The following is a 57,671-nucleotide window of genomic DNA, read 5'->3' as shown; positions in this document are numbered from 1 at the left end:
ATGTAACAGCTGTTAAAGAAGTAAGCTTTGAAGTGAATGAAGGAGAAATCGTTATTTTTTTAGGTCCATCTGGCTGTGGAAAAACAACACTGCTTCGAATGGTGAATCGATTAGAAACAATGACTGCTGGAGATATACAAATTAATGGTAAAAGTATAAGTGACCTAAACGAAATCGAACTGCGGAGACAGATTGGCTATGTCATCCAAAGTAATGGGCTATTTCCAAATATGACGATAGAAGAGAATGTAGTCATTGTGCCTGATCTACTTGGATGGAAGCCAAAAAAGAAGCGGGAACGATTTGATGAACTTATGAAACTGATTGGTCTAGATCCAAACGAATTTAGGAAACGGTACCCAAATGAGTTATCTGGTGGTCAGCAACAGCGTGTTGGTGTAGCGAGAGCGTTAGCCGCGGATCCACCGGTAATGTTAATGGATGAACCGTTTGGTGCGCTAGATCCATTAATTCGCGAACGGATTCAAGATGAATTTCTTCAGATTCAGCGCGAAGTCAAAAAGACGATCTTGTTTGTTAGTCATGACATAGATGAAGCGATCAAGATGGCTGATAAGATTGTTTTAATGAGAGATGGAGAAATTATGCAGTTTGGAACGCCTTCTGACATTCTAATTAATCCGGCTAATGACTATGTTTCCTCATTTATTGGAAAAGATCGTGCGATTAAGCATTTAAGTCTTCATACTATTGCAGAGCTAGAAGCAGAGATTGGTCTTGTAGGGCTTGATCAGTCGGTAGAAGATTCTAAAACAGTCCATGTTGATGCAGATCTGCGTAATACATTGGCAATGCTTTTGAATCAAGAGGCGGATCAAGTGGTTGTGCTTGATGATAACGATCAAGAAAAAGGAGCTATTACGATTGATCTTGTTCAGAAATACCTGCATCTAGAGATGAAAGTTCGTCCGAAGACGAAAAAACAATCGGAGCAGGTGATCCAGTGAATAAGAATCAATTAATCAATCGGATTGTAAAGATTGTTTTGTATGCTTTAGTTTTACTATTTTTTGTTTGGACAGCCGCAAATGGTTATTATAACAAGATCTTTACAGACTCTGAAACCTTTTTCGTGTTATTCGGAGAACATTTATTACTTGTAGCCGTTTCATCAATACTAGCTGTAATAGTGGCACTTCCACTAGCTGTGTTTGTGACAAGGCCAAAATACCGCAAGTTTGAATGGATTACTTCTAATATTGCTAACCTTGCGCAAACCGTTCCAAGCTTAGCTGTTCTTGCACTTATGATTGGTATATTAGGCATTGGCTTTACTCCTGCCGTATTTGCCTTATTTATCTATTCGGTTTTGCCTATTTTTCGTAATGCTGTAGCTGGTTTTAATTCAATAGATACAGATATGAAGGATGCAGGTAAAGGGATGGGCATGACCTCTTCGCAGATTTTTTGGAGAATTGAAGTGCCAAATTCCAGTTATGCCATTATTGCTGGTTTACGTACGGCCATCGTATTAAACGTAGGAACCGCTGCATTAGCCTACTATATAGGTGGTGGAGGCTTAGGTGTATGGATTTTTACGGGGATAAATTTATTTGATAATAGCTTTTTACTTTCAGGTGCTGTGCCTGTTACGTTAATGGCCATTGGCATCGATTCCTTACTTGCCTGGTTAGGGAGAGCAGTCACTCCAAAAGGTTCAAAACCACCTGCTATGCAGGCTGTAGATTAAGGAAGAAGGGAGGATATTTGATGAAACGAATCGTTGGCATGATACATATCATTATGGTTTTGGCTTTGCTTGGTGGGTGTAGTGTATTTGGCGCAGGTGGGAAGCAATTAACCCTTGGAGCCAAGACATTCACAGAGCAACAGCTTTTATCTGAGATGACCTTTCATTTACTTGAAAACGAAGGGTATAACGTAAGGCAGATGTCAAACCTAGGTAGTAATGTAGTGAGGACGGCCCTTGAAAACGGACAGGTTGATTTGTATTGGGAGTATACAGGGACTGCATTGGTAAGCTATATGAATGAAGAGCCAATCGCAGATCCAGCAGAAGCCTATGCTGAAGTTCAACGTATTGATAAAGAGAACGGAATTGATTGGATCAATCTGTCTGAAGTAAATAATACGTATACGCTAATGATGCGAGAAGAGGAAGCCAATGAACTTGGCATCGAAACATTGAGTGACTTAGCTGAATATATTAATGACAATCCAAACACACTCTCATTTGGAACAGATGGTGAATTTGCGAACCGGCCTGATGGTCTGCCAAGTGTAGAAGAGACCTACAATTTTGAGTTTGGTGCGGCTCAGCTTAAACAGATGGATGCTGGCTTAATCTATGAAGCATTATACAATGAAGCGCTACACGTTGGTTTAGGATATGAAACAGATCCTAGAATTGATCAATATGATCTAATCCCTTTAGAAGATGATCAATCGGTCTTTCCACCATATAATGTAGCTGTAACAATCAATGAAGAGATCTTATCCGAATATCCTGATATTGAAGAAATTACGAAAGACTTAGCTGATCGATTAGATATCGAAATCATGCGCCAGCTAAATTATGAAGTTGATATAGAAGGTCAGAGTGTTTCGATCGTTGCGTATAATTGGTTAGTTGAGAATGGATTATTAGAAGAATAAATAAGAGTGAGGAGAGCAGAGTGATTTGCTTTTCTCTTTTTTTTGATAAAAATGTTTTGAAAAAATGTGTAAGGGTATATAAAATCATGATAATAAATTTGGAGGAACCGCGATGAATAAACTTCATGTTTGGATTCCGCTATTCTGTATGGTTTGTTTAATTGGATCGATTAATAGTGAGCCTTTATATAGCTCATATAGCTCGTCACCAAATCAAACGAACACTGCTCAATTAGATGAATTACAACATTCCTATACCTATGCTGATGAATTTGAACAAGGAATTGAATCTTATACCCTTTCAGAAGGCGATAGCTATAAAAATGAAAGGAAACTTCGTGTTTACCGTGTCTCTGTAACACTAAGTGAATTTGCTGTTAGGAAAAAGCCTACTCATGCACCAGAAGATCTATAATAAAAAAAGCCCATCCACAAGGAATAGGGCTTTTAAGTATGTTCACATTCATTGTTTTAGTCTTTATCCTGCATGTTCTTAATGGCCTTGCGCAGAACAAGAAATCGAATGCCTACAAAGAAATCAAACGCAGCAAAAGCGATGATAAAGAAACTGAAGAAGTTCCAACCTCGCTCACCCACTTGTTCTTGTGCAAGGTAAACTAAAATTGCACCAAGAATTAGATAAAACATGGACATTGCAACTGGAGAAGCCGTTCTCATGTTAGCCTCCTATTAATCGCAAAATCAGTGATTGCTGCATGCTTAACTGTTCCATTTGCTCCACCAGCCTTTCAATGTCATCAATAAATACGACTTGAACAAGAACAACAAACGAGTTAAGGGCAACATGTGCAATAATTGGAACGATAATTCGTTTGCTAATGACATATAGAAATGCAAAGGCATAACCCATTGCTAGATAGATGAGCAAGTGCTCAAAATCCCAATGTGCTGCAGCGAAGATTAAAGAACTAAGCGTACTTGCAAAGAAAAAATTCAATTTCTTATGAAGAGAACCGAACAAGACTTTACGGAATACAATCTCTTCAATAATAGGTCCAAGAATGGCAATGATCACAATCATAAAAGGGAAGGCCCTGCTCAATTGCACTAGACTCTCTGTATTATCAGATCCTGGCTCTATGCCAAAGAGAGAGGTCTCAATTAAAGCTGCTGCAAACTGTGCAACAAAGACTAGAAAAACCCCAGCTATAGACCATATGATGGTCATACCAATTGTTGATCGTTTAGGATCTAGACTTCCCGCACGCATATCAGGTAGTAGAAGTAGAAAAATGATAAGCGTACCAAGGATGTAACTTGTAACTAGTGCATACCCAACTGAGTTCAATTCTGAAAACCCTAGGCCAAAAAATAAAAACTGGAGGGGAACAGCTCCAAAAAGCATCGCTACAAAGGTTACGAGGATAAACCAATACCGTATGTTCAAAACAATTGCTCCTTTTTTCTATGTCTAATCATTTGTTCATTTTATCATAGTCTGTGCAGAAAATCAGAAGGGATGCTTGCTAGCTATGACGAATAGTAAATGAAGGGTGGCAGAAGGCATCTTACGCAAAGTTAGAAGTGTTTCGACAAAAAAAATCAATCAAATCACTTGCAAAAGAATGCTGTAATGATTATGATAAGAATTGTGTTAGCACTCATAGTGAACGAGTGCTAATAAGACTACTACATAGTTCTTAAAGGGAGGGTGTTTTCCTTGTTAAAACCATTAGGTGATCGTATTGTTTTAGAGCAAATCGAATCAGAGGAAACAACAGCAAGTGGAATCGTATTACCGGATTCTGCAAAAGAAAAACCACAAGAAGGTAAAATCGTTGCTGTAGGATCAGGTCGTGTAACTGAGAACGGCGAGCGTGTTGCGCTTGAGCTTAAAGAAGGCGATTCTGTTATCTTCTCAAAATATGCAGGTACTGAAGTGAAATATGAAGGAAAAGAATATTTAATTTTACGCGAGAGCGATATTCTTGCTGTAATTGGCTAAATAAAGAGCTCAGACTCAAGATTTTAATAGGAGGCATACAACAATGGCTAAAGATATTAAGTTCAGTGAAGACGCACGTCGTTCGATGCTACGTGGAGTAGACGCACTTGCAAACGCTGTTAAAGTAACGCTTGGACCAAAAGGACGTAACGTTGTTCTTGAGAAAAAATTTGGTTCGCCACTTATTACTAATGATGGTGTAACCATCGCTAAAGAAATTGAACTAGAAGACGCATTTGAAAATATGGGTGCTAAGCTAGTTGCAGAAGTAGCAAGCAAAACCAACGATATCGCTGGTGATGGTACAACGACAGCTACTGTACTTGCTCAAGCAATGATTCGCGAAGGTCTTAAAAACGTAACATCTGGTGCTAACCCAATGGTTATCCGTAAAGGGATTGAAAAAGCAACAGCTGCTGCTGTACAAGAGCTTCAAAAAATCGCAAAACCAATTGAAGGAAAAGAGTCAATCGCACAGGTTGCTGCTATTTCTTCAGGTGATGATGAAGTCGGCCAAATCATTGCAGAAGCAATGGAGCGTGTTGGAAACGACGGCGTTATTACAATCGAAGAATCAAAAGGTTTCTCTACAGAGCTTGAAGTTGTAGAAGGTATGCAATTTGACCGTGGATATTCTTCTCCATACATGGTTACAGACTCTGACAAAATGGAAGCTGTACTTGAGAATCCGTATATCCTTATCACTGATAAGAAAATCGGAAACATCCAAGAAGTACTTCCAGTTCTTGAGCAGGTTGTTCAGCAAAGCCGTCCAATCCTAATCATTGCTGAGGATGTTGAAGGCGAAGCTCTAGCAACTCTTGTTGTGAACAAACTTCGTGGAACATTTAATGCAGTAGCTGTTAAGGCTCCTGGATTTGGAGATCGTCGTAAAGCAATGCTTGAAGATATCTCTGTTCTAACTGGTGGAGAAGTGATCACAGAAGATCTAGGACTTGATCTTAAATCTGCGAACATCGCTCAACTTGGTCGCGCAAGCAAAGTTGTTGTAACAAAAGAAAACACAACAATCGTTGAAGGTGCTGGTCAAGCAGATCAAATCGCTGGTCGCGTAAACCAAATCAAAGCTCAGCTAGAAGAAACAACTTCTGAGTTTGATAAAGAAAAACTTCAAGAGCGTCTTGCTAAGCTTGCAGGTGGAGTAGCTGTTCTTAAAGTTGGAGCTGCAACGGAAACTGAAATGAAAGAACGTAAGCTTCGCATCGAGGATGCCCTGAACTCTACGCGCGCAGCAGTAGAAGAAGGAATCGTAGCTGGTGGTGGTACTGCACTTGTTAACGTACTTAAAGCTGTTCAAGCTGTAGATGCTACTGGAGACGAAGCAACGGGTGTAAACATTGTGATCCGTGCGCTTGAAGAACCAGTTCGTCAAATCGCTTACAACGCAGGCCTTGAAGGATCTGTCATCGTAGAACGTCTTAAAGGTGAAGCAGTTGGAATTGGTTTCAACGCTGCAACTGGCGAGTACGTAAACATGGTTGACGCTGGTATCGTTGACCCTGCTAAAGTAACACGCTCTGCTCTTCAAAACGCAGCAAGCGTATCTGCAATGCTTCTTACAACCGAAGCCGTAATCGCTGATAAGCCAGAAGAAAACGCTGGCGGAGGCGGTATGCCTGATATGGGCGGCATGGGTGGAATGGGCGGCATGGGCGGAATGATGTAATCATTCGCTCGTGAGCCTGATAAGAGAAAGCCTCAGTAAAGATTTATACTCTTTACTGGGGCTTCTTTTTTTATGAGTTTTTATAGCGTGTAAACTTTGGTGCTATACGAAATTCGCCTATAATGCTCAAAAACAGAACGGAATTGCTCAGAAAAAACGTTAGATGCTCAAAAAAGTGTTAAATGCTCAAAAATGTAAGCTTGCTGCTCAAAAAAAGCTTATGGATGCGCAAAAAAGTCAAAAATGCTCATTTTTATTGAATTTGTGCGCGAAAAGCTAGTCCACAAAGAATAAGGTAGTATAAATGGAATATTAATTGACAATTACACCAGTTAAAACTACAATGTAAGCGCATTCAATAATTCACAAATTCAAAGCAGAAAGGACATGATGTATGAGGATTATTCGTTATAAAACAGTCAGCGGAAAACAATTGGCAGCAGTGACGGAAGATAATCTGGTGTTTGATCTACCCTTTTCTGATTTTGTATCAATGGTCACAGAAGCGCAGAGTCAGAATGAAACACCGCTAAATTTGGTTCAGCAATTCTCAAAAAATCAATCCCACCTAGCTTTGGCTGAGCTTGAACTTACCACTCCACTAGACGCTCCAGAAGTATGGGCAGCCGGCGTCACCTACAAAAAAAGTAAAGAAGCGCGTAACTATGAAGCTACTCAAGGAAAGCTAAATGCGGAAACTTTTTATGATAAAGTCTATGATGCTACACGTCCTGAGATTTTCTTTAAGTCCACAGCAGCCAGAACGGTAGGTCCAAATGATCCTGTATACTTACGTTCGGATTCAAATTGGCAGATTCCAGAGCCAGAGTTAGGATTGGTCCTAGATAAGAGTGGTAACATCCTAGGCTATACTGCAGGAAATGATATGAGCTGTCGAGACATCGAAGGAGAGAATCCATTATATCTTCCTCAAGCAAAGGTTTGGAAGCATTCATGCTCCATTGGTCCATCGATTATATTAAAAGAAGCGGTGGTTGATCCATATGAGTTTGAAATTATTTGCCGGATTTTCAGAAATGAAGAATTGGCATTTGAGGGAAGGGCGCAAGTAAATCAGTTGAAGCGTAAATTAGAAGAGCTAGTTCATTATTTAACACTGGATAATGAAATCTTTGATGGAACCATTCTATTAACTGGAACGTGTGTTGTTCCTCCAAACGAATTTACATTACGTGAGCATGATCGAATTGAAATTGAGATTCCAGGCATTGGTATTCTAAATAATCCTGTTCTGCAAAGTGATCATTCAACGAAAACACATTCACTTTGAGTGACTGATTATTGCAGCAAGAGGAACTGCAAACTGTTTAGCAAGAGCGATGTTTTTCTTGAAAAGAGATTAATCTGATGTAGCAAGAATCTGACTAAACAAAAATAGTAGAGATAGACCATTAATGTGAGGTCCATCTCTACTATTTTTAATTATGTTGTTTAGCCAGTGCTTCTTCTCCGGCTTTTAATACTTCGATGATACGATCGACGTCATAGACGCTACCTTTCCACGTTCCTCCACTTACATGTTGCAAAGCGGCCCAAAGGCGTGTGTCATCAGGTAAGTTTGGTGCTGGCCTAATATCACCGTTTTTTGTTCGCTGTTCAAGAACGATTGCCCCATTGGTAGGTGTCAGCTCCGATTCGATAGACCCTAGAAAGTGAAGATGACCTTCTAGATTGACCGTGTCAATTTGGATTTCGATTAAATCGCCATCTCTTAGCTTTCCAATCGGACCTCCAGCTAGGGCTTCGGGCCCTACATGACCGATACATGCACCTGTTGAAACACCAGAAAATCTGGCATCAGTAATCAATGTGACATATTTTCCATAAGATAAATGCTTCAGGGCAGAGGTTAGCTGATAGGTTTCTTCCATACCGGTTCCTAATGGGCCGCAACCAGAGACAACCATGATATCGCCCTTCTGAATCATGTTATTTTTAATGGCTGCAATGGCTGCTCGTTCACTTGAAAATACTTTTGCGGTATTTTTATGATAATAGATCCCTTTCTCATCAATCACGTCAGGATCTATAGACGTTGATTTGATAATGGCCCCCTCTGGAGCTATGTTTCCAATTGGAAAGGTAATGGTCGAACTCATACCACGTGCTTTAGCTTGAGATGGGTTCATAATCACTTCTTCCGGATTTATTCCGTCCGCTTCAATTAAACGCTGTTTCATTTTTTCTCTACGTTCGGATTTCTCCCACCAATCAAGGTTCTCACCCAGTGATTTGCCGGTAACCGTTAGAACATTTAAATCAAGTAAATCTAAATCTCTAAGATGGAGCATCACCTCTGGAACTCCTCCTGCAAGATATGCCCGGATAGTCGGGTGATAATCGGGTCCATTCGGAAGAACGCTGACAAGTCGAGGCGTTTCCCGGTTTACTTGAATCCAATCTTCAACGGTTGGAACCTTACATTTGGCTGCATGTGCGATAGCCGGAATATGCAGAAGGAGGTTTGTTGATCCGCCAAAAGCTGCATGAACAACCATGGCATTACGAATGGATGCATCAGTAACAATATGTTTTGTTTTGATTCCTGTGTTTTCCATATGAATGATTGCTCTAGCTGATTGTCTAGCCATCTCCTTCCAAATTTCCTGGCCAGAGGGTGCTAAGGCGGCGTGGGGAACGGATAGTCCTAATGCTTCGCTTACGACTTGTGCGGTTGCGGCAGTACCAAGAAACTGACAGCCACCTCCAGATGTAGCGCAAGCTCTGCATCCAAGCTCAGAAGCTTCTTTAAGAGAGAGCTCATTATTGGAATATCTGGCACCGATGGTTTGGATCTTGCCAGCATCTTCACCAAAAAGAGGAGGCAGTGTGACCCCGCCTGGTACAAGAATCGTTGGAAGTTCATGCATTGAGCATAAGGCAAGCAGCATGGCTGGCAGACCTTTATCACAGGTAGCAATACCAATGACAGCTTTCCTAGTTGGCAACGAACGGATGAGTCGGCGGTACACAATGGCTGCATCATTGCGGTAGGGAAAAGAATCAAACATTCCATCGGTACCCTGAGTCCGACCATCACAAGGGTCACTAACGTATGCTGCAAAAGGCATACCTTTTGCTTTTGTTACTTCCATTGCGGCTTCTCTCATTAATAGATCTACTTCCCAATGTCCAGTATGGTAACCAAGTGCAACGGGTTGACCAGTGTGATCTTTCATTCCACCTTGTGTACTGAGTAATAACACTTCCTTACCAAGCAGCTGATCTGGCTTCCAGCCCATACCTACGTTCTGAGATAAGCCAAACAGATCACCACTAGGGGATGAGCGAAGCATTTGATCTGTCAAAGGAAGACTTCCTTCTGCGCCAGGAGCAGCGGTTTTAATTTTGTACATCTCATCAGTCGGTGTCTGTAATAAATCATCAATCGAATAATTCATGACAACCTCCTTATTTAAAGCGCTTACATTATTATATAAGGAGTTTGGGCTGATCACAATATAAAGGGAACATGATTGTATGAAGCAAATGCTCAAAAAAACCGAAGTGATGCTCAAAAATGTCCATATTCGCTCAAAAAAGTGTTAAATGCTCAAAAACGAAGATCATGTGCTCAGAAAAATAGGCTGAGCGCTCAAAAATGATTAGAATGCGCGAATTTTTGTTGTATGTGCGCAAAAAAGAACCTGCACGCACATCTTCACGCGCGAACAGGTTCTTCTTCAATAGTTAATTAATCATCTTTCTTCAGTAAATCAAGAATTTCATTTTTATATAAATCTGATTTTCCGCCAAATACGGCTTGAATGTTTTTGTTGTACTTCATAACCCCGGCAGCACCAAGTGCTTTGAGTTGAGGTTCATTTATGGCTTCTGCATCTTTTACGGTAACACGAAGACGAGTAAAGCATGCATCGACTTCTTCAAGATTGGACTCTCCGCCAAGTGCTTCTAGAATATCTTTAGCTTTAAGTTGATAGTCTTTTTTATCTGTTTGTACGTCCGTTGCTTCTTCAGAATTTTTATCATTAAAATCTTTTCTAGTATATAACTTTGTTTCTTGTCCACCTCGACCTGGTGTGGCTAAATCCCACTTGTTAATCACAAAGGAGAAGAGGAAGTAATAGATAACAAAGAAAATGGCACCGAGTACAATGTTCATCCACCAGTTGTTTGTTCCTGGTATGACATTAACAAGTACATAATCAATGAGTCCTGATCCACCTGCCCATCCTAAGTTGACATTTAACATGTAGGCAACAGCAAAACTAAAACCTGTTAATAAAGCATGGATACCAAATAGGATTGGAGCGACAAACAAGAAAGTAAATTCAAGTGGTTCAGTAATACCCGTTAGAAATGCTGTACCAGCAGCCGCGATTAATAGTCCTTTTACGATTGGACGATTGTTTTTATCAGCTGATTTGTACATAGCTAAGGCAGCCCCAAGCAAACCAAACATAATAATAGGGAATTTACCTGCCATGAATCGGCCTGCTGTTACGTCTACACCAGCAGCAATTTGGGCAAGGAAGATATATTGATCTCCTGAAACCATTTGCCCTGCAACTTCCATTGTTCCACCTAGACCTGTCCATAAGAAAGGAGCATACCAGATGTGATGAAGTCCTGTAGGGATAAGGATTCTTTCCAGAAATCCATAAATACCAATATAGATTGGATTTGTTGAGTCACCAGCAATGACATTCGCTACAGCATCAATTCCTGTTTGGATGGGTGGCCAAATGAGTATAACCAAAAATGCTAGAATAATAGAAAGAAAAACCATGACAATCCCCACCGAGCGGTCACCCGCGAAGAAACCAAGCACCTCTGGAGGTTGAAAACGTTTGAATTTTGAATGAACCCAAACAGCTAGCAGACCCACAACTATTCCACCGAGCACGCCCGTTTCAAGTGTTGGAATTCCAAGTGCAAGGACGTATTCACCTTCAGATGCGGCCATTTCCGGGGTGATTCCAAGTACAATCGAAATGGTTGTATTCATCATGATGTAACCAAGTAAAGCAGCCAAACCAGCAATTCCTGAACCGCCAGACAAACCAATGGCTACACCTATAGCAAAGATGATAGGCAAATTCTCAAAGATGGTTAAACCTAAGCGAGACATTCCTTCGCTTATGGCTACAACAGTATCATTTTGTAAAAAGGTAAAGACATCAGTTAGTGGTCCGGTTAAAGCCGCACCTAATCCTAGTAAAATCCCTGCTGCGGGTAAGAGTGCAACGGGAACCATTAAGGCTTTCCCGAATTTTTGTAGTGAAGCAAAGTTCATCGTCTTTCCTCCTAAATTGTTCAGCTTAGAATATGGTAACGCTATCATGCGGTGTTAGAAATAGGTGGCGGTAATACATACCGCCATGTTCTATTAAGGTGTATATGCCTTTTTTTTTGTTAAAGTTGGCCAATAATCCTTGTTAGCCTCGATAAGGTCATCCAAAATGGCACGTGCTTTTGGAGCATCAATCACTGTTCTGTTTAACGTTAAAGCTTGCATCAGTTTGTTATAGCTTTTCTCAAACCAAGCATCCACAACTAACTTTTCAAAAGCAAGCTGTCCTTCAATCATTCCTTTATAGAAAGTAGGGATCTCCCCAACCGCATATGGTTTTGGACCTTGTGCAGTTAGTGCAGCTGGAACTTCAACCATCGCATCATCTTGGATATTAGAAATAATGCCATTGTTCTTTACGATCACGATGTACGTTTCTCCTTGATTATAAGCAAGAGATGCTGCGACACGGATCATGTAACGACCATGGATATCCACTTCAAGCTCTACATTTTTTGTTGATCCATCCTCAATGATTTGCTCACTTAACGTATGAACTCGTTTTTCTCTACCATTAATTACTTGGCGAGCTCGTGTATTCTCGACATCATCTTTATCAACCATATCAGATGGATACAAGTAATACTGTAGATAGGTATTAGGCAGGTACTCTGGGTAATCGTTTAGCATAACTTCTACTTGTTTAAACGTTTTAATCCATGAAGGATCATTAACAATTTCAGAGTCTTCAGGGATAAATCCATCTTCAGTGATAGCTCTCTTAATATCATCCGTTAATCTATTTCCTTGTTTGTCATAGATATCTGTAAACCAGCCATAGTGATTTAAGCCAAAATATTCAGGGACAAGATCCCATATTTCTTTTCCGAGTATTTTAGCGTAGCTAACCATAATCGCAGCAGGCATATCACATATATTTAAGATTTTTTTATCATGCGGGAACTGTCTTTGAAGCGCTTCTGCTACGATTGCTGCTGGATTTGTATAGTTCAAAATCCACGCATCAGGTGCATATGTGCGAATATCCTCGACAACCTTAATCATGTCACCAATGGAGCGAAAGCCATAAGCCATACCACCAGGCCCACATGTTTCTTGACCAACTACACCATGTTTTAGTGGAATCTGTTCATCTTTTTCTCTCATGGCGAGTCCACCGGTACGGATTTGAACAAAAACAAAATCAGCGTCTCTATAAGCTGTCTCTTTATCGGTTGTCCATGAGAATGACTCTAGCTCAGGATATTTTTCGTGAAGAATAATATCAACGGCTTTAGCGATTTTCTCTTGTCTTTGTTGATTTGTATCATAAAACGTGATGGTTCTTAATGGAAACTGTTTTTTTTCTTCTATTAAACTCATAATCATTCCGATTGTATATGTGCTACCGCCACCTACAATGACTAGGTTTTGTTTCTTCATAAATAGCCTCCTGAATATTTGTATTATATTTATATTGGTTTTTATGTATACGAATATAATACAAAAAGATGAAACCGTCAACAATTAGTGGTGTAGATGGCTTGAAAAATTATATGATATAGTATGAATACAATTGATCGTGAAAAGGAGCCTTGTATGAGCAAACATTCACCGCTTTATCGAAAAATAGCTCAACAAATGAAAGAAGAAATATCAAAAGGAGAGTGGAAGGAAGGGAACGCCATTCCAACTGAATTGATGCTTTCTGAAACGTACCAAGCAAGTCGTGTAACTGTTAGACAGGCGATTAAAGTTCTTGTCCAACAAGGACTTCTCTATAAAATTCAAGGTAGTGGCACGTATGTGAGTGAGCATAAATATGAGCATAATATCTATGAATTGACTGGATTTACTGAGGAGATGCGTGCGCTAAATAAAAACATCATTAATAAAGTTCTTACCTTTTCTGTCATTGAGCCAGAGGAAAGGATTGTTCAAGCGTTAGGTTTGGAGGAAGCAGAGAAGGTTTACTATATCCGAAGGCAACGCTGGGCTGATGACATCCCACTTATTGTGGAGGATACATATTTGCCTTTAGCATTGTTTCCTGATTTGACATATCAAATTATGGAAGGCTCCAAATATGATTTTATTGAATCAGTGAAAAAGTTAAAGATAAAAGACAGCTATCAAGAAGTCATTCCAATCCTTCCAACAGAAGAAATTCAAGAATTACTCCAGCTTAAAGAACAGATACCGATTATAAAAGTACAGTTATTATCTACACTCAAAGACGACAGAGTTTTTGAATACACGGATTTGTTTTTTAAGAGTGATGAATACAAATTTACCATTACTGCGAATCGATCGTAAGTTGAGGCGAAGATAACTCATATAAAAGGAGGGACCGTATGGATCTACGCTACCCAATCGGGCAATTTGATCAACAAACAATCATCAATCGTGACCAAATTGAACAATGGATCAAAGATATTGAGCAAGCTCCCATTCAGCTAAGAGAAGCTGTGCAAGGCTTAACAGATTCCCAGCTTGATGAGTCATATCGACCAGGAGGCTGGACTATACGTCAGGTTGTTCATCATGTACCCGATAGCCATATGAATGCGTATATCCGTTTTAAATTAGCTCTAACAGAAGATCATCCGACGATTCGCCCATATTACGAAGATCGGTGGGCCGACCTTCCTGACTCAAAGCATCCAATTGAAGCTTCACTACAAATGCTTGAAGCTCTTCACAATAGGTGGACAAAGCTTTTACATGCTCTTAATGATTCCGATTTAGAACGAGTCTTCCTGCATCCAGAGAGTGGAGAAGTTAAACTTGCAACAAATATTGGTATCTATGCATGGCATGGGAAACATCATATCGCTCATGTGACCTCTTTGCGAGAGCGGATGGCCTGGTAATAGAATAAAGCAGCCATAGGACCTCCAGTCCAATGGCTGCTTTTATCTTTTATATTTTGATACGAACGTTTTTCGTTAATGAACGAACGGCTATCATTGTTCCAATAATTAAAAGAATAATCAATGGAATTCCTAAAAGGTCTGGCAGATTCACTACAGGTAGGAAGTCAAACATTTGCGCATTCTCTTCTCCAACCAGAAAATCAAAGATGGAGACAATCAGAATACCTCCTCCAATAAAGAGCATACCTATTAACCAGTGAAAGCGGTAGAATCCTGCCATAATAAACCAACCAATAAAGTAGAACAAAACATATCTTAAAAATAAGCTCAAAAGGATTGAAAATGAAAAATCAGGATACACAGCTGCTTGCCATCCTAGTGCCGGTAAGGCTAGGACTTCTAATAAAAACGTACTGATAGCTGCTGCTACTGTTAAGAGAAAACTATACAATAGGGCTGAAGCAGTTATGCCTATAAAATAGTCTCGCCTAGTGATACCATTAGATACGATATAAGAAAGTAAACCCATATTCATAATTCCTAGTATAAGCATAAAAACTTGAGTAGCTTGCCGACTTGTATCAAATAAAGACCAAATCTCTACCGCTGCGAAGATGGTAGCAAGTAAATGAACTAAAACCATCGTAATAAAAAACCAAAACGCCCAGCTTGCATAATAAGAGTTGAATTTTTTATAAATAAGTTTTGCCTTTGGATTCATTATGAGTCAGCTCCTTCCTCAGTTAAGTGGATAAATAAGTCTTGCAATGCGATTGGACCAAACTCTAAACCACTTTCGATCGCAGCTTGTCGTTCGGCATTCGTACGTGAGCCAAATACCATGACTGATTTTGTGTTACCGAGTGTCTGTTCTTTGAGAATTGTCTTACCTGCGGCCCAAGCATCTACCTTTTCTGTTGTACCTGTAACAGATACTCCTTCTGTTAGTAGTTCCTCCGTATTTTTCTGCATAAGCAATGATCCTTCTTTTATAATTAAGACTTCTTCAAATAATGAATCCATCTCTGATATTAAGTGTGTAGACAGAATAATCATCCGTGGGTGCTCCATGTAATCCTTTAACACTTCTTCATAAAAAATCTCTCTGGCTGGCGCATCCATTCCAAGATAGGCTTCATCAAAAATTGTAATGGGGCATCGACTGGCGAGTCCTAATGTCACGGTTAAGGCGGATTTCATCCCTCTTGAGAGGTTATACACTTTTTTGTTCATAGGAATTTTAAATCGTTTTACTAAATGAGCTGCATAATCTGCATCATAATTTGCTCTGAAGCTTCCTCGGTCATCTAGCCATTTTTTTGCTTTGTCGTATTCGTATTCAAACGATTCTTCTTTAATAAAGGAAATCTGTTCAACAATTGATGCGTCTTCAAAGATGTCACGGTTGTTCATCTTAAGTGTTCCGATAGTTGGAGAATGATACGCAGCAAGCACTGAAAGTAAGGTTGTTTTACCTGCCGAATTTCGACCAAGCAATCCAATGATTTTATTCCCGCTCAAATCAAAAGAAATATCATTCAGGATACGATTTTTTCCAATGTGAAGCGAAAGATTCTCTGCTTTAATATGAGGTTCACTCATCGTTATTCCTCCCTTTTAATTCATTCATCATCTTTTCAATTTCCTGTTGAGAAATGCTAAGCTTGTTCGCTTCCTGTAGCATCCTATACACAAATTCTTCTTTGAAATTTTGTTTTCGTTGATCAATTAGTTTTCCACGTGCTCCTTCCGCGACGAACATTCCAACCCCTCTTTTCTTAAATAAAATACCTTCGTCAACGAGTTCATTTACTCCCTTTAACACAGTTGATGGATTGATCTTATAGTAGGCTACAAGCTGGTTTGTCGATGGAGCTTTTTCACCCTCTTGAAGAACTCCCTCGACGATATCTTCTTCAATCATCTCACGTATCTGTTGGAAGATCGGGCGATTATCATCTAATGTCGAACGCACAATGTAAGCACCTCCTGGTTTATAGTATTATGGTTAGTTGGTTATGTGACTAACCATATAACAAGAACACTTCTCTTGTCAAATCATTTTCTGAATACTTGAGTCAAATAAGTAAATACTGAATCTGGAATATATGTTTGTTGTGGTTTTTGAATAGTTGATCCTATGTCTTCATACACTAACTTGATTAATCATCTCCTTGAACGAGCCAGGAGGGTAAATATGAGGAAATTGTTAGTGGGATGCCTTTGTTTGGGGCTATTATTACTGTTAAATGAAAGTGTTATAGCAAAGGATCGGTTTGATTATGAGCAGACAGGTAATGCGATATGGGATATCCCTACAACAAAACCCTTAATAGCTCTTACGTTTGATGATGGGCCACATCCAATATACACGGAAAAAATCATGAATCTTTTAAATGAGTATGAGGCTAAAGCGACATTTTTTGTAACGGGTTCTCAAGTAGAAAAACTTCCAGAAGTTGTCCAGCAACTAACGGAGTCTGGTCATGAGATTGGAAACCATACCTATCATCATTTTAGTGAACAGAAAATGACCAAGCAGGTGTTACGCTCGGAGATCAAACAAACGGAAAAAAAAATATTTGAAGTAACTGGTGTTTATCCACAATTGTTTCGGCCGGTTGGAGGCTACTATGATGATGTGATCATAGATACAGCTGCAGAATTGAATTATCAGGTCATTATGTGGTCGTGGCATCAAGATTCATTTGACTGGGCGAATCCAGGGGTCGGAAAGATTATTCAAAATGTATTACCACGATCTCAAGCAGGAGATATTATTTTGTTTCATGATGCGGGAGGCAAAAGAGTCCAAACGATTCAAGCTCTTGAGGTGATTATTCCCTCACTAATTGAGCAAGGTTATGAGCTTGTAACCGTATCAGATCTTATAAATATGACAAATCATTGGACATTGTTTAAACAATTATAAAGTTATTGCAGGTTTTTGAAGGATTTTAAGAGATAAAGTCGAATCATCTCTATAGTAGACGATCTGGGAGGGAAGCGACTATGACTCATCAACTTTTTGTTTATCTAGATAAAGAGCAGGAGCGATTAAAAAATAAAAAATCCCCTGTTGAAGAAAGAGAACATCGTTTTTACGATGTGGTAAATAAGCTTTATGACCAAATTGATACCGCTTTAAAACCGGCTGTAGAAAAAGAGCAACTTGAAACAGTTGATACGGCAATCGGGGCAAATCGGTTCAATTTAAAAGGAAAGCTAATTAAGGCTTATGGTAAGAAACCGGTTATTTTGATTCCGGATGTAACGGCAAGTCAGCGTGGAGAGTACAAAATCTCCATTCAAAGCGGAGCAACTATCTTGCAGAGCACGTATTTCTTTTATGATGAAGGAAAATGGAAGTCTACACGTCACGAATTCGGTGGTACACAAAAAGCCGAATTGAATGAGGAGACGTTCCTTGATATTTTGTTAATATTGATTCGCTAAAAACAAAAAGCGGGGGTCATCTATGATGGCTCCCGCTTTTTATTTTTTAGTGAAAGCTATTCACTTATGGGACTACCCATTCGAACCCAACCCGCCCTTCTCGCATAAATATGAGCATGAATATTATATATCTAAGGGTGGGTGAGTATGGGTACAGCAACAGGAAAGGAATACTTAGATCGTATTAATGCATTAAATAATGAGATATGGATTGATGGCGAACAAATACAAGGTAAAGTGTCAGAGCATCCAGCTTTTAAAGGAGTTCTTGAAAGTAAAGCAAAACTATATGACCAAGTAAAGCAAGATCCTGATATGCTAATGGATTCAACAAAACAAAATAATTTCTCATATGAAATTCCTCGAACAAAGGAGCAACTCGTAAAACGTCGGCAGGCAATTAGATCATGGGCATCTCAGTCAGTAGGTACGCTTGGACGCTCCCCTGATTATGTGAGTTCAGCTATCATGGCTATGGCTGGTTACTCTGAGTACTTTGGAGAGTACAAAGAGAATATCGAAAAGATATATGAAGAAGCCCGAGAAAAAGATTATACATTTACGCATACGTTTATTAATCCACAAGTAAGTAGAAAGTTCTATTGGCCAGATGGAGATGACGAAACAATTATTGCAGCAAAGGTTGTAAAGGAAACAGAGGAAGGGTTAGTCATCCGAGGGGCAAGGTTGTTAGCTACTCAGGGAGGGCTCACAGATCAGCTGCTTGTCTTACCAGCGGGAAGTTTCACGGATTCAGCTTATCTCTTTGGGTTCTGTATCGCATCTAATACCCCTGGTCTTTCTTTCATATGCAGACCATCCTATGCTAGTGGAGTAACTAGCTTTGACCAACCACTAGCAGCTCGATTTGATGAAGGTGACGCGATGGTTGTTTTTAACGACGTACTAGTTCCTTGGAATCGTGTGTTCTTATATGACGATTCAGATATCTCATCTGGTTTAAAGACAGGAACAGGTATGGAGCAATTTCTCCTCTTTCAGGCAGCAAATCGGCAAGTAGCCAAAACAGAGTGGATTTTGGGTATTGCTCAACTGATGGCTGAAAGTTTGAACGTTACCGAGTACCAGCACATACAAGAGAAAATCAGCGAAATTGCGATGGCTCACGAAATTATGAAAGGTTTTGTGCTGTCATCAGAAGAACAAGCAGAATTAAATGAAGGAGGAGTACTAGTACCAGATGGCACTCAATTAAAGATGGCCTTCCATTATTATCAGAAAGTCTATCCTAGATTAACTGAAATCCTTACTCTGCTGGGAGCGAGTGGTTTAATATGTATCCCAACAGAAAAGGATTTTGACTCACAAATAGAGGAATCACTCACTTTGACATTACAAGGTGAAAGGATATCCGCGAGGGATAAGGTTAAACTTTTCAGATTAGCTTGGGATCTCACAATGAGTTCATTCGGCTCGCGTCAGACGTTATATGAACGTATGTTTTTTGGAGATCCCGTTCGAACGCCAGTCTCCATTTATTCAACGTACAAAAAAGAAGCAGCTAAAAATTTAGTCAGTACTTTTTTAAATATTAACCAGCAGGAAGAGGATTAGGTAGGGATCAAGAAGGTAGGTCATGGCGATCTACCTTCTTTTCTGAGTTCTTCATTCGTAAAACAACCCAAGTCAGTGAAAATCCAACCATACCAGTAAGGGATATCAATACTGAAACTTGATACATCTGCTGTCCGCCAAACGTTTGGAAAAGCCAGCCACCAAGTGTACCTGCGATAATCCCCGCAATTCCACTAAAAGCAAGAGTGAATAGTGCTTGCCCACTTGCTCTGTATCTTGCTGGGATAATTTGAGACGTCAATGTCGTGCCAATATAATAATAGGTTCCAAAGGTAATGCAATGTAGGATTTGAACATAAAGGATATCCGTGGGAGTCGAAGCAAGACTCATTAGATACCATCGTAAAGCAAATAACAAACTAACAAATGCAAGGCAAGCAATCATCACAATTTTGTTTGGTTTTAAGTAGCGATCTAACAATAAAAAGACGGGGAGCTCAAAGATAGCTGTAAGCAAAGCAGAATAGCCAATCATTTCAAGGCTGCCGCCAAGTTCGACAATATAAAGGGAAACAAAGGTTTGATTCATTGCATTTGGAACGGCTAGAAGAATTCCAAGAAAAAGAAACAAAAGAAAAAAACGATTACCAAGAACATTCGCTGTGTACCCACCTTTTACAGCTCGTACTGGTTCAATCTTTTTAACTTTTGGAAACCATAAGATGAGCAAAAGCGTAAGAATAAGAAGAATACTATATAACACCCATAACTGATTGATACCTGCTACTGCGATGAGTGGACCAGCGAGTCCTGCCATGATGGCATACCCAAGAGAGCCCCATGCACGTACGCCTCCAAATTTAGTCGAAGTCCCACTGATTGTATGAAGAACTAAACTGTTACTTTGTGAAAAGGATGGTGTTTGAAATAGGAAAAATACGAGCATCGCGATAAAAACATAAGCAGGAGTATGTAATTGAAAAACAAATTGAACAATAATCAGATTTCCTATTAACATCAAGATTAGGATGAAACGGATATTTTGAAGGCGATCCCCCCAATAAGCCCAAAATGGATTTGCAAAAATCGCAACAAAGGGTCCGCCAGCCATAAGAAAACCAATGGTAACCGTACTGTAGCCAACTTCCTGAAAGTACACAGGAAAATAAGATAACAGAATAGAAATAGATCCATAAAGAAAAAAGAGAAACAGTTTTAATTTTAAAAGTGAGCGCTTCCAATTTTGATCTTGGTTACTCGACATAAGCTTCCTTTCATAATGAAATAATGTATGTTTTATTTTTAGTTTAATACAAATAAAGTAATACGTACATTTAGGAGGAAACATATGAACCTACAACCGTCCAATCGGACAAACAATCATCAGCAAGAAAATACCATCAAAGTGATGGGTGAAGGGGTCCTTTCTGCACAGCCTAATCAAGTGAAAATTACCATAGGTGTGAAAACAGAGAATCCATCAGTAAGTAAAGCCCAGACTGAGAATACACAAGCCATAAACAATATTATGTCTGCATTGATGCAAATGGGGGTCCCGCAACGCGCAATTCAGACCGTTGTCTATCAAATTGAGCCGCAATACGATTATGTGGATGGCACTCAAGTATTCCGCACATACCTCATTACCCATCTTTTACAGGTCGAACTAGATGATATTTCCATGGCAGGTGCAGTGATTGATCAAGCAGTTGAGAACGGGGCGAATTTTGTCTCATCTGTGCAGTTTTCACTTAAAGACGAATCATCATTACAAAATGAAGCACTAACGTTAGCAGTTCATAATGCTCGAGAAAAAGCTCAAGCGATTGCCAATTCCCTCTCTGTTCCAATGAAAAGTCTGCCGATCTGGATCAAGGAACTTAGTTATAACGATCCCGTTCGTTTTTATCAAGTTGCTGTTTATGGGGCATCATCAGACACATCTATTCAACCTGGATTAATCGAAATTCGTGCACAAATTGAAGCGCTATTTGAATTTGGATAACCTCCACTTATTAAGAGAATGATTGAAATCACTTCAATTAATAAGAGAAAGATAAACATTAAAAACTTTTAAAGAAAAATTTACCGAATTATGTTTTAAAATTGCTAAAAAGGGAATTGGATATCTGACAACAAGTTTCGTACTTATTGATTAAAAAAGGAAAATAAAAATGAGGTGGTAAAAAGAAACTATTTCCATAACTTATTTTTTATTGATATTCGTACTAAAGAACGAAAATTCAACCGTTCTTTTATACCATTTTTGGAAATTATCTTTTATTACATTGACTTGAAAATTATAACTGGTTTAGCATGGAATTGTACTAAAAAATAGGAGGCGTTTTAAAATGGCAGGAAATATTAAATTATCACCAGAAGAGTTAAGGCAGTTCGCGAATGACTATACTTCACGTAGTGGGGACGTTCACGAAATTGTTTCAAAATTAGATGTAATGATTGAACAGCTACAAGCAGCTTGGGAAGGTTCGTCTAGTACTGCATTTGCGAACCAATATAAAGATCTTAAGCCATCATTCACACAGATGGGAACGTTGTTAGAGGAAATCTCTGCACAGCTTGGAAGCGCAGCGACTACTCTTGAGAATACAGATAATGAAATTGCTGGGAAAATTGGTCACTAGACCAACCAATGTTCGTTTGATTAATCACAAAGAGGACGCGACAAATCCAAGGATTTTAGCGTCCTTTTTTTCGGGGGATGGGGTCTATGTATATAGTTCTAACGATTGATATGAGTCGATATGATAAGAAATCTTTTGATATTCGATTATCAGATCAATATACAGTTAAAGAATTGATTGATATTACCTGGCAAATGAATAAGATATCTGATCATCCTACTGAAGGACACTGGATAAAGATTGTAAACAAAAAAAAGGTATTGCCTCATTTTGTTACTCTATCTGAAAGCGGAGTAACAACAGGTGATCGTCTTAGAATTCTTTAATAGAAGGAATTTAGAGAGAAAGAAGGCGTCAACTAATGGAAGAAGAGAAGGTATCATATTTCGAGAAACAGCTTGATGCAACATTAGTTAAGAACGAGCATTCCTATACAATTACATTTCAAAAAACTCGTTTGAAGCTTCATGATCCCTTAGAGATTCATTTCCTAATTGATTCAGATTCTTTGATAGATAGGGACCTTGAAACAACAGAAGATACGATTGAAATAATAGTAAAGCCCAATGAAAGTTTACATGACTTTGCACTCATACATTCAAAGGATACTTACGCAAAATGGTTACTTATAGATCAACTTTTAAAAAAAGTACAACAACATTCTCTTACTCGCTTGAATTTATTTATATGTCCAGAAAACATTTTATTTGACGAAAGTTTTGAACCGTATTTTTTACATTACGGTGTGGCAGAAAGCCTACCACCTTACTACATAGATCAAGAATCTTCTTTTCAAGAATTAAAGGCAACCTTAGCTACAATTATAGACCCCAAATATACGTTCAAAGAATATCTTTCCTATAGTCAAACCCTCAGATTGACTGGACCTGCAAAAGAATTAATGGACTCAAAAAGTACAAATGAGATTCTTTTTATTACGCAAGAGGCTATTTCAACGATTGAAGCAGAGAGTAAAGAACAGGTTCACATTAAACGAAAAAATTGGTTAATCAATAGGTATCTATTGATCGGTTCGTTCGTAATATTAGTTCCATTGATGGCTCTAACTATCTATGGATATTGGTTTTTTATACCAGAAAAAAACGCTTATATAAAAAGTAGTGAGCATTATATAAACGCTGATTTTAGTTCCGTCATTAATGAATTAGAGTCTTATAAAGCAGAAAGAATGCCTTATGTTGTTCAATATGAATTGGCCAATGCGTACTTAGCAACAGAGAGTTTAACTGAGGAGCAACGTGAGAATCTACAAAGAACCATTACCTTACAATCCAATGAATCTGTTTTTCATTATTGGATTCATCTAGGTCGGGGGGAAAATGAGGAAGCCATTGAGATCGCTCGATCCATGGAATATGAGCTCGTGGTATTAGGTTTATTGAAGTATAAGGACGAAATAACGAATGATCAAAGTTTGAATTCAGAAGAACGAGAGCAGCTACTTAGTGAAACACAAAGTGAACTTGACTCATTTATAGATGAACGTGAGCAACAGAGAGAGCAAGAAGAAAGTGAAGAGCAGGATCAAGAAGCTGATGCAGAGGTCACTGAAGAACAACCTGACGATAATCAAGAAGAAGCAGAAGAACAAGAGAATAACGAAGAAAACAACGATGAAGAAGAGAACGAAGAAGAAGGCGATGAAGAAAATGATGAAGAGTAATCACACTCGACTCATTTTAATAGGGGGAACAGGGAATGAGTCAGCTTTGGATGATCACTCCAACGATGTATCAGAGTGTACCACTGGAGAGTTCAAATGGTGAACCTTTTTGGATTGGTACAGAGAAGAGTAATGCATTAACTACAAATTTCCCTCTAGATGATGGAGAATTAGAAATAAAGGTTCAACCTGAATCTAATGAATGCAGAGTCTATCAAAAAGGTAGAGAACTAACCGTGTTAATGCCTTATAAGTCATATACGCTCTCTCAAGAATCAGGAGATGTTGTTTTACTAATAACAGATGAGTCTGTGCAAAAAGACATTTTTTATGTTGGTGCAGAGAAAGAAATATCACTGTCTATGGATGGACAAGGTACATTTTATTGGGAAAAACCATTTGCATTACCTTTCCAGTCAGAGGGTGTCTCAATCATAAAACGCGAAAATAAATGGATTTTATTTCCTTATGAGGCGTCTTTTGTATTTATTAATGGACAGCGTATTTTCTCAAGGACAGAAATACATGTAGGTGATTTAATTTTTTGTCCAGCTATAACCTTTTGTTTTGTTGAAGAAGATCTTATGCAAGTGGTTAGTTATCAACAGTACACAACACATCTAAAAAAATCAGAAGTTCCTGCATCTGAAATGAAACGTAAATATCCGGAATACAGAAGGACACCCCGCATGCTTTATGATCTACCTGCTGAAAAGGTATCGTTCTCATTTCCATCACAAGAGGTAGATGATAACGGCAGAGCATTATGGATTATTATTGCGCCTCCTTTAGTCATGTTACTAGTCATGGGTTTTGTTGCGTTAGTTATACCAAGAGGACTTTATATTATTATTTCTTTGACAATGTTTATGACAACGTTGATTACGTCAACCGTTACATATTTTAAAGAAAAGAAAAAAAGAAAAATAAAGGAAGAAACCAGAGATCGCGTCTACAAACGATACTTAAAAGAAAAAAGGGAAGAGCTACAAGAATATGCAGAGAAGCAACGAGAAGTGCTTGATTATCATTACCCATCATACGAACAATTAAAATATTTAACGAAACATTTGAGTGGAAGGATTTGGGAGAAGTCACTAGAGAGTGAAGACTTTTTGCATTTTAGAATTGGTCATGCTGTTATTCCTTCTAGTTATACTATTTCAACGAATTCTTCTGATTTTTCAAATAGAGATATTGATGAATTACTTGAGAGATCTAGAGAGTTAACAGATGCCTATGAAAACATACCAAATGCACCTATTGAGATTAATTTTGCAGCTGGAATGATAGGGTTAATAGGGAAACAATCAATCGTAAGAAGAGAGATAAAACAAATACTCGGACAATTGGCCTTCTTCCATAGTTACCATGACGTCCGTTTTGTTGCTGTTTTCCCAGAGGATGAGTATGAAAATTGGCAATGGTTAAAGTGGCTTCCTCACTTTCAAATTCCAAATACGTTTGCGAAAGGCTTTATTTATAATGAGCAGACGCGGGATCAATTACTTTCTATTATATATGAGCTATTAAGAGAGAGGGAATTGAGAGAGGAAAAAAATGTTCTCTTTGTGCCTCATATTGTTTTTGTTGTTTCAAATCGGGCACTCATTTCTGAGCATCCTATTATGGAGTATCTTGAAAGTAAAGTGCACTCTATAGGCATATCCGTAATATTCGCTACCGAAGTTCAAGAGAATTTATCTGAACATATTCATACCTTAATAAAATATATTAACGAAACAGAAGGTGAAATCACAATTGAAGAAGGAAAAGCCGTTCACAGACCTTTTGATCTTGATACATATTCAGAACAAGGTAATGAGGAATTTGCTCGTCTTCTCTACTCATTAGATCACCAAGTCGGTATGAGTCACTCTATCCCAGATATGGTTGGTTTCATGGAGTTATTAAAAGCTGAAACAGTAGAGGATTTGGATATTGTAGGAAAGTGGAGTACAAATCAGTCTTCTAAATCGTTAGCAGTGCCGATTGGATTAAAAGGTCCTGAGGATGAGGTATTTTTGAACCTTCATGAAAAGGCACATGGACCTCACGGGTTATTAGCAGGAACAACCGGGTCTGGTAAGAGTGAGTTTTTACAGACATTTATTTTGTCTTTGTCTGTCTATTATCATCCTCATGAAGTTGCTTTTCTGCTTATTGATTATAAGGGTGGAGGAATGGCTTTACCGTTTAAAGATATGCCCCATCTGCTTGGAACGATTACAAATATAAGTGAGAGCAGGAATTTTAGTGAGCGGGCTTTAGCCTCAATAAAAGCAGAATTAAAACGACGTCAATCGTTATTTGATACGTATGAAGTGAATCATATTAACGGTTATACAGATCTATACAAAGCTAACGAAGCAAGTGAACCATTGCCACATTTATTTATTATTTCAGATGAATTCGCTGAATTGAAAAATGAGGAACCTGAATTTATTAAAGAGTTAGTTAGTGCAGCAAGGATTGGCAGAAGTTTGGGCGTCCATCTAATTCTAGCTACTCAAAAGCCTGGTGGCATTATTGATGACCAGATTTGGAGTAATTCGAGGTTCAAAGTGGCATTAAAGGTGTCAGATGCAACGGACAGTAAGGAAATTCTCAAAAATAGTGATGCAGCGGGAATAACTGTGACAGGTAGGGGTTACCTGAAAGTAGGAAATAATGAAGTCTATGAATTGTTCCAATCTGCCTGGAGTGGTGCGCCTTATTTAAAGCAGACATATGAAGGGGAAGAAGAGATTTCGATTGTAACCGATTTGGGCTTAGTACAAGTATCTGATGTTAAGACCCATGATGACTCATCTACAAAAGAAGTTAAAACAGAGATTGAAGCTGTTGTTGAGGAAATTATTAAAGTACAAAATCAACTTAAAATTGAAAAAGCAGCAAGTCCTTGGTTACCTCCTTTAGGTGAACATCTTAATATAGAAACTCCTATGTTGAATTCGAATGAATTTATTATTGGTTTAAGAGATGAACCAGAGAAGCAACTTCAAGAACCCTTTACGTATGAATGGGTGAAAGACGGGAATATTGGAATTTTTGGAGCAGCTGGTTTCGGAAAGTCAATGACAGTGTTACGTCTATTGCTAAGTTTCTCAGAAGAATATGCGCCAAATGAAGCTCAATTCTACATTTTTGATTTTGGAAATGGGTCTATGCTTCCATTGAAAAATATTCCACATACTGGGGATTATTTTAAATATGACGAAGAACGTAAAATTGAGAAATTTGTTGATTTTCTAAAGAAAGAGATGGAGAGAAGAAAGAATTTATTTACAGAATACGAAGCAAATACGATTGAAATGTTTAATAATATCTCCGAAGAGAAGATGCCGGTCATCTTTATTGCTTTTGATAATTTTGATTTGGTTAGAGAGGAATTTGCAGATTTAGAATCGCATTTCACACAGTTTGCTCGAGATGGACAGGCCCTTGGAATATTTACAATTTTGACTGCATCAAGAGGTACGGTTGTAAGGCAACCTCTCATGAACACGTTGAAGGTAAAAATTGTTCACTATCTACATGATAAAAATGAAGCAGTAGGGCTTGTTGGGCGATCAAAATACGAAATTGAACAAATACCTGGTAGAGCTCTTATATCAAAAGACAAGGTCTATTTAACTCAAATGTATCTTCCTGTACATGGGAGAGATGATTTGCAGATCTATGAAAACATTAGAAATAAAGTCGAGCAGTTAACATCTAAGTATCAAGGTATCCCTCAACCGGAATCAATTGCCATGCTGCCATCTAAGCTTACCTATCAGATGTTTAAACAATATCCAGCTGAGCAAAAAAGAAATCAATTCCCGGTGGGTCTAGATGAACACACAGTGAAACCAGTACAAGTTGATTTAGGTCAAAATCATCTTCTGATCTTTGGTCAAAGTAAAAAAGGAAAATCAAATGTGCTTAAAATTTTACTTGAAGGAATGCTTGAAGCAGAGTGTAGTGATATTACAATTTTTGATGGTCTTGATCGCAGCTTTTCCTCCTATGTAAAACGTGATGGTGTAAATTATATTGATACAAAAGAGGATATTTTGGAATGGTGCGATGTAACGGAATCTATACTACAAGAACGCGAAGAGCAATATATCGTTGATATCAGAGAAGGAAAAGTAAATCATGAGTTTGAAACGAAGTATCTTCTAATAGATAGCATGTCGAGGTTTATGCAGTCTATTGATAGCAAAATTCAAGAGAAAATGGCTTCTATGATGAAGAAATACAGTCATTTAGGCTTCTCTCTAGTTGTTTCAGGGAATTTCAATGAATTTTCAAAAGGATACGATTCACTTAGTTCTGAATTAAAGTTGATTAGACAGGCCATTATCTTGATGAGAAAACAAGATCAATCATTAATGTCACTCTCATACACAAGAAAAGAACAGGAGATCCAGCCTGGTTTTGGTTATATAGTTATCAACGGTCAAGAAATGAAAGTCCAAATTCCAAAGGTCTAACAGGGAGGTAAAGAAATGAAATCAAAAAAGTCAATTAAACTATTATTACTCATTGCTTTGATTCTAGTCGTTCCAATACTGTTTTTTAGTTTTATTGGCACACAACCAATGTTGGAGAGAGAACAAGCAACGGGCCAAATTGTTATTGTAAATGAAGATATTGGCGCAGACTATAATGATGCCGTCTACGAATTTGGATCAGATATCTCTACAATTATAGGAGAGGGTTCTGAATACGATTGGGTAAGTGCAAGTAGAAGTGCAGCCAACAATGGACTGCAGAATGGGCAATACGACGCGATTGTTTATCTCGATTCTTCACTTACTCGTAATGTTTTAACATTTAAGGAAGATGAACCAACTAGAGGATCAATCCAATATGAGGTTCAACCAAATTTAGAAGCCAAAAACCAGGAGAAGGTTCAAAAAGAACTGGAGTCTGCAAAGTCTAAGATAAATACTCAAGTAAGCAAACTCTATTGGCAGGTTGTGGCTGAAGAGGTGGCGGATGTCCGATCAAAATTTGATAACATTTTAGAGCGAGAACGGGACTTTCAAAATGCCATGTATTCTTTTTATACCCCTGTATCATCTAATTTAACAGATGAGATAAATAGACAAAGAGACGTATTAGATCAAGCCATTGATACAACGGAAGAAGCAAGGGATCAATCAAACAGTTCTATTAATGAAAGAGAAGGTCTAGATGAGGAGATTGATTCCTTTTTAAATGGAGTGTCTACCTATCGAGATTATCAACAAGATCAGACAGAGATTTTACTTTCAACGATACAAGCTAATCAGGAGATCGTGAATAATGGCATCTCAGACTATGAGGATAATGTGCAATCTGGTCTGCGGTCGGTCATAGAGATCCAGTCTCCGATCGAAGTGGATCAAGTAGATGAAGGAGATATTCTCTTAAAGATACTAGGGATCCAAAGAAGGTCTGAACAAAATCAACAAGTGATGGTAGATAGTTACCAGACTATTATGGATGTGTTAGCTCAAACGGGTGAAAATATTGATCAACTGTCAGATGAACAGAAACAAATATTAGTTACGTATAAAGATCAGACAGATTCACGAAAGTATGCGATACAGCAAGATAGGTTGCGCACGCAACGTTCTGTTATTGGAAAGTCCTCAGATGACGATTTGATCGATCCTCCTGAGATGACAGATGACTGGGATGATTGGGACGAGCCTGAACAAATGGATGATCGGTTAAAGGAATTAGAAAAAAATATAGAAAAATTAAAAGAACAAGTCTTGTTATTAGAGCCTAGAGAAGAAGAGCAACCAGAGGAAGAAGAGCAACCAGAGGAAGAAGAGCAACCAGGTGATTCTGAAGAAACAGAAGACCCAACCCCAGAGAATCCAGGGGATGAGGGTGGACAAGAGCCTCCTGGAGAAAGTGAGCCAAGTCCGAATCCAGAACCAAACGAACCAGGAGAAGAGAATCAAGAGGAACAAGATCAAGATGACCCTGCGACACCAAATGATCCAGAAGAAGAACCTGTCATTGAAGAGGAAGAGATAACAGAAGAAGAAAAAAGCGAAGAGGTAGCCATGGTGTTAACTACTTTGTTAAATATCTCTAATACAAATGACTCTACTCTCATAAACATTGAGTCTTCATCGGATGAAGAAGATTTAGATTATGAGAAACGTATGGAGAGATGGTTTCACACATTAGATCTTCTTGATGACCATTCAAGAATGCTTGAGGATGCAGAAAAACAATGGTCAGAGGAAAATGATGAGTATAGTCAATTGTGGTTTGAGTATAAAGTCTTACGTGACTGGGTAGAAGAACGTTTAGAAGAGTCACAGTTTGCTACAGAAGAAAGTATGGTTAGGCAAATTACTCAAAAAGAAAAGTCTTTGTTAGATAGTTCACTCTTAACATCGAATCAAAAAGATCGATTTTCGTCTATTTTTAATAGATCGATAAACAATCAAGATTCCACTGAATTAATGAGGTATTATGCAGAGCTCACTTCTTTCGAGAATATGCTGAAAGAAATAAACGGAGATAAAGATGATTTAATGAATGAGATTATTGAAAATCAGGATGGAATCCAGGCTGTATCAGATTCTATTATTCTCTTAAATAATCCTTTAGATGAGATTCCTGTTGTCCAAGATGACCTGGCTACTTCAGTTGAAGACGCAGAAGCTGCACAGGAAGAATTTAATCAATTTGTTGAACAAACAGAATCAATGATGCTAAATTATGAAGAATTTATGCAAGAAGAACAAGATCTTATTGCTCAAGAGCTTCAGCAACTTTCTGAGAGTAGTGAGGGTTTCACTAGTCAAATGAATGAAGAGATGGATGATGCTGAATTAGATGAAGCACCAGTAGAGGAATCAAGTGGTGAATTTCTTCTTTCTAATCAACAAAGTACATTAGGTGACCTACAACGAATCTCATCTATTGTTGATACGATTTTTGATCGTCAAGGAAATGTTATGTCGTACACAGATGAATTACAAGAAAGAGTTGGGTCTGTTCAAGATCAAGCTGATGCATTAAATAATGATTGGGCAGAAAATGTGGATACGACAGAACAAGTTCAAGATGATGTACATGATATCCTTCAAAACTCTATGGTGGATGGTCAGCATAACGATTACGTATACAGTTATCTAGCGAGCCCTGTACAAGTAAGCGGAGAGTCGCCAGGAGAACGAACGAGCATGACACCACCTATCGTGATGTTAGTCATTATTATGCTTAGTTCACTTCTAATTGGATTTCTGTTGCATCAGTACTCAGAAACCAAAATGGTGCTTAATGTGACGCTTTTACTTGTACTAAACCTAATTGTAGGTTTAATTATTGGTATCTATGGTTTAAATGTTTACTCAATGAGTGAGTCTCAATCTGTACAGTGGACGGTCTTTACTATTATGTTGCTACTAATGACTTCTTCACTGGTCAAATTAGGATTTCAGATTGGCGCATTTACCGGTTGGTTTGTTAGTCTTGCAACAGTATTGTTTTATATTAGTCCATTGTTAGACATGGCTATGCCAAATTTTAACGTGAACCATCCCGTAGCAGATCTATACATGTCGATTCAATATGGTTCATCAGGAAATTTCTATGGTGCAGTGATATTGATCGGTATTTTGGCTATCCTCTTTGCGAGTTTACCTTTTATTCTTAAGCAGATAAGAGGAAGTGAGGAGGCAAAGGGAGCGGAGCCAAATGAAGGCTAGATATGCTACGTTACTCTTATGTTTCTTTCTATTCGGACTAACCTTTCCAGTTAGTGCTGCTGATGAGCTGAATTATGAGAGAATAGAGCCAAATGAATACGTTCAAAAACAAATTGAATTACGGTTAAGTCGATACGCAGAAGAGAACACAAGAAGCGCAAGTTCCTTGCCAGAAGAACAACTGCTTTTAACATTTGAGCAGAAGGAACTGTCTGAGGAAGAGGATCTGAGAGCAGAATTATTTATCACGCCTCTTTCCGGGCAGGCTTCTTTAGAAAATGAAATAGAAAGGTATAAGTTATTTAGTCAAGAAATGAGTCGGAATTCAATGAGTGCATCACAAGCAAATGTTGAATCGTCCAATCTAAGTCTAAGTACACTTCTTATCTTTGTTGTCGTAGCTTTATTAATTGTATTATTTATTTGGCTTATCCCAAAAATCAACAATGAAACGAATTAAGTAGTGAATCAGCTCTCTAGTTTTATGACTAGAGGGCTTCTATGTTGTAACATGTTATACTTAAGGTAGAATACACAAGTTGGTTAGGAGAGAACGATTGATATATGTACAAACTAGTTGCAATTGATATTGATGGAACGTTATTAAATGATAAACATGAAGTAACAAATGAGGTCAAATCCGCACTTCATGCAGCAAAAAAAATGGGTGTAAAAATTGTTTTATGTACAGGAAGACCAATTGGTGGTGTCCAGCAGTACTTAGAAGAGCTAAATTTAACTGAAGATGGCGATTTTGTCATCGCATATAATGGTGCACTCGTTCAGAATGCACATACAAAAGAAGTGGTATCAGAACTAACGCTTGAGCACCAAGACCTTATGTCTGTGTTTGAGATAAGTAAAGAGTTAGACTGTCCAATGCATTACTTTGATTCGTCTAATTTGTATTCTCCAAATCGCCAAATTAGTGAATATACAGTGTTAGAGTCTTATCTTACTACTGTTCCTTTAAGTTATATGCCGGTTGAAGAGGCACCAAAAGATATTGTCATTCCAAAAATGATGTTTATCCATCAGCCTGAAAAATTAGATCAAGTCATTGCGAATATCCCAGAGAAAATGAAAGAAGAGTATATGCTCGTAAAAAGCGCTCCGTTTTTCTTAGAGATTTTAAATCCTAATGTAAGTAAAGGAAATGCAGTGAAATTACTTGCTGAAACATTAAATATTAAACAAGAGGAAATAATCGCGATTGGCGATAATGGAAATGATGTCACGATGGTTACATATGCCGGATGTGGCATTGCCATGGAAAATGCGATCCCTGAGTTAAAAGAAGTGGCGAATCACATCACAACATCAAATAACGAACACGGTGTGGCAGAAGCAATTAATCGATTTATCCTTCATCCTAATTCAGTTAGTTGAATTACTCAGAACAGCCCAATTGGGCTGTTCTTTTATTATTATCATTGTATACTTGACTTTACTTTATGTAAGTAAACATACTTTTAAGAAGGAAAGTGACTGGGGTTGTTAGTGTGAGAGGATCTGAATTTATTAATGCCATTCAAGTAACCTTATATCTTTTAACTGGGTTTGTTGGAGTGTATGTTCTGTTAACTATTAATGATCCTATAAGAGGTGGGAAGGGTATGTTGTTTCTCCTCGCTGTAATGGGATTTATCCTATTTTTATTAGCTAGGGTACAAAAAAAACTTCGTGTGAAAAAGGAGGATACAAAGTGAAAGGTTTAATCCATCATATCGAGATTTATGTGTCAGATCTAAAAATATCTAAAGAGTTCTGGGGATGGTTTTTACCTGAGCTTGGTTATCAACAATACCAGGAATGGAATGAAGGTCAAAGCTGGAAGCTAGGTGATACGTACTTAGTCTTTGTCCAGGTGGAAGAGAAATTTAGTAAAGCGGGTTATCATAGAAAACGAGTTGGGTTAAACCATCTTGCATTTTTCGGTGAATCGAAACTACATGTTGATGAATTGACGGAGCGTTTAAAAGAACGGGGGGTCAAAATACTTTATCAGGAAATGCATCCTTATGCAGGAGGAGAGCAGCATTATGCCGTTTATTTTGAGGATCCTGATCGTATGAAAGTAGAGTTAGTTGCTCCATAACTAAACGTTATAACTAAACGTTTCACAACTGAAAAAAAGGGTATCCACCTATAAATAAGAATAAGATCTGAGTTTAAAGGTGGGATAAATATGGATGAACAAGAAGTCGTTTATCTAGAGCAATGGAAAAATGAATTAGAAAAAGAACTCAGGTTGTATCACGAACAAAAAGTTGCGATTACAAATCAGATGGTTAGTTTGCGTGCTAAGAAGCAAATCATTGAACAGGTCTCAAATAACATGAACCAAATAGATGAAACGTTGAGTAAGGATGAGTTTGAACAACATTTTGAAATGCAGCAACTAGAAGATGAATTAGAAAGGCTTACCCTAGATCTGGATTATGTTACCTCTTCTAATCAAGCAAGTTCTGTCTACAATGAGCTAGTCATTCGTCAAATTGATGAAAAGCTGATGGAGTTAGAGCAATATGCTTAAGAAAAAATGATGAATCTAGTCATAATGAAAACAGTGTGAGCATATATATGTAGGGAGGACATCCACGGCCGAAAAGGGGAGAAGCAAATGAAACATATATTTTGCACGATTATTCATCCTTTATTTGTTAAGATGTTTGCAAAGGAAATTGATCAACATGAGTTGATTTTAAAAGACGATTAATCCATCCACAACGCGTTTAGCCAATTGAGGCTAAGGCGTTTTTTGTTTGTCTAGAAATGAAATAGGGAAAAGGCTTAGAAAAGAGAAATGGGGGAGCTACTATGCCTAAAGAAAAGCAACACACTGCATATGATCACGTGAGGGCTCAAATAAAAGAAGCAACAGATATTCTATCTACCGAACCAATCATTTCTGACATGCTGAATCATCCAAAACGAGTGGTTCAGGTAACATTTCCTGTTGAAATGGATGACGGGACATCAAGATTATTTGAAGGATATCGATCACAGCATTCTGATGCTCTTGGTCCATACAAAGGAGGGCTAAGATTTCATCCTGAGGTGGATATAGATGAAACAAAAGCTTTGTCCATGTGGATGTCGTTTAAATGTGCTCTGGTGCAAATTCCTCAAGGCGGTGGTAAGGGTGGAGTGGTCTGTGACACTAAAGAACTAAGTGAAAGAGAAGTCCGTCGTTTGAGTCGTGCATTTATGGAAGCGATTCAAGATGTTGTTGGTCCAAATCAAGATGTTATGGCACCGGATGTGAATACAGATGCATCGATTATGGGATATATGATGGATACATATTCTAAAAGTAAAGGTGAACTCGTGCCTGGTATCATCACAGGAAAGCCAACGATACTTGGTGGTTCTGAAGGCAGAAGTTCGGCAACGGCTCAGGGGGCAGTTTATATTATTGAGCGCTTTCTAAAGGATCAAGATAAAAAATTTGAAGATACTACTGTTGCTATACAAGGATTTGGCAATGGTGGTCAAATTGCAGCTAGACTTCTATATGACTTGGGATGCAAAGTCATTGCTATTAGTGATTCTAAGACAGCACTTTATCATCAAGAGGGTTTAGATATTCCAAAAGCACAGCAGGCCAAAGAAGACGGGGATTTGGCGTCTTACGGAGAATCAGAAGTTCTTAGTCAGACAGATGACTTACTCTATCTTAAGACTGACCTTTTTGTCCCTTCTGCATTAGATGGCGTCATCCACAAAGAAAACGCATCTGATATTCAAGCAAATATAATTGTTGAGCTGGCAAATGGACCGACTACACCAGAGGCTGAAAAAATATTACTTCAAAATAATAAGCTGGTAATACCAGATATTTTAGCTAACAGTGGCGGTGTTATTGTTTCATACCTGGAATCAGTTCAAAACCACATGAATTATTATTGGAGCGAAGAAGAGGTATTAGCTCAGTTAAAGGCGAGAATCCTTCATAGCTATGATCTGGTGATTCAACATGCGGAGGAATATAAGACAAGTTATCGAACAGCAGCAATGATTGCAGCGATTAATCGATTAGAAGAGGGAATAAAATCCAGAGGATGGACTTGATGTTTGTACAATGTTTTTACTGGGTATTCTTATAAGAGAAGGACATATTAAAAGATGTCATTTATAGCTTGAAATAGAAGGAAGGAATGAGTAACGATGAAAGTACTAGTAGTTGGAGCTAACGGACAAATTGGAAAACAAGTAGTCGAAAAGATACAAAAAGAAGGTAAACATACAGCAAAAGCAGTAGTACGTAAAGAAGAGCAACTGTCTTATTTTCAAGACTTAGGAGCTGAGACAGCCCTTGTTGATTTAGAGGGAAGTATTGAAGATATAGCATCAGCTGCAAAAGGATCAGATGCGATTGTATTTGCCGCAGGATCAGGTGGTCACACGGGTGCTGACAAAACCATTCTAATTGATTTAGACGGAGCGATCAAAACTGTGGAAGCCGCTAAACAGGCTGGAGTGAACCGATTTGTCATGGTTAGTGCGATTGGTGTACACAGACGTGAGAACTGGAGCAGCGAAATCCAGCATTACAGTGCAGCGAAGCATTATGCAGATGTATGGCTAGAAAACAGTGGGCTTGACTACACAATTCTTCGCCCAGGTGGTTTAACAAACGATGAAGGTAATGGCAAGATTGTTGCAGGTATTGATTTAGACCGTGGGTACATTCCTCGAGAAGATGTAGCCAACACAATTGTTGCAGCTCTTGATGAAAAATCAGTTATCCAAAAGAGCTTTGATTTGGTTTCTGGTGAATCTGACATCAAAGAAGCGCTGAAGAAATTATAAGAGAAAAACGAAATGGACATCCTATGATGCCCATTTCGTTTTTTTTTTTTGTAAGCTGATCTTATTGACCCAAAACATTAGAAAGAAACTACTTTTCGCAATATCATCTAAAAATCTCTAATTATCTCTCATAAATAATAAACTTTTTATAAAACAATATGAAACTAAGGTTAATTTTATGGAAAGTGTGGTATTTATTAAGTAATCAAAGAAAAGAGGTAAGGGGGGATACTTTGTTAATTGATCAAGATCTATTTCTTCAAACGGTGAAGGATTTTGAAGAAAAGCTTGGAAGAAGCCTTACAGAACAAGAAAAACAACTTCTATTCTCGGTTCTCCAGAAAGAATACGGTTCATAACACATAAATAGAACGGACAGCGGCCTTCCACAAAGAATGCCGTTTTTTAATGTGCATATGGACTTTACATAACTTTAATAAAATTAAGAAGGTAGATTCATATTTAATCAAAGTAATAGGAGTAGCATATAGAGTAAAGCTAATGCAGTGAGTAGGAGGAGAGTCATCTTGAAAATTCTTGTGACCAATGATGATGGCATTTTTAGTCCAGGTGTAGCGGCATTGGTTGAGGTACTCCAGCATTTCGGAGAACCAATTGTGGTTTGTCCAGATCAAAAGAAGAGTGGTGTTAGCCATTCGGTTACACTGCGTCAGCCACTGAAAGCTACTGTTGTAAAGGTTTTTGGAGAAAACGTAAAGTCTTGGGCTGTGAATGGAACACCAGCAGATTGTATTCGCCTTGGTTTAGATGTATTGCTTAATGAAAAACCAGATTTTGTGATATCCGGAATGAATGTTGGCGCTACAGTTGGCAGAGATATTTACTATTCAGGAACAATGGCCGCTGCGGTTGAGGCCTCTCTCTATCACGTACCTGGTATGGCAATCTCTGTAGATCGTTTATCAGCTGAAGATTTAAAATATCAGATGCCAAAAAATTTATTATATGGGTTACTAGAAAACTTACTAAATCAGAGATTACTAAAACACGTTTTCTTTAATATCAATCTTCCGTATATAGATAAAAAAGACTGCAAGGGTATCTATCCTGTTGCACCGGACTTCAGTGTAAGTCGCTACAAGTATGTAGAACTGAATGATCCAGATGGATGTGTTTATTACTGGGTTAAGGATCGTCTGAAGCAACCGCTTTTGTATCAAGAGGGTATGGATTTTGCCAAATTAAAAGAAGGCTACATAACGATATCACCACTGGAGGGGAAACTCTCTCAACGTAAACAACTTAAAAAACTCGAAAAATGGTTTCCAATAAACGCAGGTTCAATTGATCAGAAGGAGAGAAAACAATCATGAAGCAAGTTCTGTTGCACTTTAACTATGTACGATCAGGAGGGGAAAAATAGAATGAAGGTAAACAGGTTAACCGTGTTTCACTTAGCAGTTCTTGGAGGCTTAACGGTGTTTTCTCCATCGATTGCAGGAGCGGAACAACTAGAAGACTCGAAAGAAACTTATGAAGAGATGGCAACAACGGAAGTCGAAGAGGTCCATATCCAGGATGAGTCATTAAAAGAAGTTCTGATTGAGAATGTTAAGTTAAATGGATTTGATCAGCTAACAAAAGAGTCTTTAGAAGGTTTGACAGAAATTGAAGGCGCAGATGGCAGGAATATTAAAGACTTATCAGGTTTAGAGTTCGCTATAAATTTAGAGAAGATTGATTTGAGTAATAATCAAATTCAAGATCTTTCCCCCTTAAAAAGACTAACAGAAGTAAAAGATCTGAAGTTAGAATCTAATCAAATTACAAATATAGAAAGTCTATCAACGTTTATTCAATTGACTAAACTTAATCTTAGAACGAATAGTGTTAAGGATCTGAGCCCATTAAGTGATCTAATCCATTTAGAGAAACTGGATGTGCGGGAAAATGGCTTATCTTCTATTGATGTGGTGTCTAATTTAAAGGCACTAAAAGAGCTTAATCTTAGAGAGAACGCAGTTACTAACCTTGAACCAATTAGTGGTTTAACAGAGCTTATTGAACTAAATATACATACAAATCAAATCTCAGACATTACTCCATTAACAAACTTAACAAAGCTTGAGGTCATCACCATGCGCCGTAATCAGATTTCTGATATCTCTGTCCTTGCAAATCTGCCCTTATTAAAGGATCTCAATTTGAGAGATAATCAGATTACGTCTATTGAAGCCTTGGCAAATCATCAATTTCTAACAGTTCGTTTAAATCTGCGTGATAATCCAGGGTTAATAGATCTTTCTCCTGTAGCCTCTTATTATGATCAGATTGAGGATGTTGACTTTGTCATTCCAAAGGATGATTCAAAGGATCTTTCGGATCTCGATTTGTTAGATGGAGAAGAACGTTCGAACACATTGACCAAACGTTTAATCGAGAATAATCGATATATTCAGGACAGAGATGTTCGAAATACCAAATTTAGTTTGCTTCAAGCAAGCCCGTTTTCATTTTATCGAGGAACGGCCCATTTGTTTTTTGAAGATGCAGCAAATGATGGTTTAATTGTACCTAATGAATGGTCAGCACCTCCATCTTTACATACGTGGATTACCGGTGATCTACATAATGAGAATATTGGTTTTTATGGAAATGGAAAAAACGAAGCGATTTTTGATTTTAATGACTTTGATGAAGTGGCCGTGGCGCCTTATTACTATGATTTATTAAGATTTGGAACAAGTCTCTATCTATTAAATGACGTAGCGCCAGCCTTACAATTTGATCATGAAAATATGAGAGAAGCACTAGTGTCATACAGTACGTATTATAAAGAAGCGTTAGAAGAAGTGAACAGTCAACAAATACAAGTAGATGATTTTCGATTCACAAGTGATCAGCTCTCTGGATATGTAGGAGAAACGGCAGCTGATATTGCTTCGATTGATCGATTCTCTGAGTTAGGAAGATGGACAAAAATTGTAGATGGCGAGAGATTACTTGATCCTTCAAATGCAAGGCTCGCAGAATTGGACGAAACGCAAAAAGAAGAGATCAAAAGTCATTGGCAGACGTATGTAAGTGGGATTAATGAAAGCATTCTTTCGGATGTTGGAGCAGAGTATTTTGAAGTGAAAGATATTGCTAGGAGAACAGATGCAGGACTTGGAAGTCTTGGGACAGAACGATACTACGTGTTAATTGAAGGAGCAACATCAGGACAACAGGATGATATTATTTTGGATGTGAAAACACAGCTACCTTCAGCCGTTGATAGAGCGGGAATGGGACAAACACCTTCTTACGCCACACATGCTGATCGAACAATGGCAGGAATGTCTGCATTACACAACTATCCAGACATTCATTGGGGAAGTTTGCAAATAGACAACCAATCCTTTTTAGTAAAAGAGCGTTCGGCATATAAGGACGAGTTTGACCAATCTTCATTTAGTAATCGTGAAGATTTTGACTCCTTTCTTTTTTATAGTGCTAAGGCATCTGCCTATGCACATGTAAGAGCAGCCAACTCACTTGGTCATTCTGAGTTTGCACAGCAGGCGTACACATTAATGGATCGAGATACATTTGATCAAGAGTTTGCCGATCTTTCTTTGCACTATTACGGTCAGACGTTAAAAGACCATGAAATCTATGCTCAGCTTTATAGTAATGGAGCTTTTTCTGATCAAGCATTCGAGCCAATTGAGGACAAACCAGAAGAAGAAGACCCAACTGATCAGCCAGGAGACAAACCAGAAGAAGAGGACCCAACTGATCAGCCAGGAGATAAACCAGAAGAAGAGGAACCAATTGATCAGCCAGGAGACAAACCAGAAGAAGAGGACCCAACTGACCAGCCAGGAGATAAACCAGAAGAAGAGGATCCAACTGATCAGCCAGGAGACAAACCAAAAGAAGAGAATCCAACTGATCAAATAGGGGACAACAAACAAAATGATGATTCAGATCAAACGGAGCCAAAAAAGGAACCAATCGATGTCAATAAGCAACCAGCTCCGACACCTACAAAGGCTCAAGATAAGGACGGAAATGGTCAGACTCCATCTAAAATGGGGGGATTAATGCCAGAAACAGCTACACAGATGTTTGGTTATCTAGCAGTAGGCTTAGCACTCGTTTCGCTAGGTGTCATTGTCTATATCATTCAACGAAAAAGGCGAGCAAACTCGATAGATTAATTAATCTAAACCGCCAAATATTTAATTTTGGCGGTTTTTCTGTTTATCAACAAATTCTGAGATCTGTTGAATGCTTGTAATAATATAATGTTATAAACAAGATAATTTACTTAATTAATTTTGAACAATACAAAGATGGACTTAAGCCTTTCACAACAGTATATTTCTAATAATCAACGTAATGGAGTTTTGCAGTTATATTACGAATTAGTCATTTGGGTTTTTTTTTATTAGATTTTCATGTATGATGTCTAAAGAACAAAAATGGCGCTTTCTGCAAATAGGAAGGATGAAAAGATTGCAACATACAAAACGAGTTTGCCTATTGTCTATTGTAACGTTTCTCATAGCAGGCTTAGGTTTTAGTAACCCTGCGTTCGCTGAAGGCTCCGAGAATGAGACCTTTTTCTACAAAGAACAAACACTACTTACCCCTATCGAGGCAGAGTGGAATTATGAAGGAAATAAAGGACCTGACTACTGGGAGTCCTTAAGTTCTGAATATAAAGCGTGTGGTCAAGGAACACAACAGTCACCAATTGACGTTGATACTAAGTCTAATCCTTCTATTAAAGAAGCTGAATTAGAACTTGATTTTGATTATAGTGAAACGATTTATTCTGTAGAAGACAACGATGAGATTTTCCAAGCTAATTCATTTGATGTAGATAATAATATTCTAACTATTAATGAAGAAGAGTATAAATTAAATCAGATTGCCCTACATACACCAAGTGAACACACAATTGATGGGGAAGAATTCCCGTTAGAGATCCAACTTGTTCATGAAAATGATGAAGAGGAACAACTCATCATTAGTGTCCTTGTAGAAGAAGGCAAAGAGGATAAGGTACTTAAGGATGTTTGGATGGCTCTTCCGAAAGCTGATGGAGTAGCAAATCGTGCGGTTGATTTTGATGCAACGGAACTTATTCCAGAGCAGGATAGCCTATTTACTTACGAAGGTTCATTAACGGTTCCACCATGTACAGAAAATGTTACTTGGTTGGTATCCGACGAACCAATTAGTTTGTCTGATGAACAAATTCAAGCAGTGCAAAAGGTTTCTTCAGAGAATAATCGTCCTACCCAAGATCTAGGCGATCGTCAGATTCATAAGGTATTACCACAATAATAACAAAGCAACAAACAATGTGAGGCTTCATATTGTTTGTTGCTTTTTTTTGTCCTGGAGAGGATGAGTGCGCTATACTGAGGGAGAAGCAAAACGATCAGAATAGTTCTACAAATATAATGGAGGCGGTAGCTTTGGCAAAAGCAATGTATAAACTCGATAAGGAAACCGAAACTGTTTTCACTCATTTGCAAAAGCATCAAGATATTAAAGCAGGCCTTCAATTTTTGGAAGCAGACCAAGCCCAAACGTTGCAAGAGCAAATAGAATTGGCTGAAATTAGCGCACCACCATTTGAAGAAACGAAGCGAGCATTAGCTTATAAAAATAAGCTTGAACAACTTGGTTTGGAAGAAGTTAAGCAAGATTCGGAAGGAAACGTGTATGGAGTCCTAAAAGGAAATCGTCCGGGACCGAAACTGTTTGTAAGTGCTCATATTGATAGTGTGTTCTCTAGTGATACGGACGTAACGGTAACAGAAAAGGACGGCCTTTATTATGGCCCAGGCATAACAGACGATGCGAGAGGTCTCGCAGCTTTATTATCTATAGTGAGAGCCTTTAATCATACTGGAATAAAGCCAGAAGCGGATATCATCTTTGGTGGTACAGTTGGAGAAGAAGGTCCTGGAGATTTGCGTGGGGTTAAGGCATTTTTTAGCGAGAATAAAGACGTTGAAGGATTCATCTCAATCGACTCCGTTTCTCCAAGTGCAATTATCTACAAAGGGACAGGAAGTTATCGTTATGAAATTACATATTCAGGGCCAGGTGGACATAGTTTTGGAGCATTCGGAACGCCAAGCGCAGTTCATGCCGCAGGCCGTGCGATTGCGATGATTGCTGATCTTGAAACATCTACTGATCCAAAAACGTCCTTCAATGTTGGAGTTGTCGAAGGTGGAACAATCCCAACGGCCATTGCGGAACAGTCAAAGCTATACCTTGATATCCGATCTAATGGTAAAAAGGAATTAGATGAGATTGACAGCCGTGTCCGTGTCATTTTTCAGCAGGCAGCAGAGCAAGAGAACAAACGATGGGGATATGTCGGTCAAAAAGGAATTCAAGTAGAACTAAATAAGTTGGGTAATCGACCAGTAGGCACTCAGTTGGATGAGGCAGCGATTGTTCAAACGGCTTGGGCTGCAACGGAGCAACTCGGACTTGTTCCAACACTAGAGCAAGCGGTTAGCACGGATGCGAACTATCCTATTAGTATTGGCATACCTGCCATTACGCTTGGGGCTGGTGGAGATGCAGGGGGAGCTCATTCATTAGATGAGTGGTTTGACCCAACAGATGCTCATCTAGGACCACAACGAGTATTTTTGACGATTCTTGGTTTAAGTGGTGTTGCTCGCACGACCCTGCCATTATTATCGAGTAAATAATATGGATACAATCACTCATACTCTATTTGGACTAACGACATATGGAGCGATAAATAAGAAAGAGAAGGATAAGCAAACGAAACGTGCGCTTTTGTTTACAGCTCTGGCTGGAAGCCAAGCACCCGACCTTGATGTTGTCGCTAGAATAACAGAAACAGGGCGCGTGATGGATCAGATGTGGCATAGAGGATTAACCCATTCGGTGTTTATTGCACCGATATGGGCCCTTTTGATCTATTTAGTGGTATTTTTAATCTGGCGTAAAAAAGACAAGATGATTTTTTATTTGGCTTTTGTTAATGTTCTCATTCATATCGGATCTGATGCCTTAAATGCCTGGGGAACAGGTCTATTTGAGCCTGTATCATCAATGCGCGTGACGATAGGAGTCATTCCAATTATTGATTTTGTCGTGTGGGGAATCTTCCTTACAGCCTATATTATCAAGAAACTGCGAAAAACAATTCCTACTTATATGGTCTGGAGAGTGGCCTGGATCCTCGTATTTATCCACGTTGGAGCACAAGCTAGTCAAGGTTTAATCATTCATGAAGAAGCAAGGTCAGAATATGAACAAACGACGTTAACGGCTAGCTTTTTGCCTGGTCATTTTACTGTACTTGCTAAGGAAGGGAATGAGGTACTCATTTATGACCAATCGCTTTGGTCAAAACAGGATGAGCCTGCTGTGATCCCTTCACAAGAGGATGAGGATCTGACGCCTCTATTTGATGAGAATCCTCGAGCAGAAGTTTTAATAACGTGGTCTCCATTTGTTGTTGTGACCAATCAAGACGGTAAGTTAGGTGTCTATGACCCACGGTTTAATCGTGGTGGAGGACCAATGTTATTTGAGTATATTGATATCTCGGACTAGTTAAAGGAGGATCTGCATGAAAGCGGAATACATAACTAATTGGAAAGAGCTTCAATCCTATATTCCATTGCTTCTAGAAAAAGAAATTGCTCATAATATTATTATTGGTGCGATTGTTAGCAACCAAGATCACCCTGAAAAAGAGCCTCATTTGGCGGTTGTTTTTTCACGTGAAGATGAGCCAGTTATGCTTCTTTTGCAAAATATCGATGCACAGGCTTTATTAGCTGTTTTTACAAACCTAACAGACTTAGAGCTGCAGGAATGTGCTAACTTATTAGCAAAGGAGAAAACGGATTTGCCAGGTATTATGGGGGAGCTACCTTATACAGAGTGGCTCTCTATGCAATATGCTCAACTGGTTCATAAGAATAGAGTGGTAAGTATTTCTCAGCGAATCTATCAGCTCAAACAGGTAGTTCCACCTCAATCGACTCCAGGGAAATTAAGGCTCGGTCAAGCTGAGGAGAAGGAACTGTTCATCAAGTGGGGACTTCAATTTGCGCAAGATGCGAATGTCTCCCTGACAGAGGAAGAATCAGAAGAACGAGTAAGTCGTTTTCTAAGTGAGCGTAGGCTCTATGTATGGGAAGATCATGGTGAACCCGTTTCTATGGCAGCCGCCAGTAGACCAAGCAAAACCAATATCAATATTTCTTTTGTCTATACACCTGCTAATCAACGAAAAAAAGGCTACGCTTCTGCCTGCGTCGCAGAAGTAAGTGCTAGGTTGTTAGAAGAAGGCTATCAAACACTTTCCCTCTATACAGACTTATCTAACCCAACATCTAATCATATCTATCAAGAAATCGGATTCGAACATCTGTTAGACTCAAAACTATTTCATTTTACGTGATGTTGAGGAATTGACAGCATGCCTCTGAAAAAGGATCATTATGTAGTTAGGATTTCTATAAACATAAAACAGCCTTCCGTTTCTTTTTTTTAGAAATGGAAGGCTGTTTTTATAAGAAAACATACTTTTTAACAATACATATTTGAATACACTAACTTATCAATAATGAGAACGGTAGAAATTGGGTTGATCAGAACAATAGCGAGGTTTCTCCTGGAGCGGCGCACATGAGCTTATTTCTAGCTGACTTTTTCGTACACAGGCTTATTGAAATGATCGGACTTGTCCGGCCCTTATTGTGATTAAAAAATTTTAAAATAGACTCACTAACATACGTTTAATCATGCAGGTACTTTTTTATGTTTAGTCGGTGTTTCTTGCATAATGTTTGCGGAAATTAATCGTTTACGCACATTCACGCCAATCCAACTAGCGAGGAAGGCTTTAAGTAACCCTGGAATAATAAAAGGCGTTACCCCACCAGCTATAGCAACAGGCCATGTTATTTTTACTGCATATTTTAGCCAAATGGTTCCTAAACACAATGCCAAGATCATAGCCAATGTATTGGCAATCATTGCATGAGGGATCGTGAAGGCTGTTTTTTCTAGGTAATATCCAGTAATGAATGCAGTGAAGATAAAAGCAAAAATATAACCGCCTGTTGGACCAAATAAAATAGGTATTCCACCTGTTGCTCCTGCAAATACGGGTAGACCAACTGTTCCAAGTAATACATAACACACCATCGCTAATGCGCCCTTACGACTACCTAAAATTGTAGCGGCTAAGCCTACGGCGAGCGTTTGTCCACTAATTGGAACAAGAGGTAATGGGATTTCTAATTGGGCTAGTACGGCTGTGATAGCGGCAAATATTCCGCAATGAATTAGATCTCGAAGCTTGGTTGACTGAGAACTCATTTTCTTGTTCACTCCTATTGTTAACCTTTTATTTATGTAGGTTAACATAAAACATATAAAAGGTGTTAGCTTTTTTTAAAAGGGTTTCGATATTAAAAAAAGACGAAAGGACGGATGGTGCACCTAGTCCCTTCGTCTGTAGAATAGATCTAACAGTTATCTTGTACGCTTTCTTCTCCAGAAGTACCAGCCACTCGTTAACAGTAACCCTGCAATAGTAGCGATGGCAGACTCTCTAAAGAATGGAGGTAAATAGGAGAATTTGATTTGATTCTCTCCATTGTCTAATGAAACAGCCATAAACGAATAGTTAGCTTTTTCAATAGACCTTGTTTCCCCGTTTACTTTGACGGTCCAGCCTTTTTCATAAGGTACTGGAATAGTTAAATACTCAGTGTCTGTCGCATTTTCTACAGAAAAATCCATTTTACTCCCATTAATATTGACCTCAATATTATGGTCATTAGCAGATTCTACAGCTTGATTCAACGTAGTAAAGTTTTCACTATAGAGGGAGAATTCATCGATTTCATAGCTTCCTTCTCTCATTCGAATAGAGAGGGTCTCCTCTTTAGGTACACGAATCGTCAGATCATTAATACCTGTGCGATAAATGGATTCGCGAGATTTTCGATCTGTTGTAAAATCATTTACATCAAGTCTAAATAACCGCGCGCTTTCTGATTGATTAAGCAGGTGGAAGGATAAGTAGAAATCTCCGTTTCCTTCCGCTTCAGCTGAAGGAACATGTAAATCAAGTCCACCTCTGTCATCTGTAATAGTCAGTACCCCATCTTCATACGTACCGCCAACTGCTTCAATGTCTACATCTCTGATCAAATTCTCTGCTGATCCAGAAATCTCTGTCGTTGATTGTGGGTTCTCTAACACAACGCCATCAAGCATGGCATGTTCTCTTGTAATGGCAGGCAGATCATTTAATTGCTCTTCACTATAAACAGTAGAGGTTGTTCGAGCAAAAGGTAACATATTTTCATTACGATAAACAACGTAATGTTCGTTTTCTTCAAAAGGTTCAAATCCATACGGAGCATGAATCTCTTCATCTTTAGGAAATAGAATGTATTTGCCCCCAAGCAAACTGTATAGATTTGCACGATCACCAAATCCTGAATAACGACTGACGCTCTCTCGTTTCATGTCAATCTCAAGATCTTCGTAATAGAAGAAAAGAAGATGTTGATTTAGTACACTGGAGTAACTACTAATACTCGGGAAGTCTTGTACCATCCCGGTATTATTGCTACCACTTCTTCCTCCAACAACCCATTCCAAACGCGCAAGAGGATCCTCGTCTTGATCTAGAACAGAGTGAATTAATTCTGTTTGTTCTGGTGGCTGATAGATTTCCTCTATATACTCTTTGTTTGAGTTCGTAAGATTACCAGCTTGTGATAGATGTTTGTCTTGATAATGATAGCTGACAAGAAGCTGTGTGGCAGCTACAGAGATCGTTAGTAAACCAATTCCGTATATTGGTCGCTTCCAAGATACCCATATAAAAGCGAATAGCATAATAGGGAGAACAACAAGAGCATCTCTATAATCCAAAGGGCTTAAATCTTGCCAACGATCGTATCCATACACAATGGAAAAGAGTATAGCCGTTAGAAGAGCAGATAACATCATTTGTTTTCTTGGTAACTCAGCTAGTTTCGATAATGCAACGGCAATAGCTCCACCGATTGCAAAAGACCCCATATATTCAAACCGGTTCTGTGGCGCAGAAAAGCCGTTAAATACACTTGCCGCAAGTGGAATATAATGCATAACGACAAATAACAAAGACAAAACAGCAAAATAACGAAACGTCTTATGACGGAACAATGTAGGGATGAAAAGAAAAGAGATAAAAAGTGCTGGAATAATAAACGTTCGGCTAGTAAATAAGATATTGTCTCCAATATCTAAGAGTTCAATTGGATCCTCAAATGGAGGACGGTAGTTATTCAGAAACCCGTAAACGGCTGGAATAAAAGAGATAGCCCCAATAGCAAAGCTTAAAACAACAGCAGGTATGTATAGCTTAACTTGTTCAAAGATAGAAGCCTTATCCTCATTAAAGCGAATAATCCACCTTAATAGAACATATATGGCGACAAATAGACAGCTCATGTAGCCAAAATAAAAGTTAGTAAGCAGAGTAAGACTTAGTGCTAATATAAACCACATTGGTTGTTTTTCACGAATGATTTTCTCAATTCCAAGTACTAGTAGTGGAATCCATAGATAGGCATCAGCAAAGAACTCCCAAAAGGATGCATGTCGATAATACATCACACTACTGGCATAAATCATAGCCCCAGCAAGTGAAGGAAGGAAGCCTAATTTAAAATAACGGAAGACAGCGGTTGTGATCATCAAAATCAACGTCATACGAAAAACACTGACAAAAACTCCGGCTTGGGCCCAAAATAAAATATCAGGTGATCCAATGATTGATAAAAGCTCCATAAGCCAGACAAAAAACACGGTTACAAGAAACACCATGTTAGTGGAAAAGTAATAAGCAAGTTGTGCAAATGTGCCGCTACCAAGTCCAAATTCATGCGAGTAAAACCATTCGCCGCTCGTATATTGTTGATAAAGAAAATGTTTGAATGGAAGCATTTGAGCGAGCCCGTCGTTGGGCCCGACCATATAGCGACCATTCGATAATTCTTTTAAGAAGAAAAAGTGCGCAAGAAATGCAAATGCAAGACTTATAGATAAGAGTAACCAGAATTTGCTTTTACGTTTCATGTTGGGCTCCATTTTGTTTTAGAATTTTTCCGGTGACAAGGAATGTGACAGGAACTGTGATAAACATTGCAGCGATTGGTGCGATATTACTTGATAGGGAAAAGAATTCAACAAACACAAATACCAGACTTGAGGAAACGGTAACGTTCACAAGCTGGGTAAGTGGGAATTGAAAGAATTTCCGCCAAGTTGGTTTAACACCGTACGTAAAGTAACAATTGAGAAAATACGAGATGATCATACTAATAAAAATTCCAGTTACATGCGCGACCATGTAATAAAAGTTAAAGACATTGTTAAGGAGTAAAAAAATCAAATAGTAATTGAGTGTATTTACTCCTCCAACAATAGCAAATCGGATAAATTCGTTATTTAGCTTTTTCATACCTGATGCCTCGATCCAAGTTGGTTTCTTTCACTAAATAATGAGGTCGACGCTTGGTTTCGTTATATATTCTGCCAATATATTCACCGATAATGCCAAGGCTAACAAGCTGAATCCCACCAAGGAACAGAATCGCGGAGATCAGAGTGAAATACCCTGGTACATCAACACCGGTTTGAGTGATTTGATAAAAGGTAAAAATGATGTATGCGATGGAGAAAAGTAAAATGGCAGATCCGGCATACAAACAAAGTCGTAATGGCTTCATGTTAAATGAAACAATGCCATCAATTCCGTAGTTAATTAATTTCTGCATCGACCACTTTGACTGTCCATTTTTTCGAATGACATTTTCATAATGAACAACCTTCTGATCAAAACCAATCCAAGAGAATAATCCTTTTGAGAATCGATTTCCTTCACTTAAAACAAGTAAAGCATCAACAGCGCGGCGGCTGAGCAATCGGAAATCACCAACCCCATTTTCAAGCTTTACATCAACCACTTTGTTCATTAGTTTATAGTACAATGTAGACAATGAACTACGAACAAAGCTTTCACCTTTTCGATCACGTTGAGCAATAACTTGGTCATATCCTTCTTCAAAACCTAAGAGCAATTCATGAACCAGTTCTACAGGGTGTTGAAGATCAGCATCTATGACAATTAAGCAATCCCCTTTGGCATGTTGAAAGCCTGCAAGAATAGCTGATTCTTTACCGAAATTTCGTGTGAACGAAACATATTTTACATTAGAGTGCCATTTGGCAAGCCTTTGTAACTCAACTAGTGTACGATCAGAACTTCCGTCGTCCACAAAAATAATCTCTAAGCGATAATGAGTAGATGCCACTTCATCTCTCATTGCACGATAAAAGGCTTCAATATTTTCTTCTTCGTTGTATGATGGGACAATGACTGATAACAATGGTTTATCCATATGATTTGGCCTCCTGCATTAAAAAATTTGTCTATAGTATAAATGGCCGATAACTTATAGTGGTAAGCACTAACATAATACCCTTTTTAATAAAATGAAACCCACTTAGCCCCTTGTTAAAAAAACTAAAATTATGGGGCAAACAAGAGAGAATGTGGTTATTGATACATATTGTTTGAACAAGGGAGGGTATCTTGAAGAAAAAATTACTCATTCTCACTGGGAGTATACTCATTTTCATTGTAGGAGTGTTGGGTTGGATGAACATTCAAGATCATAAACCGATTCGCACACTAGCTGAGGAACGAAATCTTCTATTTGGAACAGCTATGCGTTATCAGCCCTTTGCCAATGACACCGATTATAGAGCATTGATCACAAATGAATTTAACGCTGTGACCATAGAGAATGAAATGAAAATGGAAATGATTATGCCTGAAGATGGTATATATGATTTTAGTCAAGCTGATGAAATGGTCGAATTCGCTAGTAAACATGATCTAAAAGTTAGAGGACATACGCTCGTTTGGGAACGAGTACCTTGGTGGCTAGAACAAGGTAGCTACACATCCGAAGAAATAATCAGCTTATTAAAAGAGTATGTCCAAACTACGGTTAAGCAATACCAGGGACAGATCTATGCGTGGGATGTTGTAAATGAAGCTTTTGACGAGAAAGGAAATTTTAAAGAGAACATTTGGCTGCAACATATTGGGCCAGAATACATTGAGCTGGCCTTTATATGGGCGAAAGAGGCTGATCCAAATGCTTTGCTTTTTTATAATGACTACGAGAATGAGCTACCTTCTGCTAAGACTGAAGCAACGCTTGAATGGCTAACAAAGCTTCGTGAAAAAGGTGTACCAATTGATGGGATTGGCATGCAAATGCACCTTGATGTGGCGAATGATTTTCAATCAAGTAAAGTAAAGGAAGTAATGAATCAAATAGAGCAGGCAGGATTTTTGGTGCACATCACAGAATTAGACATAAAGCTTCAGCATAGTGGTGAAGACTTAGAGATTAAACAACAAAAGCAAGCGGATGTCTACGCAGAAGTGATGAAGCTGTGTATGCAAAGTCATGCTTGCCAATCTATTACGGTTTGGGGAGCTGCTGATCCGTACAGCTGGATTGGTTTCACGGATGAAGTTGGAGCAGAGGAAGCATTTCCTTTACTTTTCGACGATCAGTTAGAACGCAAACCAGCTTACAATGAGATCAAGAAAATGCTACGTGAAGAGGATCCTAATTAAAAGGAGCAATCAATATGCTGGAACCAGACCTGTTTTTTGAAAAGCTTTCTGAGAACCATAAGACAGTAATTGATCCAACAGATGTAAGAAAACAACTTCATGAGAAGCTTGGAAAAACTCCACTTGAGAGTATGGATCTAGATATTCAAAAGCTCGAAACAACCGAGTGTATCGGGTATACACGTGAGCGATTCGTTTTTCAAGCAAGTGAAGATTTAATCGTGCCGGTCTATGTTTTGACACCTCATTCGACTGCAACAAGCTTTTCGTCTGTGCTAGCACTTCATGGGCACGGAAAAGGAAGCAGAGAGCTTGTTGGCCTGCTTGAAGATGGAAGTGAGGATCAGACCGAGCCTGGTATCCATCAGCATGCGGCTGTCCAGTTAGTGAAAAAAGGGATGAAGGTTTTTGTCCCAGAAATCCTTGGGTTTGGTGATCGAAAGCTTAAAAGGGATAAAGAGAAGACAAACTCTTGTTTTGCGATGGCTTCAACTCTGTTAATGGCTGGTTCCACCTTAGTAGGAGTAAGGGTGTTTGAAGCAAAACGTACGTTGGATATGATGGCAACCTTCCATGATGTGAAGCAAGATCAAATCGGTCTATTTGGCTTTTCAGGTGGGGGTCTTGTGGCGGGATTGACCTCAGTGTTAGATCAACGAGTTGCAGCTACTGTGCTTAGCGGATTCACAAATACGTTCAAACATAGCATATTAGCGATGGATCATTGTATTGATAATTACATACCAGACATTCTGTCTGTAGCTGAATTACCTGAGTTAATTGGATTAATCTCTCCAAGGAAGCTATTTATAGAAGCCGGTGATGAGGATCGTATTTTTCCGATTGATGGTGTGCGTGAAGCAGTAAGTAGACTTGAAACGATATATGAAACAAATCAAGTCAGTCAGAACTTGGTCATTGATGTTTTTCAAGGTGGGCATACAATTAGTGGACGTCATTCGTTTGACTGGTTGCAGATTGAATTAAAAAGACAGTAAGGCGTAAAAAACACCCTGAAATCAAGGATATGATTTCAGGGTGTTTTTTTAGATTAATGACTTGCTAAAGCCTGTACTCTTAGCTTTAAAGCCCATTTGTGTGTAAAAATGATGAGCAGCCTGACGCTCTTCACGATTACCACTGTTTAGCACAAGAGTGGAGATGTTCTGAGCAATAGCCCATTCCTCAATCGCTTGGATGAGCTTCTTCCCCACACCTTTTCTACGTATGCTCTCATCAACTACAAATGCCACAATCCTTACATAAGAGCCGTTCGCTTCATAAAATAATCCCCGATGAAGACCTGCAAATCCAATGAGCTGGTCGTTCCATTCGACAACAAGCGTATGATAGTCGGAATGGTCATCAAGTAAACGAAAACGTTGAATGAGTTCCTCACTAGACGCAGGATAGCCAAGCTGCTCCATCAGATGAGTTAAATGAGGAGGATCATGTTTCTCTAAAGCTCTGATAATCATCGAATCTCTCCTTTTGAAGATTTAGCTGGCTTCATTTTTTTGCAGGCGGTACATCTGTGCATAAGACCCATTTAGTGTCATCAACTCATCGTGATTTCCTTTTTCCATAATCTCTCCACGGTTCAAGACAAGAATTTGATCTGCATCTTGAATAGTTGAAAGTCGGTGAGCAATGATAAACGTTGTACGGCCAGATTTTAAAGATTCCATTCCCTTTTGAATGAGACTCTCTGTTTCAGTATCAATACTCGATGTGGCCTCATCTAAAACAAGAATAGCAGGATTAGCAACCAATGCTCGAGCAAAGCTAATTAACTGTCTTTGACCACTTGATAGCGTATTTCCTTTTTCTTGGACTTCTTCATCCAAGCCCTTGGGCAAGTAGCTAAAGAGATCTTTGCCACCTACAAGGTCAACGGCTTTTTCAATGTCTTCTCTAGAAACGTTTGGATTTTCCATTGCGATATTAGAAGCAATGGTTCCAGTGAAGAGATAAGGTTCTTGCAAAACGATTCCCATATGTTCACGCAAAGCCTGGGGAGAAAGATCTTTTGTACTTACACCATCAAGAAGAATGTCTCCCTCCTGACAATCGTAAAAGCGGAACAACAGATTCATAATAGAGCTTTTACCAGAACCGGTATGGCCAACCAATGCAATCGTCTCACCGGGATTAGCCTTAAAATCTAAGTCCTTTAGGACATATTCATCTGGATTATAACCAAATGAAACATGACGAAAGGTAACCTCTCCGGAGGGACGATCCATTTTTGAATCATCAACAGATGTTCCCTCTTTGTCCATTAATTCAAAGACACGATCTCCTGAGACACGTGCCTGTTCAAGATTGGCAAGCTGATTCACAATTTGGCTAACGGGTTCAAATAATCGATTCACATAATCTACAAAAGCATAGATGATTCCAAGGGTTAAAAAGCTAGCCCAGCCCCCACCAATACTTCCCATGACCACACAAATTAAAGCAACAAACACAAGATTACGAAGAACACCAGTTAGATTGTGAGAGGTCAACGAGTTTAACCGTAACATCTTCGTTTGGAAGCCATAGTGATCTTGATTTAATGTTTCAAACTCAGCAGAGGACTGTTTCTCACGATTAAAGGCTTGAATGATTGGCATACCTTGGATGTTCTCATTCATTGCTCCATTAATCTCACTGATTTTTGAGCGAATGCTGCGGTTATAGTCAACAGAGTATTTTCGATAAAGCTTCATCCAAATATAAAGAATAGGCAGTAAAACTAACGTTATGAGTCCCAGGCGGACATCTAATAAGAAAAGGGCAATGTATACACCGATTATATAGATGGCACTGGAAAAGAAGTTCGCCAATACTGTCATGTACAGCTCTCGAATTGCTTCAGTGTCATTTGTAACACGTGAGACAATCTTTCCAGCAGGAAGATGATCAAAAAAACGAACAGGAAGTTTTGATAAATGGTTAAATGCATCTGTTCGAATACGCTGAATGATTCGGTTAGCAGACTTCTGCAATAAATAACGCTGTCCATATTGGAAAAAGGAGGAACCGAGTATAAGACCTAAATAGAGCAGCAGAAGCATCACAATTGGTTGTATTTCTGGTTGATAAAATGCCATAACTTGGTCGGCTGATAGGGACACCGCTTCAGCCTGCGAGGAACCATCTGCATTTGTGACCTGGAGTATACCATCCGAAAATGTTTTAGCTCCATCTGGTAAGTCAATCTCAGTTACATAGAAGTCCAGTCCGTCTTGTTGGATGTAGATTGGTTCGCCGGATTTCTCTGAATCATCAAGATTACCACTACGTGTATAGAGAGTGTCCTGATAATTGACTGCTTGTTCTCCAGCTTCTGTCGGATACCAAGCTTGATCAATGCTAGAAATATGTTCATCAATAATGGTTTTCGCGATAAATGGCCCAGTTAAAGCTGCAGCAACCGAGATACTAAGCAGAATAAGCGCCAAAATGATCGTGTTTTTACTAGTTAAGGCATAGTGATATAGTCGTTTTTCTGTACTCATTCGTTCACCTCCACTTCTATTCCTCGTGTTTGCTGTTCCACCTGTTCGAAATACCATCCACGATTGTTCATTAACTCTGGATGAGTTCCAAGCTCAGCTTTTTGTCCATTCTCTAGGACGATGATTTGATCGGCCTGTTCAATGGCTGACATTCTATGTGCTGTGATAATCGTGGTTAATCCTTTTCGTGCCTCTCGCAAATGACTAACAATTGTTGCTTCTGTTTTGGCATCAACAGCTGACAGTGAGTCATCTAAGATCAGTATTGGTGGTTTAGCAATCAACGCACGAGCAATAGAAATACGCTGTTTTTGCCCACCAGATAGAGAGACGCCGTTCTCACCCACTAATGTATCTAGTCCTTCGGGTAGAAAAGCAAGGTCTTGCTCAAATGCAGAAACACGAATCGCTTCATTTAATTCAGATTCAGTTGCTTCTGGTTTTCCAAACAAGATATTCTCTCGTACCGATTTAGAAAATAGAATATGATCCTGAGGTACATAGCCAATCTTTGCGCGAACATCTGATTTGCTCTGTTCAGTAATAGAATGATTTCCAACATAAAATTGACCTTTCCCTGAAGGATAATACTTAAGTAGCTGTTTTATTAGCGTAGATTTCCCACTCCCTGTTTTACCAACAACTCCAATTGTCTCACCCGACTTAATCTCTAGAGTAAGATCTTTAAGCTGGTTCAAATCTGAGGAGGGATAACTGAAGGTCACTTGATGAAAAGAAACATTTGCTTGGTGATCTGGTTGAACTGGTGACGTAGGATCAGGAACAGCTTGATTGACAGCTAGAGTTCCATTTACACGCTGCAATGAGGCAGACCCACGCTGCATAATGTTTATGAGCTCACCAATCGCAAACATTGGCCAAATCATCATGCCAAGATAGACATTAAAGGTAATTAATTGTCCAAGTGAAATTTGTTGGGCAAATACAAGGTAGGAGCCATAACCAAGTCCAATGACATAGCTTAGTGCTACGACGATATTAACAACGGGCTCAAAAAAAGATTCAATTTTAGCTACTTCAAGATTACGTTTATAGACATCCTCGCTCATCGACAAAAACTTGTTTTCATCATGCCGCTCTCTACGAAATGCGCGAATCACACGCATACCGGCAACAGATTCAAGAACTCGCCCATTTAATGACCCAAATGCTTCTTGAGCCTTGGTGAACCTGGCATGAATTTTAATTCCTAAAATAGAGATCATAATTCCGATAAGTGGAAGAGGTGCGACAGCTGCTAGTGTCAACTTCCAATCGACGAGAATAATCATGGCACCTAATATGATTAACATGAAGACAATCGAATCAACCAGTGTTAACACACCAAATCCAGCAGTCATACTGACAGCTTTTAAATCGTTGGTTCCTTGAGCCATTAAATCTCCCGTGCGCCTCTTCTCAAAAAAGGGAACATCCATCCGTAAAAGATGATTCATAAAACGAGATCGAAGCTTACGTTCAACGACTAAAGCTCCTCCAAATAACTTAGACATCCAGATATAAGTCAGCCCATAACTTGATATTGTAATGAGAAGAAAGATCCCAATGTAAGCAAGACCTTTGTTGAAGGTTAAGGAGCCAATTTGAAAATCATCTACAATTAATCCTAGTAATCTCGCTGGCATAAGATCAATGAAGCTGACAATAATCAGAAGAATAATAGCAATAGTATATCTTCGCCATTCTTCTTTAAAAAACCAAGCTAGTTGGCCAAAGACACGGAACATAAACGACACATCCTTAAAGAATAGTTGATAAAGAATACAAAAAAGGGGTGTCGCTTTACACGACACCCCTTAATAAACACGGTCATTGCAAGCTATAAACACAGCTTGCTTCATAATTATTTATCTACGCATAAATATATTAAGAAAAAAGCTGTGTGTATGAAGTTAATAGATATAGTTCATTTATTTTCCTCATCACACACAGCTCCTCTCATTTATAGTCATCTGAATAGTTTTAATCTTCTTCATTCTACCCAGTTTAATTCCAAAAAGCAACATATTTTCTCAGGATTTAATAAACAGGAGGATCTTCGATGGATTCATTCATATCTCTTGCAAAGATATACAGAGTAAGGTAAAGTTTAATTAATTGAGAATCATTATTATTTGATAGAATAGCAGGAGGCCAATAATGACGATAGAGCATAAAAGTATAGATGATATTATTCGCAGTAGACGATCCATTACAAGCTTTAAGCAGGAACCAGTTCCAACGGATGTGATCATCGATTTATTAGACGTTGCAAAGTGGGCGCCGAACCATAAGATGACAGAGCCTTGGCGTTTTCTTTTATACAATGGTGAAGGTACAGAAACCTTTGTACAAGCCTTTATCAACTCTCAGCCAGCACCAGGTGGAGAAGTATCTGAGGGTGTTAAAAAGAAAGCAGATCATTTTCGATCGATCCCGGTCCATCTTGTAGTCGTAATGCCAGAGGACCCGCGTCAAAAAACATGGGACGAAGATCATGCAGCTGTAAGTGCACTCATTCAAAACTTTCAACTGGCAGCGTGGGCAAGGGATATTGGCATGATTTGGCGTTCAAATGATTGGATCTATAATCCAACATTTAGAGAAAAGATTGGCGTTGAACCAGGAGAAAAGATTGTGGCTACACTTATGCTGGGATATATACAAGATATTCCTAAACCCAAAAAGAGAACAGATATTAAGGATAAGTTAACAATTATCGAGAATTAATATCTCTGTTAATTAAGAGGCTAAGTCATAACAACTAGAGATAGTTGAAATGACGAATAATAAAGGAATAAGTTGAACGGATATCGCTCAAGTAGAACGTCCGAATCCGTAAGTCACAGAGCAGCAGGCCACTATAAAAGAACGATATTTAGATAGAGTTTACTCTTAAAAATATAAAACAGCCTTCTATTTCCTCTACTTTGGAAACGGGAGGCTGTTTTTATGGTCATATAACCCCTGTGGGCTTATTTGGAAGGATCAGTTTAGAGATTAATTCGAACTGGTTCGACATTTGGTTGATCAGAAAAGTAGCGGAAGGAGAAACCGAAGACTCCTACGGGACAGAACGAGTCTGAAGACATTGAAGGGGTGCCCTTCCACTTCAAGGGCTGAGGCCGTTCCCGTGGAAAGCGTAGGTTTCTCCTGAAGCGGTGCCTATGAGCTTATTTTA

General features: G+C 38.7%; 51 protein-coding genes (1 of these 51 running past the window's edge). 35 read left to right on the top strand and 16 right to left on the bottom strand.

What is annotated here, in order from left to right; translation table 11 throughout:
• The 4 genes from J2S05_RS16315 to J2S05_RS16300 form a co-directional block, all read left to right on the top strand.
• Window positions 1-968: the 3' portion of an ABC transporter ATP-binding protein gene (locus tag J2S05_RS16315; RefSeq protein ID WP_306984655.1), read on the top strand. It extends 40 nt beyond the left edge of the window; only the last 968 of its 1,008 coding nucleotides appear in the window; the start codon falls outside the window, past its left edge; it ends in the stop codon at window positions 966-968.
• Window positions 965-1,711 (top strand): ABC transporter permease, encoded by a 747-nt coding sequence (locus tag J2S05_RS16310; protein ID WP_306984653.1) that lies wholly within the window; start codon window positions 965-967, stop codon window positions 1,709-1,711. The genes J2S05_RS16315 and J2S05_RS16310 overlap by 4 nt, the downstream gene beginning before the upstream one ends.
• 20 nt (window positions 1,712-1,731) lie before the next feature.
• Entirely contained in the window at window positions 1,732-2,637 is a 906-nt protein-coding gene (locus J2S05_RS16305; protein ID WP_306984651.1) for a glycine betaine ABC transporter substrate-binding protein, read from the top strand.
• A 112-nt stretch (window positions 2,638-2,749) separates the two neighbouring features.
• On the top strand, window positions 2,750-3,052 hold the full coding sequence (locus J2S05_RS16300) for a hypothetical protein (protein WP_306984650.1): 303 nt from the start codon (window positions 2,750-2,752) through the stop codon (window positions 3,050-3,052).
• A 56-nt stretch (window positions 3,053-3,108) separates the two neighbouring features.
• Here J2S05_RS16300 and J2S05_RS16295 read toward each other — a convergent pair whose 3' ends face one another.
• Together J2S05_RS16295 and J2S05_RS16290 are read right to left on the bottom strand one after the other, a co-directional pair.
• Entirely contained in the window at window positions 3,109-3,315 is a 207-nt protein-coding gene (locus J2S05_RS16295; protein ID WP_306984649.1) for a DUF4305 domain-containing protein, read from the bottom strand.
• A gap of 1 nt (window position 3,316) precedes the next feature.
• Window positions 3,317-4,045 (bottom strand): CPBP family intramembrane glutamic endopeptidase, encoded by a 729-nt coding sequence (locus J2S05_RS16290; RefSeq protein ID WP_306984646.1) that lies wholly within the window; start codon window positions 4,043-4,045, stop codon window positions 3,317-3,319.
• Between the two features lie 273 nt (window positions 4,046-4,318).
• Between J2S05_RS16290 and groES the strand changes: the two genes are divergently transcribed.
• The 3 genes from groES to J2S05_RS16275 all read left to right on the top strand — a co-directional run bounded on the left by groES (window position 4,319) and on the right by J2S05_RS16275 (window position 7,581).
• Window positions 4,319-4,603 (top strand): co-chaperone GroES, encoded by a 285-nt coding sequence (gene groES, locus J2S05_RS16285; protein WP_306984644.1) that lies wholly within the window; start codon window positions 4,319-4,321, stop codon window positions 4,601-4,603.
• Window positions 4,604-4,646: 43 nt separating this feature from the next.
• Window positions 4,647-6,290 carry a chaperonin GroEL gene (gene groL, locus J2S05_RS16280; RefSeq protein WP_306984642.1) on the top strand — a complete coding sequence of 548 codons (1,644 nt, stop codon included), beginning with the start codon at window positions 4,647-4,649 and terminating at the stop codon, window positions 6,288-6,290.
• Window positions 6,291-6,684: 394 nt separating this feature from the next.
• Window positions 6,685-7,581 (top strand): fumarylacetoacetate hydrolase family protein, encoded by an 897-nt coding sequence (locus tag J2S05_RS16275; RefSeq protein WP_306984640.1) that lies wholly within the window; start codon window positions 6,685-6,687, stop codon window positions 7,579-7,581.
• Window positions 7,582-7,729: 148 nt separating this feature from the next.
• Here J2S05_RS16275 and J2S05_RS16270 read toward each other — a convergent pair whose 3' ends face one another.
• From J2S05_RS16270 to J2S05_RS16260, 3 genes are all read right to left on the bottom strand, one after another.
• Entirely contained in the window at window positions 7,730-9,712 is a 1,983-nt protein-coding gene (locus J2S05_RS16270; RefSeq protein WP_306984639.1) for a YjhG/YagF family D-xylonate dehydratase, read from the bottom strand.
• A gap of 293 nt (window positions 9,713-10,005) precedes the next feature.
• On the bottom strand, window positions 10,006-11,568 hold the full coding sequence (locus J2S05_RS16265) for a PTS transporter subunit EIIC (protein WP_306984636.1): 1,563 nt from the start codon (window positions 11,566-11,568) through the stop codon (window positions 10,006-10,008).
• A 93-nt stretch (window positions 11,569-11,661) separates the two neighbouring features.
• Window positions 11,662-13,008: a 6-phospho-alpha-glucosidase gene (locus J2S05_RS16260; RefSeq protein WP_306984634.1), complete on the bottom strand. Its 1,347-nt coding sequence runs from the start codon at window positions 13,006-13,008 to the stop codon at window positions 11,662-11,664.
• A gap of 156 nt (window positions 13,009-13,164) precedes the next feature.
• Here J2S05_RS16260 and J2S05_RS16255 point away from each other — a divergent pair, with 156 nt between their 5' ends.
• Window positions 13,165-13,881, top strand: a complete 717-nt coding sequence (locus J2S05_RS16255; RefSeq protein WP_306984632.1) for a GntR family transcriptional regulator — start codon at window positions 13,165-13,167, stop codon at window positions 13,879-13,881.
• 38 nt (window positions 13,882-13,919) lie between these two features.
• A complete protein-coding gene (locus J2S05_RS16250) occupies window positions 13,920-14,438 on the top strand; it encodes a YfiT family bacillithiol transferase (protein WP_306984630.1) in 519 nt (172 codons plus the stop codon).
• Between the two features lie 49 nt (window positions 14,439-14,487).
• On the opposite strand, the gene J2S05_RS16245 is transcribed toward J2S05_RS16250, so the two are convergent.
• The 3 genes from J2S05_RS16245 to J2S05_RS16235 are packed head-to-tail and all read right to left on the bottom strand — an operon-like array spanning window position 14,488 to window position 16,416.
• Window positions 14,488-15,162 carry a hypothetical protein gene (locus J2S05_RS16245; protein ID WP_306984628.1) on the bottom strand — a complete coding sequence of 225 codons (675 nt, stop codon included), beginning with the start codon at window positions 15,160-15,162 and terminating at the stop codon, window positions 14,488-14,490.
• The gene (locus J2S05_RS16240; RefSeq protein WP_306984627.1) at window positions 15,162-16,043 is read right to left on the bottom strand and encodes an ATP-binding cassette domain-containing protein; all 882 of its coding nucleotides are present in this window, start codon (window positions 16,041-16,043) and stop codon (window positions 15,162-15,164) included. Before J2S05_RS16240 ends, J2S05_RS16245 begins: the two co-directional genes overlap by 1 nt.
• On the bottom strand, window positions 16,036-16,416 hold the full coding sequence (locus J2S05_RS16235) for a GntR family transcriptional regulator (protein ID WP_306984625.1): 381 nt from the start codon (window positions 16,414-16,416) through the stop codon (window positions 16,036-16,038). The genes J2S05_RS16240 and J2S05_RS16235 overlap by 8 nt, the downstream gene beginning before the upstream one ends.
• Window positions 16,417-16,638: 222 nt before the next feature.
• On the opposite strand from J2S05_RS16235, the gene J2S05_RS16230 reads away from it, so the two are divergent.
• The 3 genes from J2S05_RS16230 to hpaB all read left to right on the top strand — a co-directional run bounded on the left by J2S05_RS16230 (window position 16,639) and on the right by hpaB (window position 19,472).
• Window positions 16,639-17,373: a polysaccharide deacetylase family protein gene (locus tag J2S05_RS16230; RefSeq protein ID WP_306984623.1), complete on the top strand. Its 735-nt coding sequence runs from the start codon at window positions 16,639-16,641 to the stop codon at window positions 17,371-17,373.
• An 80-nt stretch (window positions 17,374-17,453) separates the two neighbouring features.
• Window positions 17,454-17,897, top strand: a complete 444-nt coding sequence (locus J2S05_RS16225; RefSeq protein ID WP_306984620.1) for a hypothetical protein — start codon at window positions 17,454-17,456, stop codon at window positions 17,895-17,897.
• A gap of 147 nt (window positions 17,898-18,044) precedes the next feature.
• Window positions 18,045-19,472, top strand: a complete 1,428-nt coding sequence (gene hpaB / locus J2S05_RS16220; RefSeq protein ID WP_306984618.1) for a 4-hydroxyphenylacetate 3-monooxygenase, oxygenase component — start codon at window positions 18,045-18,047, stop codon at window positions 19,470-19,472.
• Between the two features lie 7 nt (window positions 19,473-19,479).
• Here the strand turns inward: hpaB and J2S05_RS16215 are convergent, their stop codons facing one another.
• Window positions 19,480-20,697: an MFS transporter gene (locus tag J2S05_RS16215; protein WP_306984617.1), complete on the bottom strand. Its 1,218-nt coding sequence runs from the start codon at window positions 20,695-20,697 to the stop codon at window positions 19,480-19,482.
• A gap of 84 nt (window positions 20,698-20,781) precedes the next feature.
• On the opposite strand from J2S05_RS16215, the gene J2S05_RS16210 reads away from it, so the two are divergent.
• The 20 genes from J2S05_RS16210 to J2S05_RS16115 all read left to right on the top strand — a co-directional run bounded on the left by J2S05_RS16210 (window position 20,782) and on the right by J2S05_RS16115 (window position 44,717).
• A complete protein-coding gene (locus tag J2S05_RS16210; protein WP_306984615.1) occupies window positions 20,782-21,438 on the top strand; it encodes an SIMPL domain-containing protein in 657 nt (218 codons plus the stop codon).
• Between the two features lie 346 nt (window positions 21,439-21,784).
• Entirely contained in the window at window positions 21,785-22,078 is a 294-nt protein-coding gene (locus J2S05_RS16205; protein WP_306984613.1) for a WXG100 family type VII secretion target, read from the top strand.
• 86 nt (window positions 22,079-22,164) lie between these two features.
• Window positions 22,165-22,404, top strand: coding sequence for an EsaB/YukD family protein (locus J2S05_RS16200; protein ID WP_306984611.1), 240 nt, complete (start codon window positions 22,165-22,167; stop codon window positions 22,402-22,404).
• A 35-nt stretch (window positions 22,405-22,439) separates the two neighbouring features.
• Entirely contained in the window at window positions 22,440-23,762 is a 1,323-nt protein-coding gene (gene essB / locus J2S05_RS16195; RefSeq protein ID WP_306984610.1) for a type VII secretion protein EssB, read from the top strand.
• Window positions 23,763-23,797: 35 nt separating this feature from the next.
• Window positions 23,798-28,243: a type VII secretion protein EssC gene (gene essC / locus J2S05_RS16190; RefSeq protein WP_306984609.1), complete on the top strand. Its 4,446-nt coding sequence runs from the start codon at window positions 23,798-23,800 to the stop codon at window positions 28,241-28,243.
• A 15-nt stretch (window positions 28,244-28,258) separates the two neighbouring features.
• Entirely contained in the window at window positions 28,259-31,474 is a 3,216-nt protein-coding gene (esaA, locus tag J2S05_RS16185; protein WP_306984608.1) for a type VII secretion protein EsaA, read from the top strand.
• Window positions 31,464-31,934, top strand: a complete 471-nt coding sequence (gene essA / locus J2S05_RS16180) for a type VII secretion protein EssA (RefSeq protein ID WP_306984606.1) — start codon at window positions 31,464-31,466, stop codon at window positions 31,932-31,934. Before esaA ends, essA begins: the two co-directional genes overlap by 11 nt.
• Window positions 31,935-32,038: 104 nt before the next feature.
• On the top strand, window positions 32,039-32,863 hold the full coding sequence (gene yidA / locus J2S05_RS16175) for a sugar-phosphatase (RefSeq protein WP_306984604.1): 825 nt from the start codon (window positions 32,039-32,041) through the stop codon (window positions 32,861-32,863).
• A 113-nt stretch (window positions 32,864-32,976) separates the two neighbouring features.
• On the top strand, window positions 32,977-33,183 hold the full coding sequence (locus J2S05_RS16170; RefSeq protein WP_306984602.1) for a hypothetical protein: 207 nt from the start codon (window positions 32,977-32,979) through the stop codon (window positions 33,181-33,183).
• Window positions 33,180-33,572, top strand: a complete 393-nt coding sequence (locus J2S05_RS16165; protein WP_306984600.1) for a VOC family protein — start codon at window positions 33,180-33,182, stop codon at window positions 33,570-33,572. Before J2S05_RS16170 ends, J2S05_RS16165 begins: the two co-directional genes overlap by 4 nt.
• A 90-nt stretch (window positions 33,573-33,662) precedes the next feature.
• On the top strand, window positions 33,663-34,010 hold the full coding sequence (locus J2S05_RS16160) for a hypothetical protein (RefSeq protein WP_306984598.1): 348 nt from the start codon (window positions 33,663-33,665) through the stop codon (window positions 34,008-34,010).
• Window positions 34,011-34,294: 284 nt separating this feature from the next.
• Window positions 34,295-35,548, top strand: coding sequence for a Glu/Leu/Phe/Val family dehydrogenase (locus J2S05_RS16155; protein WP_306984596.1), 1,254 nt, complete (start codon window positions 34,295-34,297; stop codon window positions 35,546-35,548).
• Window positions 35,549-35,644: 96 nt separating this feature from the next.
• Window positions 35,645-36,289, top strand: a complete 645-nt coding sequence (locus tag J2S05_RS16150; RefSeq protein WP_306984595.1) for an SDR family oxidoreductase — start codon at window positions 35,645-35,647, stop codon at window positions 36,287-36,289.
• A 233-nt stretch (window positions 36,290-36,522) separates the two neighbouring features.
• Window positions 36,523-36,648: a hypothetical protein gene (locus J2S05_RS16145; RefSeq protein WP_306984593.1), complete on the top strand. Its 126-nt coding sequence runs from the start codon at window positions 36,523-36,525 to the stop codon at window positions 36,646-36,648.
• 168 nt (window positions 36,649-36,816) lie between these two features.
• Entirely contained in the window at window positions 36,817-37,623 is an 807-nt protein-coding gene (surE, locus tag J2S05_RS16140) for a 5'/3'-nucleotidase SurE (protein ID WP_306984591.1), read from the top strand.
• Window positions 37,624-37,674: 51 nt separating this feature from the next.
• Window positions 37,675-40,455, top strand: a complete 2,781-nt coding sequence (locus J2S05_RS16135; protein ID WP_306984590.1) for a DUF2252 family protein — start codon at window positions 37,675-37,677, stop codon at window positions 40,453-40,455.
• A gap of 298 nt (window positions 40,456-40,753) precedes the next feature.
• Window positions 40,754-41,590, top strand: a complete 837-nt coding sequence (locus J2S05_RS16130) for a carbonic anhydrase (RefSeq protein WP_306984588.1) — start codon at window positions 40,754-40,756, stop codon at window positions 41,588-41,590.
• Between the two features lie 134 nt (window positions 41,591-41,724).
• Window positions 41,725-42,984 (top strand): M20/M25/M40 family metallo-hydrolase, encoded by a 1,260-nt coding sequence (locus J2S05_RS16125; protein WP_306984586.1) that lies wholly within the window; start codon window positions 41,725-41,727, stop codon window positions 42,982-42,984.
• Window position 42,985: 1 nt separating this feature from the next.
• Window positions 42,986-43,861, top strand: a complete 876-nt coding sequence (locus J2S05_RS16120; protein WP_306984583.1) for a metal-dependent hydrolase — start codon at window positions 42,986-42,988, stop codon at window positions 43,859-43,861.
• Between the two features lie 16 nt (window positions 43,862-43,877).
• The gene (locus tag J2S05_RS16115; RefSeq protein ID WP_306984582.1) at window positions 43,878-44,717 is read left to right on the top strand and encodes a GNAT family N-acetyltransferase; all 840 of its coding nucleotides are present in this window, start codon (window positions 43,878-43,880) and stop codon (window positions 44,715-44,717) included.
• Window positions 44,718-45,058: 341 nt separating this feature from the next.
• Here J2S05_RS16115 and J2S05_RS16110 read toward each other — a convergent pair whose 3' ends face one another.
• The 4 genes from J2S05_RS16110 to J2S05_RS16095 all read right to left on the bottom strand — a co-directional run bounded on the left by J2S05_RS16110 (window position 45,059) and on the right by J2S05_RS16095 (window position 49,728).
• Window positions 45,059-45,640, bottom strand: coding sequence for a biotin transporter BioY (locus J2S05_RS16110; protein ID WP_306984579.1), 582 nt, complete (start codon window positions 45,638-45,640; stop codon window positions 45,059-45,061).
• Between the two features lie 156 nt (window positions 45,641-45,796).
• Window positions 45,797-48,403, bottom strand: coding sequence for a YfhO family protein (locus J2S05_RS16105; RefSeq protein WP_306984578.1), 2,607 nt, complete (start codon window positions 48,401-48,403; stop codon window positions 45,797-45,799).
• Window positions 48,393-48,788 carry a GtrA family protein gene (locus tag J2S05_RS16100; RefSeq protein ID WP_306984576.1) on the bottom strand — a complete coding sequence of 132 codons (396 nt, stop codon included), beginning with the start codon at window positions 48,786-48,788 and terminating at the stop codon, window positions 48,393-48,395. The genes J2S05_RS16105 and J2S05_RS16100 overlap by 11 nt, the downstream gene beginning before the upstream one ends.
• On the bottom strand, window positions 48,772-49,728 hold the full coding sequence (locus J2S05_RS16095; RefSeq protein ID WP_306984574.1) for a glycosyltransferase family 2 protein: 957 nt from the start codon (window positions 49,726-49,728) through the stop codon (window positions 48,772-48,774). Before J2S05_RS16095 ends, J2S05_RS16100 begins: the two co-directional genes overlap by 17 nt.
• A gap of 194 nt (window positions 49,729-49,922) precedes the next feature.
• Here J2S05_RS16095 and J2S05_RS16090 point away from each other — a divergent pair, with 194 nt between their 5' ends.
• Window positions 49,923-50,984, top strand: coding sequence for an endo-1,4-beta-xylanase (locus tag J2S05_RS16090; RefSeq protein WP_306984572.1), 1,062 nt, complete (start codon window positions 49,923-49,925; stop codon window positions 50,982-50,984).
• Window positions 50,985-50,998: 14 nt separating this feature from the next.
• Entirely contained in the window at window positions 50,999-51,982 is a 984-nt protein-coding gene (locus J2S05_RS16085; protein WP_306984570.1) for an alpha/beta hydrolase family protein, read from the top strand.
• Between the two features lie 48 nt (window positions 51,983-52,030).
• Here the strand turns inward: J2S05_RS16085 and J2S05_RS16080 are convergent, their stop codons facing one another.
• Genes J2S05_RS16080 through J2S05_RS16070 form a run of 3 tightly spaced genes read right to left on the bottom strand, consistent with a single transcriptional unit; the run spans window position 52,031 to window position 56,238 of the window.
• Window positions 52,031-52,462 (bottom strand): GNAT family N-acetyltransferase, encoded by a 432-nt coding sequence (locus J2S05_RS16080; RefSeq protein ID WP_306984569.1) that lies wholly within the window; start codon window positions 52,460-52,462, stop codon window positions 52,031-52,033.
• 21 nt (window positions 52,463-52,483) lie between these two features.
• A complete protein-coding gene (locus tag J2S05_RS16075; RefSeq protein WP_306984567.1) occupies window positions 52,484-54,490 on the bottom strand; it encodes an ABC transporter ATP-binding protein in 2,007 nt (668 codons plus the stop codon).
• Entirely contained in the window at window positions 54,487-56,238 is a 1,752-nt protein-coding gene (locus tag J2S05_RS16070; protein WP_306984565.1) for an ABC transporter ATP-binding protein, read from the bottom strand. Before J2S05_RS16070 ends, J2S05_RS16075 begins: the two co-directional genes overlap by 4 nt.
• A gap of 412 nt (window positions 56,239-56,650) precedes the next feature.
• On the opposite strand from J2S05_RS16070, the gene J2S05_RS16065 reads away from it, so the two are divergent.
• Window positions 56,651-57,220 (top strand): nitroreductase family protein, encoded by a 570-nt coding sequence (locus tag J2S05_RS16065; RefSeq protein ID WP_306984563.1) that lies wholly within the window; start codon window positions 56,651-56,653, stop codon window positions 57,218-57,220.
• Window positions 57,221-57,671: the final 451 nt, after the last annotated feature.

The organism is Alkalicoccobacillus murimartini (assembly GCF_030813245.1).
Taxonomy (GTDB): Bacteria; Bacillota; Bacilli; order Bacillales; family Bacillaceae_D; genus Alkalicoccobacillus; species Alkalicoccobacillus murimartini.
Note: the sequence above shows the minus strand (reverse complement) of the source record. Positions and strands in the feature narration are given on the sequence as shown.

Coding starts and splice junctions, on each gene's coding strand:
- J2S05_RS16305 (WP_306984651.1), top strand. CDS start 1,732: ATGAAACGAATCGTTGGCATGATACATATCATTATGGTTTTGGCTTTG.
- J2S05_RS16300 (WP_306984650.1), top strand. CDS start 2,750: ATGAATAAACTTCATGTTTGGATTCCGCTATTCTGTATGGTTTGTTTA.
- J2S05_RS16295 (WP_306984649.1), bottom strand. CDS start 3,315: ATGAGAACGGCTTCTCCAGTTGCAATGTCCATGTTTTATCTAATTCTT.
- groL (WP_306984642.1), top strand. CDS start 4,647: ATGGCTAAAGATATTAAGTTCAGTGAAGACGCACGTCGTTCGATGCTA.
- J2S05_RS16275 (WP_306984640.1), top strand. CDS start 6,685: ATGAGGATTATTCGTTATAAAACAGTCAGCGGAAAACAATTGGCAGCA.
- J2S05_RS16270 (WP_306984639.1), bottom strand. CDS start 9,712: ATGAATTATTCGATTGATGATTTATTACAGACACCGACTGATGAGATG.
- J2S05_RS16265 (WP_306984636.1), bottom strand. CDS start 11,568: ATGAACTTTGCTTCACTACAAAAATTCGGGAAAGCCTTAATGGTTCCC.
- J2S05_RS16260 (WP_306984634.1), bottom strand. CDS start 13,008: ATGAAGAAACAAAACCTAGTCATTGTAGGTGGCGGTAGCACATATACA.
- J2S05_RS16255 (WP_306984632.1), top strand. CDS start 13,165: ATGAGCAAACATTCACCGCTTTATCGAAAAATAGCTCAACAAATGAAA.
- J2S05_RS16250 (WP_306984630.1), top strand. CDS start 13,920: ATGGATCTACGCTACCCAATCGGGCAATTTGATCAACAAACAATCATC.
- J2S05_RS16245 (WP_306984628.1), bottom strand. CDS start 15,162: ATGAATCCAAAGGCAAAACTTATTTATAAAAAATTCAACTCTTATTAT.
- J2S05_RS16240 (WP_306984627.1), bottom strand. CDS start 16,043: ATGAGTGAACCTCATATTAAAGCAGAGAATCTTTCGCTTCACATTGGA.
- J2S05_RS16230 (WP_306984623.1), top strand. CDS start 16,639: ATGAGGAAATTGTTAGTGGGATGCCTTTGTTTGGGGCTATTATTACTG.
- J2S05_RS16225 (WP_306984620.1), top strand. CDS start 17,454: ATGACTCATCAACTTTTTGTTTATCTAGATAAAGAGCAGGAGCGATTA.
- hpaB (WP_306984618.1), top strand. CDS start 18,045: ATGGGTACAGCAACAGGAAAGGAATACTTAGATCGTATTAATGCATTA.
- J2S05_RS16215 (WP_306984617.1), bottom strand. CDS start 20,697: ATGTCGAGTAACCAAGATCAAAATTGGAAGCGCTCACTTTTAAAATTA.
- J2S05_RS16210 (WP_306984615.1), top strand. CDS start 20,782: ATGAACCTACAACCGTCCAATCGGACAAACAATCATCAGCAAGAAAAT.
- J2S05_RS16205 (WP_306984613.1), top strand. CDS start 21,785: ATGGCAGGAAATATTAAATTATCACCAGAAGAGTTAAGGCAGTTCGCG.
- J2S05_RS16200 (WP_306984611.1), top strand. CDS start 22,165: ATGTATATAGTTCTAACGATTGATATGAGTCGATATGATAAGAAATCT.
- essB (WP_306984610.1), top strand. CDS start 22,440: ATGGAAGAAGAGAAGGTATCATATTTCGAGAAACAGCTTGATGCAACA.
- essC (WP_306984609.1), top strand. CDS start 23,798: ATGAGTCAGCTTTGGATGATCACTCCAACGATGTATCAGAGTGTACCA.
- esaA (WP_306984608.1), top strand. CDS start 28,259: ATGAAATCAAAAAAGTCAATTAAACTATTATTACTCATTGCTTTGATT.
- essA (WP_306984606.1), top strand. CDS start 31,464: ATGAAGGCTAGATATGCTACGTTACTCTTATGTTTCTTTCTATTCGGA.
- yidA (WP_306984604.1), top strand. CDS start 32,039: ATGTACAAACTAGTTGCAATTGATATTGATGGAACGTTATTAAATGAT.
- J2S05_RS16160 (WP_306984598.1), top strand. CDS start 33,663: ATGGATGAACAAGAAGTCGTTTATCTAGAGCAATGGAAAAATGAATTA.
- J2S05_RS16155 (WP_306984596.1), top strand. CDS start 34,295: ATGCCTAAAGAAAAGCAACACACTGCATATGATCACGTGAGGGCTCAA.
- J2S05_RS16150 (WP_306984595.1), top strand. CDS start 35,645: ATGAAAGTACTAGTAGTTGGAGCTAACGGACAAATTGGAAAACAAGTA.
- J2S05_RS16135 (WP_306984590.1), top strand. CDS start 37,675: ATGAAGGTAAACAGGTTAACCGTGTTTCACTTAGCAGTTCTTGGAGGC.
- J2S05_RS16120 (WP_306984583.1), top strand. CDS start 42,986: ATGGATACAATCACTCATACTCTATTTGGACTAACGACATATGGAGCG.
- J2S05_RS16115 (WP_306984582.1), top strand. CDS start 43,878: ATGAAAGCGGAATACATAACTAATTGGAAAGAGCTTCAATCCTATATT.
- J2S05_RS16110 (WP_306984579.1), bottom strand. CDS start 45,640: ATGAGTTCTCAGTCAACCAAGCTTCGAGATCTAATTCATTGCGGAATA.
- J2S05_RS16105 (WP_306984578.1), bottom strand. CDS start 48,403: ATGAAACGTAAAAGCAAATTCTGGTTACTCTTATCTATAAGTCTTGCA.
- J2S05_RS16100 (WP_306984576.1), bottom strand. CDS start 48,788: ATGAAAAAGCTAAATAACGAATTTATCCGATTTGCTATTGTTGGAGGA.
- J2S05_RS16095 (WP_306984574.1), bottom strand. CDS start 49,728: ATGGATAAACCATTGTTATCAGTCATTGTCCCATCATACAACGAAGAA.
- J2S05_RS16085 (WP_306984570.1), top strand. CDS start 50,999: ATGCTGGAACCAGACCTGTTTTTTGAAAAGCTTTCTGAGAACCATAAG.
- J2S05_RS16080 (WP_306984569.1), bottom strand. CDS start 52,462: ATGATTATCAGAGCTTTAGAGAAACATGATCCTCCTCATTTAACTCAT.
- J2S05_RS16075 (WP_306984567.1), bottom strand. CDS start 54,490: ATGAGTACAGAAAAACGACTATATCACTATGCCTTAACTAGTAAAAAC.
- J2S05_RS16070 (WP_306984565.1), bottom strand. CDS start 56,238: ATGTTCCGTGTCTTTGGCCAACTAGCTTGGTTTTTTAAAGAAGAATGG.
- J2S05_RS16065 (WP_306984563.1), top strand. CDS start 56,651: ATGACGATAGAGCATAAAAGTATAGATGATATTATTCGCAGTAGACGA.